The 57,139-nt window shown below is 69.2% G+C and carries 53 protein-coding genes and 1 riboswitch (1 of these 54 cut by a window edge); of the genes, 17 read left to right on the top strand and 36 right to left on the bottom strand.

Translation table 11 applies throughout. From position 1 onward, the window contains the following. Positions 1–320, bottom strand: partial view of a MarR family winged helix-turn-helix transcriptional regulator gene (locus Mth01_RS10775; protein ID WP_204015342.1) — the 5' portion only. Its footprint begins 124 nt before the window's first position; only the first 320 of its 444 coding nucleotides appear in the window; the start codon lies at positions 318–320; its stop codon lies off the left edge, out of view. A 161-nt stretch (positions 321–481) separates the two neighbouring features. Further along, a complete protein-coding gene (locus Mth01_RS10770; RefSeq protein WP_239089548.1) occupies positions 482–1,954 on the bottom strand; it encodes an NCS2 family permease in 1,473 nt (490 codons plus the stop codon). 133 nt (positions 1,955–2,087) lie between these two features. Between Mth01_RS10770 and Mth01_RS10765 the strand changes: the two genes are divergently transcribed. Beyond that, positions 2,088–2,315, top strand: a complete 228-nt coding sequence (locus Mth01_RS10765; RefSeq protein ID WP_239089547.1) for a DUF2530 domain-containing protein — start codon at positions 2,088–2,090, stop codon at positions 2,313–2,315. Here Mth01_RS10765 and Mth01_RS10760 read toward each other — a convergent pair. From Mth01_RS10760 to Mth01_RS10750, 3 genes are all read right to left on the bottom strand, one after another. Next, on the bottom strand, positions 2,307–5,279 hold the full coding sequence (locus Mth01_RS10760) for a sacsin N-terminal ATP-binding-like domain-containing protein (RefSeq protein WP_204015338.1): 2,973 nt from the start codon (positions 5,277–5,279) through the stop codon (positions 2,307–2,309). The two genes, Mth01_RS10765 and Mth01_RS10760, sit on opposite strands and share 9 nt — an antisense overlap. 2 nt (positions 5,280–5,281) lie before the next feature. Then, positions 5,282–6,040, bottom strand: coding sequence for a DUF3027 domain-containing protein (locus tag Mth01_RS10755; protein WP_204015336.1), 759 nt, complete (start codon positions 6,038–6,040; stop codon positions 5,282–5,284). A 72-nt stretch (positions 6,041–6,112) separates the two neighbouring features. Continuing rightward, a complete protein-coding gene (locus Mth01_RS10750; protein WP_204015334.1) occupies positions 6,113–6,511 on the bottom strand; it encodes a cold-shock protein in 399 nt (132 codons plus the stop codon). A 130-nt stretch (positions 6,512–6,641) separates the two neighbouring features. Here Mth01_RS10750 and Mth01_RS10745 point away from each other — a divergent pair, with 130 nt between their 5' ends. The 3 genes from Mth01_RS10745 to Mth01_RS10735 all read left to right on the top strand — a co-directional run bounded on the left by Mth01_RS10745 (position 6,642) and on the right by Mth01_RS10735 (position 13,239). Next, a complete protein-coding gene (locus Mth01_RS10745) occupies positions 6,642–9,224 on the top strand; it encodes a helicase-associated domain-containing protein (RefSeq protein WP_204015332.1) in 2,583 nt (860 codons plus the stop codon). Between the two features lie 59 nt (positions 9,225–9,283). Then, positions 9,284–10,945, top strand: a complete 1,662-nt coding sequence (locus Mth01_RS10740) for a DNA repair helicase XPB (RefSeq protein WP_204015329.1) — start codon at positions 9,284–9,286, stop codon at positions 10,943–10,945. Positions 10,946–11,217: 272 nt separating this feature from the next. Next, complete coding sequence (locus tag Mth01_RS10735; RefSeq protein ID WP_239089546.1) at positions 11,218–13,239, top strand: HelD family protein; 2,022 nt, start codon at positions 11,218–11,220, stop codon at positions 13,237–13,239. 8 nt (positions 13,240–13,247) lie between these two features. Here Mth01_RS10735 and Mth01_RS10730 read toward each other — a convergent pair whose 3' ends face one another. The 15 genes from Mth01_RS10730 to Mth01_RS10655 form a co-directional block, all read right to left on the bottom strand. Beyond that, the gene (locus tag Mth01_RS10730) at positions 13,248–13,700 is read right to left on the bottom strand and encodes a PIN domain-containing protein (RefSeq protein ID WP_275408918.1); all 453 of its coding nucleotides are present in this window, start codon (positions 13,698–13,700) and stop codon (positions 13,248–13,250) included. Then, positions 13,697–13,981, bottom strand: a complete 285-nt coding sequence (locus Mth01_RS10725) for an AbrB/MazE/SpoVT family DNA-binding domain-containing protein (protein ID WP_204015323.1) — start codon at positions 13,979–13,981, stop codon at positions 13,697–13,699. The genes Mth01_RS10730 and Mth01_RS10725 overlap by 4 nt, the downstream gene beginning before the upstream one ends. A gap of 102 nt (positions 13,982–14,083) precedes the next feature. Further along, positions 14,084–15,589, bottom strand: a complete 1,506-nt coding sequence (gene fxlM / locus Mth01_RS10720) for a methyltransferase, FxLD system (protein WP_204015320.1) — start codon at positions 15,587–15,589, stop codon at positions 14,084–14,086. Beyond that, complete coding sequence (locus tag Mth01_RS10715; protein WP_204015318.1) at positions 15,586–15,744, bottom strand: hypothetical protein; 159 nt, start codon at positions 15,742–15,744, stop codon at positions 15,586–15,588. Before Mth01_RS10715 ends, fxlM begins: the two co-directional genes overlap by 4 nt. A gap of 240 nt (positions 15,745–15,984) precedes the next feature. Continuing rightward, complete coding sequence (locus Mth01_RS10710; RefSeq protein ID WP_204015316.1) at positions 15,985–16,959, bottom strand: NAD-dependent epimerase/dehydratase family protein; 975 nt, start codon at positions 16,957–16,959, stop codon at positions 15,985–15,987. Beyond that, positions 16,956–18,914 carry a D-glycero-beta-D-manno-heptose 1-phosphate adenylyltransferase gene (gene rfaE2, locus Mth01_RS10705; protein WP_308440788.1) on the bottom strand — a complete coding sequence of 653 codons (1,959 nt, stop codon included), beginning with the start codon at positions 18,912–18,914 and terminating at the stop codon, positions 16,956–16,958. Before rfaE2 ends, Mth01_RS10710 begins: the two co-directional genes overlap by 4 nt. A gap of 84 nt (positions 18,915–18,998) precedes the next feature. Then, the gene (locus Mth01_RS10695; protein WP_204015314.1) at positions 18,999–20,390 is read right to left on the bottom strand and encodes a GDSL-type esterase/lipase family protein; all 1,392 of its coding nucleotides are present in this window, start codon (positions 20,388–20,390) and stop codon (positions 18,999–19,001) included. Positions 20,391–20,476: 86 nt separating this feature from the next. Beyond that, a complete protein-coding gene (locus Mth01_RS10690) occupies positions 20,477–22,198 on the bottom strand; it encodes a carbamoyltransferase family protein (RefSeq protein ID WP_239089562.1) in 1,722 nt (573 codons plus the stop codon). A gap of 69 nt (positions 22,199–22,267) precedes the next feature. After that, complete coding sequence (locus Mth01_RS10685; RefSeq protein ID WP_204015310.1) at positions 22,268–23,443, bottom strand: glycosyltransferase family 9 protein; 1,176 nt, start codon at positions 23,441–23,443, stop codon at positions 22,268–22,270. Next, positions 23,440–24,717: a PLP-dependent aminotransferase family protein gene (locus Mth01_RS10680; RefSeq protein ID WP_204015308.1), complete on the bottom strand. Its 1,278-nt coding sequence runs from the start codon at positions 24,715–24,717 to the stop codon at positions 23,440–23,442. Before Mth01_RS10680 ends, Mth01_RS10685 begins: the two co-directional genes overlap by 4 nt. After that, positions 24,714–26,024: a cytochrome P450 gene (locus Mth01_RS10675; protein WP_204015306.1), complete on the bottom strand. Its 1,311-nt coding sequence runs from the start codon at positions 26,022–26,024 to the stop codon at positions 24,714–24,716. The genes Mth01_RS10680 and Mth01_RS10675 overlap by 4 nt, the downstream gene beginning before the upstream one ends. After that, a complete protein-coding gene (locus Mth01_RS10670) occupies positions 26,017–27,132 on the bottom strand; it encodes a radical SAM protein (RefSeq protein ID WP_204015304.1) in 1,116 nt (371 codons plus the stop codon). Before Mth01_RS10670 ends, Mth01_RS10675 begins: the two co-directional genes overlap by 8 nt. A gap of 121 nt (positions 27,133–27,253) precedes the next feature. After that, positions 27,254–27,652 carry a hypothetical protein gene (locus tag Mth01_RS10665; RefSeq protein ID WP_204015301.1) on the bottom strand — a complete coding sequence of 133 codons (399 nt, stop codon included), beginning with the start codon at positions 27,650–27,652 and terminating at the stop codon, positions 27,254–27,256. A gap of 202 nt (positions 27,653–27,854) precedes the next feature. Further along, positions 27,855–28,121: a hypothetical protein gene (locus Mth01_RS10660; protein WP_204015299.1), complete on the bottom strand. Its 267-nt coding sequence runs from the start codon at positions 28,119–28,121 to the stop codon at positions 27,855–27,857. Positions 28,122–28,123: 2 nt separating this feature from the next. Continuing rightward, on the bottom strand, positions 28,124–28,636 hold the full coding sequence (locus tag Mth01_RS10655) for an ATP-binding protein (RefSeq protein ID WP_204015297.1): 513 nt from the start codon (positions 28,634–28,636) through the stop codon (positions 28,124–28,126). Between the two features lie 221 nt (positions 28,637–28,857). Here Mth01_RS10655 and Mth01_RS10650 point away from each other — a divergent pair, with 221 nt between their 5' ends. Further along, positions 28,858–29,685: a helix-turn-helix domain-containing protein gene (locus Mth01_RS10650; protein ID WP_204015295.1), complete on the top strand. Its 828-nt coding sequence runs from the start codon at positions 28,858–28,860 to the stop codon at positions 29,683–29,685. Then, the gene (locus Mth01_RS10645; RefSeq protein WP_204015293.1) at positions 29,676–29,876 is read left to right on the top strand and encodes a DUF397 domain-containing protein; all 201 of its coding nucleotides are present in this window, start codon (positions 29,676–29,678) and stop codon (positions 29,874–29,876) included. The genes Mth01_RS10650 and Mth01_RS10645 overlap by 10 nt, the downstream gene beginning before the upstream one ends. Before the next feature lie 165 nt (positions 29,877–30,041). On the opposite strand, the gene groL is transcribed toward Mth01_RS10645, so the two are convergent. From groL to Mth01_RS10620, 5 genes are all read right to left on the bottom strand, one after another. After that, positions 30,042–31,664, bottom strand: coding sequence for a chaperonin GroEL (gene groL / locus Mth01_RS10640; protein WP_204015291.1), 1,623 nt, complete (start codon positions 31,662–31,664; stop codon positions 30,042–30,044). 372 nt (positions 31,665–32,036) lie between these two features. Beyond that, positions 32,037–32,237, bottom strand: a complete 201-nt coding sequence (locus Mth01_RS10635; protein ID WP_055482725.1) for a cold-shock protein — start codon at positions 32,235–32,237, stop codon at positions 32,037–32,039. Positions 32,238–32,494: 257 nt separating this feature from the next. Further along, positions 32,495–32,770, bottom strand: a complete 276-nt coding sequence (locus Mth01_RS10630; RefSeq protein WP_204015289.1) for a MoaD/ThiS family protein — start codon at positions 32,768–32,770, stop codon at positions 32,495–32,497. 44 nt (positions 32,771–32,814) lie between these two features. Next, on the bottom strand, positions 32,815–34,089 hold the full coding sequence (gene thrC, locus Mth01_RS10625) for a threonine synthase (protein WP_204015286.1): 1,275 nt from the start codon (positions 34,087–34,089) through the stop codon (positions 32,815–32,817). Between the two features lie 14 nt (positions 34,090–34,103). After that, positions 34,104–34,245, bottom strand: a riboswitch (SAM riboswitch). A gap of 170 nt (positions 34,246–34,415) precedes the next feature. Beyond that, on the bottom strand, positions 34,416–34,961 hold the full coding sequence (locus tag Mth01_RS10620; RefSeq protein WP_239089544.1) for an RNA polymerase sigma factor: 546 nt from the start codon (positions 34,959–34,961) through the stop codon (positions 34,416–34,418). Between the two features lie 38 nt (positions 34,962–34,999). On the opposite strand from Mth01_RS10620, the gene Mth01_RS10615 reads away from it, so the two are divergent. Next, complete coding sequence (locus Mth01_RS10615) at positions 35,000–36,430, top strand: alpha,alpha-trehalose-phosphate synthase (UDP-forming) (RefSeq protein ID WP_204015282.1); 1,431 nt, start codon at positions 35,000–35,002, stop codon at positions 36,428–36,430. A 40-nt stretch (positions 36,431–36,470) separates the two neighbouring features. Then, complete coding sequence (locus Mth01_RS10610) at positions 36,471–37,721, top strand: MFS transporter (RefSeq protein WP_204015280.1); 1,251 nt, start codon at positions 36,471–36,473, stop codon at positions 37,719–37,721. On the opposite strand, the gene Mth01_RS10605 is transcribed toward Mth01_RS10610, so the two are convergent. Then, positions 37,699–37,902 carry a hypothetical protein gene (locus Mth01_RS10605; RefSeq protein WP_204015278.1) on the bottom strand — a complete coding sequence of 68 codons (204 nt, stop codon included), beginning with the start codon at positions 37,900–37,902 and terminating at the stop codon, positions 37,699–37,701. The genes Mth01_RS10610 and Mth01_RS10605 overlap by 23 nt on opposite strands. A gap of 115 nt (positions 37,903–38,017) precedes the next feature. Next, the gene (locus Mth01_RS10600; RefSeq protein ID WP_204015276.1) at positions 38,018–38,893 is read right to left on the bottom strand and encodes a helix-turn-helix transcriptional regulator; all 876 of its coding nucleotides are present in this window, start codon (positions 38,891–38,893) and stop codon (positions 38,018–38,020) included. Between the two features lie 131 nt (positions 38,894–39,024). Between Mth01_RS10600 and Mth01_RS10595 the strand changes: the two genes are divergently transcribed. Next, entirely contained in the window at positions 39,025–39,945 is a 921-nt protein-coding gene (locus tag Mth01_RS10595) for an oxidoreductase (protein ID WP_204015274.1), read from the top strand. A gap of 133 nt (positions 39,946–40,078) precedes the next feature. Here the strand turns inward: Mth01_RS10595 and otsB are convergent, their stop codons facing one another. The 7 genes from otsB to Mth01_RS10560 form a co-directional block, all read right to left on the bottom strand. Further along, positions 40,079–40,894: a trehalose-phosphatase gene (gene otsB / locus Mth01_RS10590; protein ID WP_204015272.1), complete on the bottom strand. Its 816-nt coding sequence runs from the start codon at positions 40,892–40,894 to the stop codon at positions 40,079–40,081. Continuing rightward, the gene (locus Mth01_RS10585; protein ID WP_204015260.1) at positions 40,875–41,189 is read right to left on the bottom strand and encodes a DUF3263 domain-containing protein; all 315 of its coding nucleotides are present in this window, start codon (positions 41,187–41,189) and stop codon (positions 40,875–40,877) included. Before Mth01_RS10585 ends, otsB begins: the two co-directional genes overlap by 20 nt. Positions 41,190–41,324: 135 nt before the next feature. Continuing rightward, positions 41,325–42,341 carry an ABC transporter ATP-binding protein gene (locus Mth01_RS10580; RefSeq protein WP_204015258.1) on the bottom strand — a complete coding sequence of 339 codons (1,017 nt, stop codon included), beginning with the start codon at positions 42,339–42,341 and terminating at the stop codon, positions 41,325–41,327. Next, the gene (locus Mth01_RS10575) at positions 42,325–43,365 is read right to left on the bottom strand and encodes an ABC transporter ATP-binding protein (RefSeq protein WP_204015256.1); all 1,041 of its coding nucleotides are present in this window, start codon (positions 43,363–43,365) and stop codon (positions 42,325–42,327) included. Before Mth01_RS10575 ends, Mth01_RS10580 begins: the two co-directional genes overlap by 17 nt. Positions 43,366–43,377: 12 nt before the next feature. Continuing rightward, positions 43,378–44,298, bottom strand: a complete 921-nt coding sequence (locus tag Mth01_RS10570) for an ABC transporter permease (RefSeq protein ID WP_204015253.1) — start codon at positions 44,296–44,298, stop codon at positions 43,378–43,380. Next, a complete protein-coding gene (locus Mth01_RS10565) occupies positions 44,291–45,232 on the bottom strand; it encodes an ABC transporter permease (protein ID WP_204015250.1) in 942 nt (313 codons plus the stop codon). The genes Mth01_RS10570 and Mth01_RS10565 overlap by 8 nt, the downstream gene beginning before the upstream one ends. Positions 45,233–45,345: 113 nt before the next feature. Then, complete coding sequence (locus Mth01_RS10560) at positions 45,346–47,007, bottom strand: peptide ABC transporter substrate-binding protein (RefSeq protein ID WP_204015248.1); 1,662 nt, start codon at positions 47,005–47,007, stop codon at positions 45,346–45,348. 388 nt (positions 47,008–47,395) lie between these two features. On the opposite strand from Mth01_RS10560, the gene Mth01_RS10555 reads away from it, so the two are divergent. The 4 genes from Mth01_RS10555 (at position 47,396) to Mth01_RS10540 (ending at position 49,877) form a co-directional block, all read left to right on the top strand. After that, a complete protein-coding gene (locus Mth01_RS10555) occupies positions 47,396–48,301 on the top strand; it encodes an ABC transporter permease (protein WP_204015245.1) in 906 nt (301 codons plus the stop codon). Continuing rightward, positions 48,294–49,073 carry an ABC transporter ATP-binding protein gene (locus tag Mth01_RS10550; protein WP_239089543.1) on the top strand — a complete coding sequence of 260 codons (780 nt, stop codon included), beginning with the start codon at positions 48,294–48,296 and terminating at the stop codon, positions 49,071–49,073. Before Mth01_RS10555 ends, Mth01_RS10550 begins: the two co-directional genes overlap by 8 nt. A gap of 19 nt (positions 49,074–49,092) precedes the next feature. Beyond that, a complete protein-coding gene (locus Mth01_RS10545; protein ID WP_204015241.1) occupies positions 49,093–49,629 on the top strand; it encodes a YbhB/YbcL family Raf kinase inhibitor-like protein in 537 nt (178 codons plus the stop codon). 62 nt (positions 49,630–49,691) lie between these two features. Continuing rightward, a complete protein-coding gene (locus Mth01_RS10540; protein WP_204015226.1) occupies positions 49,692–49,877 on the top strand; it encodes a hypothetical protein in 186 nt (61 codons plus the stop codon). Positions 49,878–50,047: 170 nt separating this feature from the next. On the opposite strand, the gene Mth01_RS10535 is transcribed toward Mth01_RS10540, so the two are convergent. Then, complete coding sequence (locus Mth01_RS10535) at positions 50,048–50,494, bottom strand: hypothetical protein (RefSeq protein WP_204015223.1); 447 nt, start codon at positions 50,492–50,494, stop codon at positions 50,048–50,050. Between the two features lie 452 nt (positions 50,495–50,946). On the opposite strand from Mth01_RS10535, the gene Mth01_RS10530 reads away from it, so the two are divergent. The 4 genes from Mth01_RS10530 to Mth01_RS10515 all read left to right on the top strand — a co-directional run bounded on the left by Mth01_RS10530 (position 50,947) and on the right by Mth01_RS10515 (position 56,110). After that, a complete protein-coding gene (locus Mth01_RS10530; protein ID WP_204015220.1) occupies positions 50,947–51,537 on the top strand; it encodes a DUF1707 SHOCT-like domain-containing protein in 591 nt (196 codons plus the stop codon). A 32-nt stretch (positions 51,538–51,569) separates the two neighbouring features. After that, the gene (plsX, locus tag Mth01_RS10525; protein WP_239089542.1) at positions 51,570–52,598 is read left to right on the top strand and encodes a phosphate acyltransferase PlsX; all 1,029 of its coding nucleotides are present in this window, start codon (positions 51,570–51,572) and stop codon (positions 52,596–52,598) included. Between the two features lie 90 nt (positions 52,599–52,688). Further along, a complete protein-coding gene (gene argS, locus Mth01_RS10520) occupies positions 52,689–54,413 on the top strand; it encodes an arginine--tRNA ligase (protein WP_204015217.1) in 1,725 nt (574 codons plus the stop codon). Positions 54,414–54,517: 104 nt separating this feature from the next. Beyond that, complete coding sequence (locus Mth01_RS10515) at positions 54,518–56,110, top strand: hypothetical protein (protein ID WP_239089561.1); 1,593 nt, start codon at positions 54,518–54,520, stop codon at positions 56,108–56,110. A gap of 230 nt (positions 56,111–56,340) precedes the next feature. Here Mth01_RS10515 and Mth01_RS10510 read toward each other — a convergent pair whose 3' ends face one another. Further along, the gene (locus Mth01_RS10510; protein WP_239089541.1) at positions 56,341–56,787 is read right to left on the bottom strand and encodes a cell division protein SepF; all 447 of its coding nucleotides are present in this window, start codon (positions 56,785–56,787) and stop codon (positions 56,341–56,343) included. Positions 56,788–57,139: the final 352 nt, after the last annotated feature.

Genomic DNA, 57,139 nt, shown 5'->3' with positions numbered 1-57,139 from the left:
AGCACCGCCCCCTGGTCCGTCAGGCTGACCGTCACCTGGCGCCGGTCGGTCGGATGCGGCCTGCGTTCCAGCACGCCCCGCTCCACCAGTTTGGCGATCACGCGGGTCATCGAAGGCGGCTGCACCTTCTCGTGCTCCGCCAACTCGCCGGGGGTGATGGCGCCGTGGCGCCCGACCGCGGACAGCGTCGCGAACTGGGTGGGCGTCAGCGAGTGGTGGGCGGCCTGCCTGCGCAGCCGCCGCGTCAGTCGCGCGAGTGACACGCGCAGCGCCGCGGCGAGCCCCGCATCGCTGCGCAGATTCTCTGGGTTCATTAGCATAACTCATTACCTTTGCTAACTATATAGCACGCACGGGCATTCCACGAATCGCGGGCACGTTCGTCGCCGCCGACGCTCTGCGACCCCGGAGTGCGCACGAAAACGGCCGCCATGGTGATCACCTCACCATGGCGGCCGAGCCGTACGCCCTCGGGCTCCCGTCAGCCGACGCCGAGCAGGCTCTTGATCGGCTCCAGCGTGAAGTAGACGACGAACAGCACGCCCACGATCCACATCAGCGGGTGGATCTCCCGGATCTTGCCACGGAATGCCTTGATCGCGATGAAGCTGACGAAGCCGGCGCCGATGCCCGCGGTGATCGAGTAGGTGAACGGCATCAGCACGATCGTGAGGAACGCCGGGATCGCGATCTCGAAGTCGCTGAAGTCGATCTCCTTGATCTGGGTCATCATGAGGAAGCCCACGATCACGAGCGCCGGGGTCGCCGCCTCGAACGGCACGATCTCGGTCAGCGGCGCGAAGAACATCGCCAGCAGGAACAACAGGCCGGTGACCACGCTGGCCAGCCCGGTCCTGGCGCCCTCGCCGACGCCGGCGGCCGACTCGACGTACGTGGTGTTCGACGACACACTCGCCGCACCGCCCGCCGCGGCGGCGAGCGAGTCCACCAGCAGGATCTCGCGGGTGCGCTCGACGGTGCCGTCCGGGCCGACCAGGCCGGCCTGGCGTCCGACGCCGACGATCGTGCCCATCGTGTCGAAGAAGTCGGCGAGCATGAGCGTGAAGACGAACATCACGGCGGCGAGTCCGCCGATCTGGGCGAAACCTCCGAGCAGGTCGAACCGCCCGAGCAGCGACAGGTCCGGCAACTCGAACACCTTCGACGGCCACGCCGGGACGATCAGCGACCACGCGTCGGGGTTCGCGGGCTTGCCCTCGGCGACCTGCGGACCCAGCTTGGCGATGGCCTCCACGACGATCGCGAGCACGGTCGTGCCGACGATGCCGAGCAGGATCGCGCCCTTGACCTTGCGGGCGACCAGGAACGCCATGATGAGCAGGCCGATCACGAAGACGAAGGTCGGCCACCCGGTCAGCGACCCGTTGCCGGCCACCCCCAGCTTGACCGGGACCGTGGTGTTGCTCGCATCCGGAATGCGCCGTACGAACCCGGCGTCGACGAACCCGATCAGCGCGATGAACAGGCCGATGCCGACGCTGATCGCGGTCTTGAGCTGGGCCGGGATCGCGTGGAAGACGGCCGTGCGGAAGCCCGTCACCACCAGGATCGCGATGACGATGCCCTCCAGCACGACCAGGCCCATCGCGCTTTCCCACGACATCTGGTTCGCGATGCCGAACGCCACGAACGCGTTCAGGCCGAGCCCGGCCGCCAGCGCGAACGGCACCCGGCCGAACACGCCCATCGCGATCGTCAGAATGCCCGCCACGAACGCCGTGGCGGCCGCCACCAGCGGCAGGTTGGGGGCTTCGCCGCCCCCGAGGAACTGGCCGGTCTTGTCCGCGGCCGTACCGATGATGATCGGGTTGAGCACGACGATGTAGGCCATCGTGAAGAACGTGGCGAATCCGCCGCGGACCTCCTGGCCGATGGTCGAGCCACGCGCCGATATGAAGAAGAAACGATCAAGGGGATTGAGGGGTTTGGTCACGGTCTCACTCACTAGCCGCAGCGGGTCAGGCGGATACCACCTGCGAAAAGGGGCAGGAAAGCAGCGTAGTGGCTTCGTGACCGATTTGTCGCAGCAGGGCATGACCTGTGAACCGCCGCGTAAACTGCTTCACGTGACCCAGCCACGTCCGCCTGACCCCCAGCCGCTGCAGACCCGCGACACCCCCACGATTCTCGTGGGCACGGGGCTGTGGGCCGTCGCCCTCGTGGTGGTCCTGCTGGTCGTCCGACCGGCGGACGGCCGCCCGATCTGGACCTGCGTCGTCGGCATCGGGCTGGGCGTGTTCGGCCTCCTCTACGTCCGCCGCCGCGACTCCCGCCGACGCGACGTCTCAGAGTGAAGTGACCGGATCGAGGTCGGCCTCGGCGAGCAGCAGCGGCACCCGGCCGGGATCACGCAGGAGCGCGGCCACGGCCAGTCGGTCGCCCCACTGTCCGGACGCCCACGCGAGCCCGCGGGCCAGGCCCTCGACCCCCGAAGCGTGGACCTTGCCCTCGAAGAACCGCCACGGCACCGGAACGCCGTCGACCAGCAGGTTCTCGTGATCGACGTAGGTCGGCGGGGCCGACGGAAGCAGCGAGCGCACCTCCTCCGGGACTGGACGCTCAACTCCGGATGAGGTGACGGAACCGGTGACGATCTCGCCGACCAGCGGCAGGTCGAGCACCTCGGACAGTGCCTCGGCCAGGTCGAACGGCGCGAGCACCAGCGGCCGGTCGGCTACCAGCGGCAGCAGGTCGGGGGCCTCCACGACGACCGGGCCCGGCCCTTCCGCGACCTCCGCCACGACGATCGAACCCTTCTGTACGGCTCGGACCGCCTCCGGCGGGCCGACCCTGGCCGGGTCGACGGCGGCGAGTGCGATCCACAGGGCGCGCACCTGCGCCCGGTCGACCTCGACGGCCGGATCGGCCAGCAGGTCGAGCAGCTCGTCCGGCCCACCGTGCGACGACAGCAACGCGTCGAGCGTCGACCTGACGCCGATCAACTCCAGCGCGGTCTCGTCGATCCCCGCGGGGGCGTCGCCGTACAGGCCGAACAGCAGCGGGTCGCCCGAGGGCAGCCGCAGCGAGGTGGGACGCCGGCCGTCGAGCACGGGGTGGCGTGACAGCCACCACGCCGTGTACGACGGGACCTCGACGGTCTGCCCTGCGGCGACCACCCGCAGCGGGCGCAGGGCGGCACGCAGCGGCGGCCTCGACAGCAGCGCCAGCGCGGCCGGCCAGTCCGCGACGTATTCCAGGTCGCGCACGGCGGTGAACTCCGGCGCGACCGGCGGCACGTCGAGATCGGGAAGCTGGTCGTGCACGAGATCGAGGACCGCCTCCAGCCACTCGTCCTCGAGATCGAGATCGTGGTCGCAGTCGGCCGGGTCGAGCAGCACGTCGGCGTCGTTGACGACGGCGAACCCGTCGAGCACGCCCGCGGCCGCCAGCACGTTCGGCCCGAACCTCGTCACCAGTTCCGGCGCGGCCACGCCGAACGGCACGTCGGGGTCGATCAGGCCCGCCAGCGACCCCTCGGCCAGCAGCAGGTCGCCCGCCGCGTAGAGTTCGCCGTCCGCGCCGCGCAGCGCGAGGTCGGCCAGCCAAGGCGCCTCCCCCGCGGTCAGCCCTGCGGCCTCGACCAGGGCCAGCACGGCCTGCGCCACCGGCTCGGGATCGGCACTGTGCAGCGACTCGGCCACCGCGGCGTGGGTGAGCGGGTCGTCGAGCACGGTCCTCGGCGTCGCCTCGGCCGCGCCCAGGCGCAGCAGCAGCGGATGAGCGGCGTCGGGGTGCACGATCCGCAGCCCGAGCGGCGCGAGCGCGGCAGAGTCGACAGCGCCCGACAGTATGAGCGTGCCGCGCGGGCCCCGCACCAGGCGGCCGTCGGCGAGCGGCACCGCGACCGCGGCGATCGCCTCCAGGTCGTCGGCCGGCAGCGTCTCGTACAGCGACCGCCACCACGCCGGATCCCGATCCTCAACGGCATCGCCGGTCAGCATGTCCACCACGTCGGCGAGCTCCACCCGCCGGACGCCGAGCGTGGTCAGCGCCGGATGGCGGGACGCCCACCCGGCGGGCAGCAGCCCGGGGACGACACCGCTGATCTTCTCCAGGAACTCGCCCGAGCCGAGGACCGCACGCGCCTGGTTTCCCGGCACGGGATCGGCCGCACCGATGGCGGGCAGCAGCGGCGTGTCCGGCAGCAACCGGATGATCTCGCGGCGGATCGCCGCGTCGAGCGCCCCCTTGCCCATCATTCCGGGCACGAGGTCGAGCAGCTCAGGTGTCCTCGGCAGCTCGCCCAGCAGCCGGATGTACGCCTCGGCCGCCCGCCGGACCAGGAAGTCCGTGAGCGGTCCCGGGGCGACGTGCCGCCGGTCGGTCGTCATCGGGAACGTGGCGATGAGCAGCGCGGGCAGGTCGAGCGGCTCGTCGCTCGGCGTCGGCGCGTGCACGACGCGCGGGACGTCACCGCCGCGCGCCTCGCCGGGCTGCTGCCGTACGGCCCAGCGGACCTCCCAGTACGGCCGGGCCCGCTCCTCGGTGGGACGGTCGGCGAACAGCTCGGCCACCTGCTCGGGCAGGAAGACGCCGGACTCGGCGACCACGTGCCGGCCTTCGGCCGAGATCGTACGGCTCCGGCCCCCGACCTCGATCTCGATGACCTTCAGCGCCGGCATCGCCAGCGGCAGCGCCGGGCCGGCCTCCTCCAGCATCTGCCGTACGGCCTGCTCGGCCGCCTCGTCGCGCAGCGGGAGCCGTACGACCGTGTCGAAGCCGTCGGGGACTCCGTCGGCCAGACCCCCGAGCGATTCGTCGGAGAACGGCAGGCGCAGCAGCGGCACGTGCCCCCCGCGGCCGGCCAGCTCCGCGGCCAGCTCGGGGCGGGCGGTGACGAGCGCGGCCGTCTCGTCCCGGGACCAGCGCACGCCGCCCGTCTCGCGGGAGGCGATGGCGGGGGCGTCGGTGACCGACACCACCGCGGCGAAACCGACGCCGAACCGGCCGGCGGCCCCGGCCTCGTCCCGCTTCCCGGAGACCCGCAGCGTGCTCAGGCCCTCGATGCCCACCGCGTCGAGCGGCGCGCCGACGTTGGCGGCCAGCAGCACGCCGTCGCGCAACTCCAGCCGCAGGCGGCCGGGCACACCGGCACGCAACGCGGCGTCGGCGGCGTTCTGGGCCAGCTCCACGACCAGCCGGTCGCGGTAACCGCCCAGCGCGAAGTCCTCCTCGGCGTTGGCGTCCTCACGGAACCGGGCCGGGGAGGCCGTCCATGCCGCGAGGACCGTCTCACGCAGGCGCGCGCAATCGAACATGATCAGGATTGGTCCATCAGGTCGTAGCCCATGTCGTCCAGGATCGGGGGCGCGGGTTCCGCGACCATCGAGGGGACCGTGGTCGCCTCGGAGTGGGCGCCGCAGCCGTGGTCGACGGCGACGACCCGGCCGTCGTCCGGGGCGTACTCGTTGGTGCACACGCCGAAGGCGTGGCCGAGGGCGCCGGCGAGCGGCCAGTAGAACCCGCAGGTGGAGCACTGCGCGGGCGCGGCGTGCGCGATCGGCGCGTCCGGGCCAGGCTCCCCCGCGCGCCAGCGGTGTGCGGCGAGGTCGCGGCCGACGGGCGACAGCACGCGGGCCCGGCCGAGACCGGGCTCGAAGACCGCCTGGCGGTCGGTGTCGTCGTCGGTCGCCGTGTATCCCGGGACCAGCCGATCGTCGTCCGCCTCGACGGGCAGCAGATCGCCCACGCCGAGGTCACCCGGGCGCAGCCGTTCGTTCCACGGCACCCAGCGCGGGGCCAGCAGCGCGCCGGCCCCGGGCAGCAGCACGGTCTCACTCACGGTCACGTTGCGGGCACGCGAGGCACGGGCCACGGTGATCGCCCAGCGCCACCCCTGGTAGGCCCGGTCCAGGCATTCGAAGTAATGGGTCACGACCCGGTCGCCCTCGTTGTCGAAGCCCAGGTGCTCCCCCACCTCGCCGGGGCGCGCGATCACCTCGGCGGCCTCACGGGCGAGATCTACCGCCGCCGCACAGGCCGCATCGACTGGAGTGCTACGGATTCGGGTTCGACTCACACTCCATTTTCACCCACGCCCAGACCAAACTTCCCCTCGACTCCGAGAGAGGCCGGAGGCTCGGGCGCGGGCTCAGGCGTCCAGGTCGTCGGCGACGGCCCGCAGCACGGTGGCGACCTTCTTGGCATGGACCGCGTCCGGATGCTTACCCCGCTGATAGGAGTTGGAGATGTCGTCGAGCAACTTGATCAGATCCTCGACGATGACGACCAACTCGTCCGGCTTCTTCCGCTTGGCCTTGCTTCTCGGGGGCCTGGCCAAGGTAGGCGGCTGTTCGACCAGCCTGACCGAAAGCGCCTGCTGACCTCGGCGGCTCTCGGCCACACCGAACTCGACCTTCTGCCCGGGCTTCAACACGTCCACGCCCTTGGGCAGCGCGGAGGAATGCACGAAGACCTCGCCGCCGTCATCGCGCGTGAGAAAACCGAAACCCTTGTCGGCGTCGTACCACTTGACCTTGCCACTCGGCACAGAGCTGACCTCGTTCAGACTGTCGTGAAGGTGATGGATGTAGGTTATGCCCACAAGGGGCCCTCGTGGACCCATCTACCGGGCGGGAATCAGAAGCCTCGCCCAGAAGACCGGTCATACGATTAAAAGGATGAAGGGCAAGGAGTTCACCGAGTGGCTGCGCGGCCGCTCCGACGAGCAGCTCAGGGCGCTCGTGACGGCACGGCCGGAACTCGTCACGCCCGTTCCCGCCAACATCGAGAGCCTCGCCGCCCGCGCGAGCAGCCCCTCCGCCCTCAGCCGGGCGCTCGACCGGCTCGACCGGTTCGCACTGTCCGTGCTCGAGACCCTCGTGGTCGCGCGGCCGTACCCCGCCGACCACGACTCCCTGCGCGCACTGCTGGCCCGGGCCTCGTACGGCACAGCCGGCGAGGGCGGGGATGGTGGGGATCCCGCGCTCAACGGAACGAAGCTGGAAGCCGCACTCGAAGCGGCACTCGAACGGCTTCGGGAAAGCGCTCTGATCTACGACGCCCCGATTCGCAACGCCGAACTCCGAGACAACGCCGAGCCCCGAGACGCCGACGCGGACTCGGTCGTTCCACTGCCGGCGCCGGGAGTTCCGGAGGCTCTCGACCCTCCGGCCGGGCTCGGGCCACCTGCCGCGGAGGTCTTCCGCCATCACCCGCCCGAGCAGATCGAGGCCATGCTCGCCGGAATGTCCCCCGGAATACCACCCGAAACACCATCCGAAACACCACCGGGAATGCCACCCGGAACACGCGCCGGAACGGGCATCGGCGACAGCACGCAGCGGAACGGCGGCACTTCGCTGGAGCGGCTGACCGCCCGGCTGTCCGATCCCGCGACGGTCGCCCACCTCATCGAGGAGGTGCCGCCCCAGGCCCGCGCCGCGCTCAAGGATCTCACCTGGGGTCCGGCGAGTGGGCGGCTGCCCAACGCCCGGCGCGAGGTGACCGTCGCCACCGCCCGGTCGCCGATCGATCAGCTCCTCGCCCGGGGCCTGCTCGGCGCGACCGGGGAGGAGACCGTAACACTTCCGCGCGAGGTCGCCCTGGTCCTGCGGGGCGGCCGGATCCACCACGACCTGTCCCCCTTCCCGCCAGAACCGGCCGGCGTCGTACGCGACCGGGGCCGCGCCGACCGTACGGCCGCCGGGCAGGCGTTCACGTTCACCCGCACCGTCGAGGAGCTGTGCGAGTGGTGGAGCACCGACCCGCCCGGGGTGCTGCGGGCCGGCGGCCTGGCCGTACGGGATCTGAAGCGCGTCACACAGGTCCTCGACGTGCCCGAGTGGGTCGCCGGCCTGGTGGTGGAGGTCGCGCACGCGGCGGGGCTGGTCGCGGCCGGAGACGGGGAGTGGCTGCCGACCGACGTCTACGACTCGTGGCGGGTCAGGGTCACCGAGAACCGGTGGGTCGAGCTGGCGGCCGCCTGGGCGGGCATGGACCGCGTGCCCGGCCTGATCGGCGAGCGCGACGAGCGCGACCGGCCGCTGAACGCCCTGCATTCGGACCTGCGCCGGGCGGGCGCCGCGCGGGTGCGTGCGCAGGTGCTCGGCGTGCTCGCGTCGGCGGCCGGCATCGCGCCGACCGTCGAGTCCGTGCTGGCCGGGCTGGCGTGGGAACGGCCGCGCCAGCGGGTGGCCGACCTCGACCGGGTCGTCGAGTTCACGCTGCGCGAGGCCGAGCAACTCGGGATGACCGGGCTCGGCGCGCTGTCAGCGCACGGTGCGGCTCTGGAAGCCGCGCCGGGGGCCGGGCTGGGTGCCGACCGTCGTCGTGCGGCGGCCGAATCGCTCGCGCCGCTGCTGCCTCAGCCGGTGGACCACGTGCTGCTGCAGGCCGATCTCACGGCCGTGGCGCCGGGACCGCTCACCACCGACCTCCAGCGCAGGCTCGCGCTCATGGCCGACGTGGAGTCGAAGGGAGGCGCGACCGTCTACCGGTTTCGCGAGACGTCGATCAGGCGGGCACTCGACGCCGGGCAGTCGGCGGACGAACTGATCGCCATGCTCGAACGGCACTCGGCCACGCCGGTCCCCCAGCCGCTGCGCTACCTGGTGACCGACGTGGCTCGGCGGCACGGACGCATCCGGGTCGGCACCGCCTCCGCCTACGTCCGCTGTGATGATCCGGCGATCCTCGACGAGGTGCTCGCCGACCGGCGGGCCGCACTGCTGCGGCTGCGGCGGCTCGCACCGACCGTGCTGGCGTCCAGGACGTCGCGGGCCGCGCTGGTCGACTCGCTGCGCGCGATGGGCTACGCGCCGATGGCCGAGTCGAGCGACGGCGACGTCCTGGTGACGAGGGCCGATGCCAGGCGGACCGAGGGCCCGCCGATCACCCGGGCCCCGGCCCCGGTACGGCCGGAGGCCGACGTGGTGGCCGCCGCCGTCCGGGCCGTACGGGCCGGTGATGAGGCGCACCTTGCGCGTCGGCACCCCGAGCGGGCCCCCGAGGGCGAGGTGCCGCGGTCTCCGTCGAGCGCCACGATCGAGGCGCTCCGGGAGGCGATCAGGCAGGGTTCGCGGGTCTGGATCGGTTATCTCGACTCACAGGGGCACGCCACCAGCCGCATCCTCGAACCGGCCAGGGTGGAGGGCGGCTACCTCACCGCCTATGACGAGACTCGGGCCACCATCCACCGCTTCGCCCTCCACCGGATCACCGGCATCTCCGACCCCGGCCGAGATTCCCCGAGCCGGGACTGATTCGGCCCGGCCTCGTGTTGGATAGGCGTTAGCCGTACGAGGGGGGAGTGGGCATCGACATGACCGGGATGAACGGGCCGCTGATCGTCCAGTCGGACAAGACGCTGCTGCTCGAAGTCGATCACGAGCTGGCCGACGCGTGCCGCAAGGCGATCGCGCCCTTCGCCGAGCTGGAGCGGGCCCCCGAGCATGTCCACACCTACCGGGTGACCCCGCTGGCGCTGTGGAACGCCAGGGCCGCGGGGCACGACGCCGAGCAGGTCGTCGACGCGCTGATCACCTACAGCCGCTATCCGGTGCCGCACGCGATGCTGGTCGACGTCGCCGAGACGATGGCCAGGTACGGCCGGCTGCGGTTGGAGAAGCACCCGACCCAGGGGTTGGCCCTCACCACCACCGACCGCGCCGTCCTGGAGGAGGTGCTGCGCTCCAAGAAGGTGCAACCGCTGCTGGGTGAGCGGTTCAGCCCCGACGCGGTCGCCGTGCATCCCTCCGAGCGCGGCAACATCAAGCAGTTGCTGCTCAAGCTCGGCTGGCCGGCCGAGGACCTCGCCGGGTACGTGGACGGCGAGCATCATCCGATCGCGCTGCACGAGGAGGGCTGGACGCTGCGGCCGTACCAGAAGGAGGCCGCGGACGCGTTCTGGAACGGCGGATCGGGCGTGGTCGTGCTGCCCTGCGGCGCGGGCAAGACGATCGTCGGGGCCGCGGCGATGGCGCACGCGCAGGCCACCACGCTCATCCTGGTCACCAACACGGTCTCGGCCCACCAGTGGAAGCAGGAGCTGATCAAGCGCACCTCGCTGACCGAGGACGAGATCGGCGAGTACACCGGCACGAAGAAGGAGATCCGTCCGGTCACCATCGCCACCTATCAGGTGATGACGACGAGACGGCAGGGTACGTACCGGCACCTGGAGCTGTTCGACGCCCGCGACTGGGGGCTGATCGTCTACGACGAGGTGCACCTGCTGCCCGCGCCGATCTTCCGGATGACGGCCGATCTCCAGGCGCGTCGCCGGGTCGGCCTGACCGCCACCCTGGTACGCGAGGACGGCCGCGAGGGCGACGTCTTCTCGCTCATCGGCCCGAAACGGTACGACGCGCCGTGGAAGGAGATGGAGAACCAGGGCTGGATCGCGCCGGCCGAGTGCGTCGAGGTGCGGGTGACGCTCAGCGACGAGGAACGGCTGGCCTACGCCATGACCGAGGCCGACGAGCGCTACCGCTTCTGCGCGACCACCCCGTCGAAGAACCGGGTGGCCGAGGCGCTGGTACGGCGGCACGCGGGCGAACAGGTCCTGGTCATCGGGCAGTACATCGACCAACTCGACGAGTTGGGCGAGCACCTCGACGCGCCCGTGATCAAGGGAGAGACCCGGGTCCGGGAACGGGAGCGCCTGTTCCAGGCGTTCCGCGACAAGGAGATCCAGGTCCTCGTGGTGTCGAAGGTGGCCAACTTCTCCATCGACCTGCCGGAGGCGGCCGTGGCCATCCAGGTCTCCGGCACCTTCGGCTCACGTCAGGAGGAGGCGCAGCGGCTCGGCCGCGTGCTGCGGCCGAAGGCCGACGGCGGCGGCGCGCGCTTCTACTCGATCGTCAGCCGTGACACCGTCGACCAGGACTTCGCCGCCCACCGGCAGCGCTTCCTCGCCGAGCAGGGCTACGCGTACCACATCATCGACGCCGACGACGTCGGTGAGGAGAACCCGGCGAAATGACCCCCGAAACAACACCTGGATCTAGGCCCTAGGTCCAGGAGATCCCAGCGGTCCGAGCCACGCTCCTCACCTCCTCGCGCGGATACCCCATCTCACGATAAATCGCCACATTTCACCCGCCGCAGCACATAACGCGCCGGATCGGGCCGAGGCATCAGCGCGTCTGATACCCGCGCCGGGGAGCGGCGACACGCACGAAAAAAGTATTTCGGTTCGCGGGGCCGCAGCCGCTAGGCTCGTAGCTTTCCCTGCCTTCCGGAGGAGCTTTTCGCGTGCCCGCAAACCTGCCGACGGACGTGCTCGAGTCCGAGCGCGCCCATCTCGCGGCCGCCCGCGCCGCGCTCCGAACGATGCGGGAGCACGCTCTGTCCCTGTCCGCCGACGCGGCAGGCGACTGGGTGTCCCGGGAGATCCTCCAGGGTCTGCTCGACCAGCGCGTCGCAGCCCTGGCCGATCACCCGGACGCCCCGCTCTTCTTCGGCCGCCTCGACCGCTCGGCCGACGACGACCTACCGGGCACGATCTACGTCGGGCGGCGGCACGTCCACGACGACCGCAGCCGCCCCCTTGTGATCGACTGGCGGGCGCCGATCTCCCGTGCGTTCTATCAGGCCGGCCCCGCCGACCCCATGGGCGTCGCGCTGCGCCGCCGGTTCGGTTACCAGGGCGGCGACCTCACAGCGTACGAGGACGAGCGACTCGGCGACGGCGGGTTTCCATCGCGGCAGCCGGAACAGAGCACCCTGCTGCTGCGGGAGATCGAGCGGCCGCGCAGCGGGCCGATGCGCGACATCGTGGCGACCATCCAGCCGGACCAGGACGAGATCGTCCGCGCCGACCTCGGCGTCACCGTCTGCGTCCAGGGTGCGCCCGGCACCGGGAAAACCGCCGTAGGCCTGCACCGGGCCGCCTATCTGCTGTTCACCCACCGGGAGCGGCTCACCCGGTCCGGCGTGATGATCGTCGGCCCGAACCGGGCGTTCCTCTCCTACATCTCCTCGGTGCTCCCCGCGCTGGGCGAGGTCCGGGTCGACCAGACGACCGTGAGCGGCATCCTCGGCGACCACGCCCACCCGGAGGAACCGGCCACGGCCGCGATCAAGGGCGACGGACGGATGGCCGCCGTCCTGGAGCGGGCGCTGTGGCTCCACATCAGCAAGCCCGACGAGGGGCTGCTGATCACCAAGGGCGTCAACCGCTACCGGGTGGCCGAGCACGAGGTCCGTGAGATGGTCGCCGCGCTGCGCGGCACCACCAGGTACGGCCCCGGCCGTACGATCCTCGCCCAGCGGCTCGCGCACGCCGTGCTCGTGCAGATGGAGCGGCGCGGCGAGTCACCGGACGACCGGGTGCAGGACTCGGTCGCGCGGTCGAAGCCGGTGAAGGCCCTCCTCGACCAGGTGTGGCCGAAGCTCACCGCCGAGCAGGTGCTCTTCCGGCTGCTGTCGGACGGCGAGTTCCTGAGCAGGGCCGCCAGAACCGACCTGTCGGCGGAGGAGCGGGAGCTGGTCCTGTGGCGTAAGCCGTACAAATCGCACCGTTCGGCCAGGTGGTCGGCAGCCGACGCCGCGCTGCTGGATGAGCTGAACGACCTGATCGAGCGGACGCCTTCGCACGGTCACCTGGTCATCGACGAGGCCCAGGACCTGTCCGCCATGCAGCTGCGTGCGCTCGGGCGGCGGTGCCGTACGGGCTCGGCGACGATCCTGGGCGACCTCGCGCAGGGCACCACGCCCTGGTCGGCGACGTCGTGGAAGACCGTGCTCGACCATCTCGGCCAGCCGGACGGGGAGGTCACCGAGCTCACGGTCGGCTTCCGCGTGCCGCGGGAGGTCCTCGACTTCGCCGCCAGGCTGCTCCCCTCGGTCGCGCCGGACCTGGCCGCCCCGCGGTCGCTGCGCCCCGGCGCCGGCTCCCTGGCCGTACGGCAGGTGCCCGACGCCGTCGCCGCCGTGCCCGAGGCCGTACGGGAAGCCCTCGGCCGGGAGGGCTCCATCGGCGTCATCGCCCCCGACGCCGCCGTCCCCGCCCTCGCGGCGGCCCTCGACGGCACCGCCGAGGTCCTCGGCGCCGAGGTCCCGGGGGAAGCCTCGGCCGATCAGCGGGTGCTCGTCGTCCCCGCCACGCTCGCCAAGGGCCTGGAGTACGACCACGTCATCCTGGTGGAGCCCGCCGACACCGTGGCCGCCGAAGACCGCGGCCTGGCCCGCCTCTACGTGGTCCTCACCCGAGCCGTCACATCCCTGACAGTCCTCCACACCCAGCCCCTGCCCCCCGAGCTGGCGTGGCACTAGGTCGTGTTTCAGCGGATGCAGACGACCTTGACGCGGAAGCCGCCCGTCAGGCGCTCGACAACCAGCCACGCGCGGTCGGTGGTCATGACAGGCAGGCCATGGCGTTCCGCAACAGCGATCACCTGGGCGTCTGCGGTGGACAGCGTACTCATGCCGCCCGCGTCGTTACGGTCCTGATCCGTCCACTGCGAGCGCAGCCGATAGGAGGACTGCCGCAGAGCGGCAGCTCGCTGGGCGTCCGTTGATGTCAGAGTCTCGTCGATGACCACGCCGAGGGCCGCCAGATCGGCGGTGAGCTGGGCGGTGGTGCGGCGGTAACCGATCTGTTCGGTGCGGCGGCACACCTCGGTCAAGGCGACTGTCGGCAGTACGGAACCGTCCAGCTCTGCCATGACCTGATCGGCTCCGCTCTCGCCGAGGACGAATGCGAGGACCACGCCGGCGTCGAGTACATGGCTCATGCCGCGCCGTCTCGCGCGTCGTCCTGTTCGTCATCGGCCGCGTCCTCACGGTCCCACTCGGCCAGCGGCCAGCCGTCGGCTGGAGCGGGGGGCACCGCATCACGGATGCGTCGGATCACCGCATCCCTGGTGGTCAGCGTCACCTCTCCGTCTCCACTCGCGGTGACGACCAGCTCCGCCCCGTCGGGGATTCCAGCGGCCTGCCGGACGTCGGCGGGCACGGTCAGGCGCCCTTTGTCGCTTATGCGCACACAGTACGTGCGTCGCGGCCTGGTGTCCATGTCAGAAATTCTAGCCACCAAATCTGGCGAGCGTCACTAACTACACAACGAGGCACACATTCAGGATGAGCGTCTCCATGGGGTAGGAATGGCTCACAGGTGTTACCACGTGACCGTGACCGCCGTGTGTGGCCGGACGATGCGTGTCTCGGCGGTGTTGGCACCGGGATTGGTGTCCGTCCGGCATGCGGTGATGACAGGCCGGCTCGGGCGTTCCCGGTCCCATCGATGCAGTAGATCGGTGGTGTGGCCGGCCAGCTTCACGCTGTCAGGGCCGTGCGCGACGATCCCGAGTTCGAGGGTGTCATCGTCGATGTCGCAGGTGACGATGTAGGTGAGGGTCCCGCCATCGTAGAGGGCCGCGCCGCCCCAGCGCATTGCCGGGTTGGCCAGGCCCGTCGTGCGAGCCTGTTGCCCGACGGAGAGGCGCCCGAACCGGTGGGCGGCGGTGGTGACGAGCCACAGGTCAAGGTGCTCGGCGGGCTCGTCGTGCCGGACGTGGATACCGGGCCAGTGTTCCTGACCGGGATGGGTGAGGGTCCGGGCGAGTGCGGTGTCGTCGGGCAGGTCGTCGACATCGACTTTGAGAACGACATCGTCGGCCAGGCGGACGTGTTGTTCGGCATGTTCGGCAAGGCCGCGCATCGGGACGAAGCCGCAGACGACGGCCGAGGTGCTGATCATGTGGTCGGGTTGGTGGAGGTCGAAGGCGATGGCACGGGTCAGTCCGCTGCCGTGCAGGCGTAGCGGTACGACGAGTCGGCCGCCGACGGTTAGCTGGTCCCACCAAGCTGGGACGAGGTCCCACGCTTCAGCGGTGACGATGATCCGGTCGTAGGGGGCGCGGTTGGGGACGCCGAGTGCGCCGTCGCCACAGACGACCTCGACCTGAGGATAGCCGGCCGCTTCGAGGCTTTCGGCGGCACCCGCGGCGAGGTCGTCGTCGAGTTCGATGGTGACGACACCCCCGGTGGGGCCGACGAGTTCGGCGAGGAGGGCGGCGTTGATGCCGGTGGCCGCGCCGATCTCCAGGACCCGCTGGCCGGGCTCGACGGCGAGCTGTTCGAGCATGGCGGCGACCAGCTTGGGGCTGGAGGCCGAGGAAACAGAGGTGCCGTCGGCGGCGCGCCGGGTCACGACCGGTTTACGTCCGTAGGCGACGTCGAGAGCCACCCCCGGCAGGAACAGGTGCCGAGGGACGGTACGGAACGCGGCTTCGACCTGCGGCGTGCGGAACATGCCCCAGCTCTTGATGTAGTCGGCCAGGTCGTCGCGGAGCCGGTCGGCGTTACCAGTGATTGCGCCGGCGCCTTCGGCTTTGATCATCATGCTGGGTGATGCCCATCGTTCAGCGGACCGCCAGTCGTCGCAGGCGACGTTGACTTGACGCCATCCGGCAGTGGTGTTCTGGTCGGTCATGTCGAATCCCATCAGTCCACAGCCAGGAACAGCAGTGTGCCAGGGCCGCGTGACGCGGGAATCCCGATCTGCTGATCGATCGATCACCTCGTCGATCCGGACGCGTGTCTGTTCGGCCTCGCAGGTCAGGGCGGCCTCGCGTGCGTCGATCTTGTCCAGCAGCGGTCTGCTCGCATCGTGGCCGATCATGCGCTGCGCCAGGATGGGCTGGAGGCACCTGTCAGCCGGCGGGCCATCACGTCGCTCATCGCCCAGTACACCCGCGATTCGGAGCTGGCAGGTCGGTGCTCGTAGTCGCGGACCAAGCGGCGGTGCAGGGCGAGGATGTCGTAGGTCTGTTCCACCACCCACCGCTTGGGCTGGGCGACAAACCCGTTGTCCGCGTCACGTTCGACGATCTCCCGTCACGGTGGGTCCCAATCAGAGGAGCAAGTGGGGCCACTGCGGGTTGACACAGCCACCGAGGTAGTTCGGACACAGGCCAGTATGCGGCCAGGAGACCGCAGGCCCCACCCCCGGTCCAGGCCGGGATTCAATCCAGTTCCGCGGGCCGGTTTCGACGACCAATGCGGCTGCCGCCCGGGTCATACGGTTACGCGGCTATGGAAGATCTTGAACAGTTCTGCGGCGCGGGTTTCGACGGATAAGGGTGGGACGGTCGGCCGGTCGGGCAGGGTCTTGTCGAGTGCGGTCATGTCCGCGCAGGTGAAGTATTGGTAGGCGGCTGCAAGCGGGTTGGGCACGAGCTCAACGAGTAGGGGCCGGCCGCTCGTCTCGCGGTGCAGGCGGGCGCACCACTGTGTCAGGGTTGCGAAGGACACGGCGAAGCCGGCACCAAGGTTATAGACCGCGGCAGGTACGACCTGCTCGGCGAGTTGGACGATCGTGGCCGTGACGATCTCGACCGGGATGTAGTCGCGGGCGGCGGCCAGAGAATCATCGAAGACGCGGATGTGGCCCGTGTGGGCAGCTTGGCGCAGCAACTGGGACAGGATCGAGGCCATCGGGCCCTTGTCGGCCTCGTCGGGGCCGAAGACGTTGGTGTAGCGCAGCCCCACCCAGTGCAGGCCGGTGCCGTGGCGGGCGCGCATCTGACAGTCGAGGGCGAGCTTGGATGCCGCGTACGGATTGAGTGGGCCAGAGCAGCGGGTGTGGTTGGTGTCGGCGTCCTCGGCGATCGGCGTGCGCTGGTGGAGGGTGCCGTAGACGGAGTGCGAGGAGGCGTAGATAAGGCGAGCGCCGCCCGTGTGGCAGGCGTCGGCCAGTCGGAGTGGGCCGAGGGTGTTGGTTTCCGTCAGTTCGGACCCGGCGGGGACGCGGGTGTCGCTGATGCCGGCTTGGTGGACGACGGTCTCGTAGCGGCCAGCGGCGATGTCGGCGAGGAGGGCCGGGGCGGTGAAGTCACCGCGCTGCCAGCGGCCCATATGGGCGAGGTGTTCGGGAGCCGGGCGCAGGTCGACGGCGGTGACCCGGTATCCGGCGCGGTGGAAGGCCAGGGTCGTGTGCCGGCCGATGAAGCCTGCCCCGCCGGTCACCAGCACGTCGCCGCCCGGGCTCATCGTGCACCTGCCTGCTGGGTGAGCCGGTTGATGCGAGAGGTGGTGGAGTGACCGTTCACGTACGGCACGACGACGACCTCGCCGCCCCAGCTCTCCACCAGGTCGGCCTCTGGGATCCGCTGGCCTGCGTAGTCGCCGCCCTTGACCCAGACATCCGGCCGGAGTTCGGATAGCACCTGCTCGGGGGTGTCCTCACCGAAGACGAGCACGCCGTCCACGCAGTCCAGTGCTTCCAGCAGTGCGGCGCGTTCGCGTTCGCTGACGACTGGCCGGTCGTCTCCCTTGAGCCGGCGGACGGAGTCGTCGCTGTTGATGCACACCACCAGGACATCCCCGAGGCGGCGGGCCGCGGCCAGGAGGGAGAGGTGCCCGGCGTGCAGCAGGTCGAAGCAGCCGCCCGCGCCTACGACTTTCCCGCCGCGCGCCCGTACCCGCGCTGCCATCTGTAGCGGGCTGGGGCTGCCCGCGGGAAGCCGCCGGGTGAAAAGACCGGCGGGCCCACCGGCGTGGACGTAGGCGGTCGCGGCCTCGACGGCGGCGGCCACGGCGTGGGACGGCAGCCGTCCGGCGCCGAGCATCACCGCCGCGGTGACCGCCAGCTGGTCACCGGCCCCGCAGGTGTCCCCGGCGGTTGGCCGGGCGGGGACGACCAGCGGGTGGCCGTCAGTGTCGGCGACCAGGACCGCGCCATCGGGGCCGCGGGTGACGGCGACCTGCTTGACCGGCCACGCGGTCAGCAGCCGTGCCGCGCGTGCGGCGTCACCGCCGAGGTCCCGTGGCCCGGCGGTGCCGGCCAGGGCCAGGGCTTCGTCGGTGTTCGGTACGGCTAGGGCCGTGCCGGGTACCGGCACGGCCCCGCTCGGATGCGGATCCCACACCAGCGGGCGGCGGCGGGCCGTATCCGTCAACGCCTGCCGCAGCGTGTCGTGGGTGGTGATTCCGCGCCCGTAGTCGCACACCACCACGGCTGCGGCCTCCTCCAGCCGGGCGTGGACCTTGTCGGGGAGCGGGCCGAGGCGCAGCGGGGCATGCGGGGTGTCGAAGCGGAGCAGCGTGCGGTCGATGGTGCGGACGCGGGTCTTGACCGGGGTGGTGCCGCTGGCAGCGATGTCGATGACCTCGACGCCGGCTCGGTGAAGCAGTTCGCGCACGCGGGCGCCGGGGGCGTCTTGGCCGATGCCGCACACGAGAGAGATGAGCCAGTTCGGCTCCCGCGCGGCCATTATGGCGGCCAGGCCGGCTCCGCCCGGCCGGTCGAGGGTCTGTGCGTCGCTGACAATCGGCACCGGGGCCTCCGGCGAGAGCCGGTCGGCGGTGCCGGTGATGTCGCGGTCGAGCACCACGTCCCCGACCACCACCAGCCGCCGGGCGCCGTGCGGCCCCTCCTCGGCGCCGGCGTGCGGGGTGGTGAGGTGGGCGTCGACGGCCGCGCACAGCACGTGCACTGCGACCAGGTGGCATTCCTGGACGGTGGCGACCTGCTCGGCGTCTACACACACCGCCTGGCCGCAGGCCTTGGCGAGCGGGTTCGGGGCCGGGCCGGTCAGCGCCCAGACCTCCAGGTTGAGTTCCCGGCCGGTGCGAGCGGCGGTGAGCATGTTGGGGCTACGGCCGGAGGCCGAGAGCAGCAGCAGGACGTCGCCGGGCCGGCTATGGGCGCGGACCTGCCGGGCGAAGACCTCCGTGGCTCCGTAGTCGTTGGCGATGGCGGTTACCGAGGAGGAGTCCGCGTGCAGCGCGATGGCTGACAGCGGTGCCCGCTCGGCGTGGAAGCGGCCCACGAGCTCGGAGGTCAGGTGCTGGGCCTCGGCCGCTGAGCCGCCGTTGCCCGCGACCAGCAACCGTCCGCCCGCCCGTAGACGGTCGGCGAGGGTCTGGCCCCATGCCTGCAGACGGCTGATGTCGAGGCGGGGTAGCGCAGCGGCAAGCGCGTGTATGTGTTCACGGCCCGGCATGGTCACGATAACTCCCTGGGGGGTGGGGTCGGCGGGGTGGTGGCTGGGGTGCCGGTGGCCGGCCACCGCCGGCACCCCGGGCGCTCAGGCGTTTGCGGGTCGGAACCGGGCGAACAGCGGGCCGTACGCCCGCAGGGCGAGATCGCGCTCTAGGAGCGGGTAGTCCAGGAGCTTGTCGACGATCCGGTGCTCGGCCAGGAGCCGTTCGACCTGCTGGAGCAGCACGGTGTCGCCGAGTTCTGTGAGGTGGACGCCGTCGCTCCACACCCCGCCCGCCTCATCGCCGTCCTTCTCGTCGTCGGCGGGCAGGTGCCGGGCGGCGGCGGTGAACGGGGTCCACACGTCCAGGAACAGCGTGCCGTGTGTGGCGGCAGCCTGGCGGGCGGCCTCGTTGTAGCGGGCGAGTTCGGCGTTCATCTCCGCGACGGTCTCGGGTGCCTCGATGGGGCCGAACGGGGTCTCGCTGATGACGACGACCTGGCGGGAGCAGCCGGTCAGCTGCTCCAGCATCGTGTTCAGGTGCCGGGTGTACTCGCCGATGTCGACCGCCTCGGACAGACGGCCCTGGAACCGTCGCCAGACGTCATTGATGCCGCAGCCGAGGAATACCAGGTCGTAGTCCACGCCGTCGGTCGCCCGGTCGGCTTCGACGAGGGTGGCGACGTCCCGGCTTGTGGCGCCGCCTTCGCCGTGGTTGCGGACGTCGAAGGTCACGTACGGGCGGGCGGCGCGCAGCGACAGCGCGAGCCGGTGCACCCAGCCGCGCTGGTGCCAGCCTTCGACGGTGACCTTGGAGCCGACCTCGGGCAGGTTCGCCTGGGTGGTCATCTGCGTGTTGAACGCTTCGAGGTGTTCCATGATGCTCGTGCCGAAGAAGCCCACGGTCAGGGTGCGCCGGTCCTCGCGCGCGGGCACGGGAGCGCCGGCGAAATGACGGCGTGCGGTGGCGGGGACGCCTGCGGCGACGGTGTCGGGGGCGATGCTGCGGGAGACGACCGCGTTCGCCCCAACGAGAGAGTTGGCTCCGATCCGTACCCCACCGGTGACGGTGACCTTGTTCGACAGGACCGCGCCGGGCTCGATGATGATCGGGGCGGCCTCAAACCCGGACGCCCACGGCACGAGCTGCCCGGTCGGCACGTTCACCGCGGAGCGCTCGCGGTGGTTGTGGTCGTGCAAGTCGACCATGTTCGACAGTGCCGCGCCGTCGCCGAGGCGGATGCCGGCCATGGCGGAGATGAAGGTGTGCTCTCCGATGGCGACGTCGTGGCCGATGGCGACGGTGGCGCCGCGGTGGACCTGGATGGTGGACCCACGGCGGATGGAGACCCGGTCACCGATCGTCAGGTGGGCGCCTGGGTCGATCTCGACCACGAGGTCGTCGGGCAGGTCGCAGTCCTCGCCCAGGGTGAGCGCCGCGCCATGCTGGGCGCGCAGCCGGTCGGCGACAGGCAGGTCGGGAGCAGTAGCGGTCATCGCGAATCGGTCCTGTTCGCTGGATGCGGATAAGTGGCTAATGGCCGGGCTCAACCTACCGGCCGTGAGCGGAAGGGTCCGGACAGTCAGATCGGGCGGCCCTTGTGGAGGAGGAACGGCCCGATGGCGAGCATGTCCAGGGGGCTCGCGGCGAAGGTGGCGACCGCGTCACGCGGCGTGCACACGATCGGCTCGGCCTCGTGGTTGAAGCTGGTGTTCAGCAGTGCGGGCGGACGGCCGGTCTGCTCGGCGAACGAGGCGAGCAGCCGCGCGTGCGGGTCGGCGTCGTCGCGGGCGACGGTCTGCGGGCGCAGCGTGCCGTCGGCATGCACGACGGCCGGGATCAGCTTCCGCGCGGCCTGCGTGGCCTGACGGGCGACGATCATGAATGGGTGTGGGGTGCTGGTGCCGAGAAGCTCGGGTGCGGCCTCCTCCAGCAGGACGGGGGCCAGCGGCCGCCATGGCTCCCGGTGTTTGACATTGTTGTTGATGTGGTCGCGGACGCGTGTGTGGTGGGCGTCGGCGAGGATGCTGCGTCCCCCGAGCGCGCGGGGGCCTGCTTCCATACGGCCCTGGAACCAGCCGACGGTGCGGCCGGACGCCAGGTGTCCGGCGATGACGGCGGGCAGGTCATCGCCGTGATCGCGGAAGGCCAGGCCGTAGTCGGTCAGGACCTGGCGGATGGCGGTGGCGTCGAAGGAAGGGCCGAGGGCGGCGGTGGTCATCGCGGGGCCGGGTAGTGTCAGATCGCCGCGGCGCAGGGCGACTTCGAGCGCCGCGCCGATGGCGCACCCGGCGTCCCCGGCGGCCGGCTGGACGAACATGTCCTCGACACCGCGCAGGGCGGCGAGGCGGCCGTTGGCGGAGCAGTTCAGTCCGACGCCGCCGACTACGCACAGCCGTGTGGCGCCGGTGGCGGTGAGGGCTTCGCGGGCCAGTTCGATCAGGCACTGCTCCAGCAGGTGCTGCGCGGCCGCGGCGAGGTCGGCATGCTCGGGCCGGAAGCCCGGTTCGGGCAGGGACCGGCCGGTGACAGGGGCGTAGGTGCGGACGCGGCGGTGGGGCGGGATGCCGAGGTCGGTGTAGGCGGCGGCGTAGGCGCGCTTGAGGCGCTGGTAGTAGCGCAGGTCCGTGTACTGGTCGTCGTCCTGCTCGTCGGGGCGGATGCCCCAGCGCGACAGGTCCAGGTGGTAGCCGCCGGGCTGGGGAGTGAGGAAGTCCAGCTCATAGCGGTTGGGGTTGCCGTAGCCGGCCAGCCCCATGAGTTTGCCGGAGCTGGTCCAGTCTCCGAGCCCGAGGTGTTCGGCGACGGTCTCGTAGAACCACCCCAAGCTCTGGGAGAACGGCCACTGCCGCAGGACCTTCAGGCCGCTGGCGGTGCCGTGGGCGAGGGTGGCGGAGACGCCGTCGCCGGAGCCGTCGACCACCAGCACGGCCGCCTGGTCGAATCCGGAGGGGTGGAACGCGGACGCGGCGTGCGCGAGGTGGTGCTCGATCACAGTGACCTGCCTGGGCCGGTGGTGGCCGAACTGGGCGGAGTCGAGAAGTTCGGCGATCAATTCGGCGTCCGTGCACGTCTGGCTCGGCTCGGGCCAGGCAGGGTTGAACGCGATGGCGATCTCATCCACCTCGGCCAGGGTGATGCCGGCCTCCGCCAGGCAGTACGCCGCGGCCATCGCGCAGGAACGGGAGTCCTTGTGGTGCTTTCGGCGGGAGAACCGCTCCTCCTCGGCGAAGGCAATGATGCGGCCGTCGATGACCAGGCAGGCGGAGGCGTCGTGGTAGTACGGGCCGCCCAGCCCCAGCACGATTCCCAACGTGATGCTCCTTTTCGCCGTGGCCCACCGCCCCGGGGCGGTGGCGGGGTCAGTCGGTGGTCAGGTGGAGGCCAGGTGGTCGAGGGTCGCTTTGAGGACGGCGGCGGGGTCGATGATGTCCATGCAGCCGCCGGTTCCGCCGCAGGCGACCTGGTGGGCGCACGGCGCGCACGGCAGCGTCGAACGCAGCGCGGTCACGTGGGTGGCATGCTTGGGGATGACCTCGGCGCCGTTGCTCGGCCCGAGCAGTACCACAGTCGGCTTGGCGTGGGCGAGCGCGAGGTGGAAGCCGAAGGAGTCGCCGGTCACCACCGCATCGCACAGCGCCGGCAGCGCGGAGGCCTCCTCCAGGTTGAGCGGGGCGTACGCCACCCGCGTCTCGTCGGCGCCCCGCATGCGCAGGTGCCGTACGAGGGCCTCGCACACCTCCTGGTCGGTGGGGCCGCCGAGGACGGCCAGTTGCGCGCCGTGGCCGAGCAGGGCGTCGGCGAGCTCGGCCCAATGCCGCTTCGGCCACAGCTTTGTCGGCAGCGACCCGCCCAGGTTCAAGCACACCCGGGGTCTGGTCCGCTCTCCGAGCAGCCCGGCCGTGCGCCGCCAGGCGGACTCGGGCACCTTCAGCACATACGGCTCGCCCGCATACTCATATCCGGCGACGGCGAAGTACAGCTCGGTCCACGTCTGGGTATTGCCGATCGTGCGGTAGTCGTTCCAGGTGTTCTGCCGGAAGAACTGCTGCGCGGCCTCTCCCAGCGGATACAGGCTGTGGTGGGGGCCGCCGAATGCGAGCCCGGCTTTGTGGCCGGCCGGAATGCGGTCGACCAGTGCGGCGGCCGATGGTGTCCGCTCGAAGGAGTAGACGGCATCGAAGCGGCGGGAGGGCAGTTGGGCCGCGGCCTCCCAGTCGTGGACGAGGACCTCATCGACGTAGGGGTTCATCCGCAGGATCGGCGCGCACGCCTCGTCCACCAGCCAGGTGATGTGCGCACCTGGCCTGTCGGCCCGTATTCGCGCGGGCAGCGCAGAAGCGATGAGCACGTCCCCCAGCAGGCCGAGCATCACGATCAGCACCCGGTGGTCCACCGGGTCGTGATGCGGACACCCGTGGCACGGTCGCCAGTGCTTACATGGCATGCCACCGACGAAGTGCCTGCAGTCGGGGCGGATCTCGAACGTCTCCGTCGTGTGCATTGGCCCGAGGAAGGCGCCCTTGGCCGGGATCTGCTCCGGGATCACGCCCCACCTCCGATGGCCGCCAGGGCCGCGCGCAGGACCTGCTCGCCGGCCTCGCCGGGCCGGTATGCCTCCACCAGTGCCCGGGTCCGCGCGCCGACGGAGGCCGGGTCATGGCCATCGCGTAGCACGGCGGTGGCGATCTCGGCCACCTCCTCCATCTCCGCCTCGCCCATCCCGGCCCAGGACACCTCCTGCACGCCCAGGCGCAGCCCTACGGGAGCGGTGATGTGCGGCAGGGGGATCGCGTTGACGACGATGCCCGCCTCGAACAGCCGCCGGGCGGCTTCCTCGGCGTCCATCAGCGGTGCGATGTCGATCCATAGCTGATGGCAGTCGGTGAACCCGCGCTTGTCGCCGCAAATCCTGAACCCGCGCTCGGCCAAAGCCGTGCCCAGGCAGCGTGCGTTGGCGATGGTGGCCTGCGCGTACACGGCCCCACGCGCGTCCATCTCGACGGCGGCCACCGCCAGGGCGACGACGTCGGCCGGATGGTGGTGGGAGACCAGGTGCGAGGCGTGCTCGTCCAGCCGGGCAGCCAGACCGGCGTCGTTGGTGGCCAAAACCCCCTTGTGCGGGCCCGGGTATGTCTTGTGGGTCGATCCGCCGAGGCTGTCGGCGCCCTCGGCGAGGGGGTTTTGCCACGCGCCGCCGGCGATCAGGCCCAGGGTGTGGGAGGCGTCGTAGTGGATCACCGCGTGGGGGCCGACAACCTCCCGTAGCCCGGCCAGGTCCACGGGGAACAGGCACATGAACGCGTCCAGGTACACCAGCTCCGGCCGGGGCCCGCCAGCGAGCTGATCTGCGAGGGCCTCCAGGTCGAGCGTGCAGGTGGCTGGGTCGACCGGCAGGTCCTTCATCCGCAGGCCCAGGCGGGCGCCGATGAAGCGGGTCGAGCCGTGCCCGCCATCCCGCTCCGCCAGGTTGAACGCAGTCTCTCCCGGGCGGGCCAGCGCCGAGAGCGCCACCGTCAGCGCAGACACCCCGGACACCGCCTTGAGGTTGACATGCCGCGCGCCCAGCTGCGCGCCGAGTCGCACGGCTGCGGCCCGCTCGACGGCGACCAGGTCCTGCCGACCGGGCCACGCCCAGTTCTCGCTCCCAACGTCGGGGCCGGGGAAGGCGTAGCGGATGGCGGCCTCCATCAGGTGCGGCACGCGGGCGGCCAGCGACAACCCGTTCTCGCTCGGCACCAGGTACAGCCGCTGTCGTCCGGCCTCATGGTGGGCGGCCGCCTGCTGCAGGGCGGCGAGCGCGTCGGGCGGGGTGCGGGTCATGAGGCAGACTCCTGACGGTCCAGGGCGAACGGCACCGGGGCGGCGGGGGCTTTCGCGGGCCGGTAGCGGATGTGGTCCGGCGGGCCGCTGGGAAGCCGCGGCAGGCCCTGGTGCAGGGCGCAGGACAGCGCGGTGAGGGTCATGAGTTCGGCGAGCGGCCGGCCCAGGCAGGCGTGCGCGCCGCCGCCGAACGCCCGCAGCCGGGCCCCAGGAGACTGCCTGACGAGGAACCGGCCCGGCCGGAACGCATGCGGCTGGGGGAAGACTCGCGGGTCGAGGTGCCCGGCCGATGGGGAGTACGCCACCCGCATCCCGGCCGGGACGCGGTAGCCGCCCAGACTGACCGGGCAGACGGTCTCCCGTACGGACAGCAGGTTCGGCGAGTGCAGACGCTGGGTCTCGGCGAGCACCGCCCGCAGGATCGGCAGCGCATCCCGCCGCACCAGCAGCCTGGGGTCCGCGAGCGCGCCGTGGGCCTCCGCCGCGGCGAGGCCGGCGTACTCACGGTGGCGGGCAAGCTCGATCAGGCACCAGGTGATCAGGCTCGCGGTTGTCTCCCGTGCCGCGATCAGCAGGGCGAGCAGATGATCGGCCAAGGGACCCACCCCCTTGGGCGCGTCCTCGAAGGCGGCCACCAAGCCGGGCAGCGCCGAGCCTGGATCCGTGCCCAGCCTTGCGGCGACCGCCCGGCGGGTGAACAGGGTGTGCAGCCGCCGCCGCGCACCGCGTCCGGCCCAGTACCGGGCGTCCGAGAACCGGCGCTCTCCCGGCGGCGCGCCAGTGGCCGTGATGAACCGCCCGAAGTCGGCGGCGAACGGACCCGTGTCCGTATCCGCGGGGTGGATACCCAGCAGGACCCGGGCGCTCATCGCGTGGGTGACCTCCCGCGCCGCCAGGTACAGATCCGCGACGCCCTGCCTGGCCCAACCGGCCGCCACCGGGCCGGTGACAACGAGTAGGGCCGGAACGTATCTGGGAAGCGCCCTGGCAGACAGCGCGGGACGCAGCCGGCGCCGGGCCTCGGCGTGGCCGTCACCGGTGAGGTTGAACAGGGCCCGGCCGAACAGGTCGTGGACGAGCGCGGTGTTGAGCACCTCCAGGCGGCCGCGCTCGGCGACGAACAGCTCGCCCAGCCCCGCCCAGGTGCCTACCAGCACCGTGTCGGCCTCGTCGACCATCATCCGGAACACCGGCCCGTACTGGCGGTGTCCCTCGGCCATGACGCCCAGCGGATCCTGATCGAATCCCCGCGACGGGTACAGCGGGGGCAGCTCCCCGGGGGCGGGCAGCAGCGTCCGCTCAGACACGCCGCTGCTCCAGCATGTTCAGCTGCTGCGCCGCGCGGGCGGTGATGACCGCGTGATCCAGCTCCACCACCTCAAGCGGCGGTCGGCAGGAGCAGCCCTCGGGCAGGTCATCGGCGTCGCCGGTCTCCCCGAACCGCATCAGCGAGTCCACAACCCGGTCCGCGCACGCCTCGCAGGCGTCGGGGAACACCGACTCGAAGTCCGTCCCCCGCAGGTTCACGCACGCCACCCGCACCGCGAGCCGCTCATGCACTCGGCGGATCGCCTCGACCACCGTCCACAGGTTCGGCGGCGTGTACTGCCCGGCCTGCCACAGTTCCCACGCCACTGTGTTCCGCGACACCCGCGTCGGGCACAGCGTCATCCCCCGCACGCCGAGCTTGGTCAAGTAGTCGACCGACTGCACGACATCAGTCACCGCCTCACCGTCGGTCAGAAACGGTGGCTTGACCATCAGGTAGATCTTCGGGTCCGCTCCCAGGGTTGCCATCACCTTCAGCGCACGCTCGAAGGAGATCTGGGAGATTCGTGTGTTCACCAGCATTTCGCGCACCAACTCGTCCGCGGACTGCAGCCCGATCCCGATCTCCAGACGCACCCCGCCCAGCGCCTCAACGAACGGCCGCAGCACCGACTCGGTGACGAACTGCGGCAGCGACTCCACCACCAGGTGTCGCACTCCGGCCGCCGCCACCAGCCGGGCGATCTCCACCTGGACGTCCCGGGGAATCTCTCGGGGTGCGAAGAAGCTGCCGTCGTTATAGAGGGAGAGCACGTCGTACGACGGCTCGCCCTCGATCCGTGCGAGCGTACGCCGTACCTGATCCAGCAGGCTCTCGCGTGAGGTGCCGCCGTCGATTCCGTAGTTGTTCTCGTTGGTGAAGGGGCACATCGTGCACGTCGGCACCGAGCAGCCGCCGGACATGATGATTACCTTCTTGCGGTCGACGACCTCCCCGTTCGGCAGCCGGATCGTGTCGAAGTCGACGAACCGCGGCTCGGCCGGCTTCACCCGCGTCCCCGACGTCCGCAGGCGCAGGGACAGCTCACCGATCCGTTGCCGGAGATTCTTCGCAGGCACAGGCGAGTCGAGTGCGTGCTCATGCATGAAAGCCCCCTTAGGGCGGCGCGGCTGCGGATGGGGATCTGAGGATCGGCGAGAGAAACGATCAAGGGTGGACTCTCCCCCGGGTGGGTCTCCCTGGATGGAGCATCGAGGCGCTGGCCGTTCATGTGTCGTGTCGCCGCTGGTCGAGCAGCCGCGCAAGCGCGGGAGCGGACGGTGCGGTCAATAGCCGATTGCTGTCGGGGCGGCAGGGAAGCGCCCACCATTGCAGGGTCGAGAAGCCGAACCAGGCGCAGCCCGCGACCGTGCTCTGCCATCGGATCTTCCACCAGATGCGGCTCCATGTCGGATCCGGCATCGTTGGCCCCCCGAGTTCCACCGCGACCAGGATCACATCGTCACGGGCGGGGCGGCCGGGCAGAAGGGGTTCCAGCCAGCGGCGCAGGCGGCGCAACTGGTCTTCATGATTGGAAAACGCATGCCGCCGTCGGGCGGGGGCCAGCCATGCCGAGATGCCGGGTGGGAACTTCGCCTGAACCGCTGTGCCGCTCGCGAGGGACATGTCTCGTCATCCTTGAGGCGTATGTCAGCACGGAGCAACCCTTCGACCCGCTCAATGCTCTGTACCGTTCTCAGGCTGCCGCCATGTGCGGCAGAACCAAAGCAATTTCCAAGCCCAAATGATGCCAAATAATGACGGTTTCTGGTTTTGAGCTGGTGCGATCTTGTCATAAGCACCAAGGGTAACTCCTCAGGACCGGGTCTTAGGAGCGCATTGACGGAATGCGGGCGTCCGCCTTGATCGAGTGCAAGCACCATCCGGCAGCATGCAACTCGGCGTGCCGACCGGCCAACCGCATCGCCTCAGCACGGCCGGCAAGGTTGATCGTGGTATCCATAATTATCTCCTCGCCGGCCGTCCACTTCTCTCGGACCTGCACTCCGGCGCGGGTATAGCTCCAGATGGAGGTGCCGTCGCTGGCGTGAATGAAAGACCAGAGGCCGCGTGCCCAGAGCACGAGTGCGATCACGATCAGTCTTTCCCGGCTCGGATTTGGTGGTAGCGACCAGCGACTGGGCCAGCCGCCCGGGCGGATTGGCACGAGCGGGAATGGTCAGGAACGGCTGCGCCGTCTGGCCCGTTCACCTCGAACCACACGACGCGGCCTGTCGCGCGGTCCCGCCAGCCCCAGGCCGACGACAGTTCGCGTACCAGCCACAGCCCACGACCGCTCTCGCTGAGTTCGTCGATCTGTAGGGGGATCTCCGGAATCGCGTCCGTGGACCCTTCGTCGATCACGTCGACATGGATCACGCCGGCTGCGACGACTACAGCCACCGTCAGCCGTCCGCCATCCCGTCGCCCCGAACGCGAGTGTCTTATCGCGTTCGAGACCAGTTCCGAACCGAGCAGCATCGCGATTTCGACGGCGGGGTGATTCTCTCCCAGAGCTTCCCTGATGAATGCGCGCGCCGCCGTCACCGATTCCGGTATACCACCGAGAATGACCGAATTCAGGAGATAATAGCTTGTCGCCAACGCCATGCTGCCATCGTCTCGTTTCTGGTATGGACAGTGCTTCACGCTCGCGATCAACAGCCACCCGACAGGGCAGCATGTGCTTAGACTGCCTCCATGCGGAGCAGAACCGAAGCGGTTTCCAAGCCCAGAGCACGCCAAGTGATGACGGATGCGGGTTTTTTCCTGGAGTGAGTTTGGCATAGGTGCTACGTTGATGGCCTGCAACGGTGACAGTTGGAGGAAACATGAGCGCTGAATCCCCCAGTGATGGCGCCTCACCCCAGGCGCGTTTCGGCGCGGAGATGCGCCGCCTACGTGAGGCCGCCCGACTGTCTCAATCGGCCCTGGCCTCTCGGCTGGGTTGTACGCAGACGCAGGTCAGTCGCATCGAACAAGCTCTACGGACGCCGCAACCAGAGCAGGCCGAGATACTCGACCGACTTTTCGGCTTATCAGACAAAGAATATTTTGTCGGACTATATAAGCGAATAACGTCTAATCCGGGCGGACCGAGATGGTTCATGGGCTGGCTTGACGAGATCGAGCCACGCGCGACTGTCCTTCGAAGCTGGGATCCCTTGTTGGTACCCGGCCTGTTGCAGACCGAGGCATACGCCCGCTATCTGCTCGCAAGAGAGCCCCGCGTCACACCGCAGGTGGTGGACGAGCGATTGCAGGCCCGCTTGCAACGCCGTTCCATCCTGGACAGGAGCGATCCCCCGCTGCTCCTCGTTCTCATCGACGAAGGTGTGTTACGGCGTCTCATCGGAGGCCCCGATGTGATGCACGAACAGCTCGGGTACCTCTTGGAGGTCGCCGAACGCTCCAACGTGACCGTTCAGATAGTCGATCCCGGATGCGTCACGGGACTGATCGGTGCGTTTATGATCGCCGAGCTGTCCGGCGGTGAACCCTCCGCCATCCACGCGGATTCGGCCGCCGAGGGGCTTGTCTCCGCTACCCCTGAGCTGGTGTCCTCTATCTGGAACAGGTACGAATCCATCCGCTCGTGGGCCTATCCTGAACACGTATCGCTCAATATGATCAAGGAAGTGATGGCGCAATGGATCTGACCGGCGCACAGTGGCGGAAGTCCTCGCGCTCCGGCTCGAACGGCGGTCAGTGTGTCGAGGTGGCCGCGAACCTGCCGGGGGTGGTCGCGGTCCGCGACAGCAAGAACCCTGACGGCCCCAAACTCCTCTTCACGCCCGGAGAGTGGCGAGCCTTCATCAACGGCATCAAAGACGGACAGTTCGACCAGTAACGCCTGCCACCAAGCGAGTAACAGCGCCCGATCTCCTCATCGATCGGGCGCTGACTTTTAGGGGCAAGCCGCCCGGCGAACCCGGCGGTGGAGAACGGGAGAAGGGGTGGATCCCGGAAGACCGGGAGCCACCCCTTCTCGCAGCTCTTCAGGAGAGAGCAGGACTTAGAAGTCCATCTCGCCGCCGCCGGGCATGGCGGGGGCCTTCTCCTTCTCGGGCTTCTCGGCGATGACGGCCTCGGTGGTGAGGAACAGCGCCGCGATGGAGGCGGCGTTCTGCAGCGCGGAGCGCGTCACCTTGGCCGGGTCGAGGATGCCCGACTCGAACATGTTCACGTACTCGCCGCTGGCCGCGTTGAGGCCCTCGCCGGCGGGAAGGTTGCGGACCTTCTCCACCACGACGCCGCCCTCGAGGCCGGCGTTGACGGCGATCTGCTTCAGCGGCTCCTCGAGCGCCTTGCGGACGATCGCAGCACCGGTCGCCTCGTCGCCGCCGAGCTCCAGCTTGTCGAAGGCCTTGGCGCCCGCCTGCAGCAGGGCCACGCCACCACCGGGGACGATGCCCTCCTCAACGGCGGCCTTCGCGTTGCGGACGGCGTCCTCGATGCGGTGCTTGCGCTCCTTCAGCTCGACCTCGGTGGCCGCGCCGGCCTTGATGACGGCGACGCCGCCGGCCAGCTTGGCGAGACGCTCCTGGAGCTTCTCGCGGTCGTAGTCGGAGTCGGTCCGCTCGATCTCGGCACGGATCTCGTTCACCCGGCCGGAGATCTGCTCGGGGTCGCCGGCGCCGTCGACGATGGTGGTCTCGTCCTTGGTGATGACGACCTTGCGGGCCCGGCCGAGCAGGTCGAGGGTCGCGTTCTCGAGCTTGAGACCGACCTCCTCGGAGATGACCTGGCCACCGGCGAGGATGGCGATGTCGCCCAGCATGGCCTTGCGGCGGTCGCCGAAGCCCGGAGCCTTGACCGCGACGGACTTGAACAGGCCGCGGATCTTGTTGACGACCAGGGTCGCCAGGGCCTCACCCTCGACGTCCTCGGCGATGATGACCAGCGGCTTGCCCGACTGGACGACCTTGTCGAGCAGCGGGAGCAGGTCCTTGTTCGCAGAGATCTTGGAGTTGACGATGAGGATGTAGGGGTCCTCGAAGACCGCCTCCATGCGCTCAGGGTCCGTGACGAAGTAGCCGGAGACGTAGCCCTTGTCGAAGCGCATGCCCTCGGTGAGCTCCAGCTCCAGGCCGAAGGTGTTGCTCTCCTCGACGGTGATGACGCCTTCCTTGCCGACCTTGTCCATCGCCTCGGCGATGAGCGAGCCGATCTCGGGGTCGGCGGCGGAGATGGAGGCGGTGGAGGCGATCTGCTCCTTGGTCTCCACGTCCTTGGCGAGCTTGGAGAGCTCCTCGCTGACGCGCTCGACGGCGGCCTCGATGCCCTTCTTCAGGGCCATCGGGTTGGCGCCCGCGGCCACGTTGCGCAGACCCTCACGTACCAGCGCCTGGGCGAGCACGGTGGCGGTGGTCGTGCCGTCACCGGCGACGTCGTCGGTCTTCTTGGCGACTTCCTTGACCAGCTCGGCGCCGATCTTCTCCCACGGGTCCTCGAGCTCGATCTCCTTGGCGATCGAGACACCATCGTTGGTGATCGTGGGGGCGCCCCACTTCTTCTCCAGCACGACGTTGCGGCCCTTGGGGCCGAGGGTCACCTTCACGGCGTCGGCGAGCTGGTTCATACCGCGCTCGAGACCGCGCCGGGCGTCCTCGTCAAACGCGATCATCTTGGCTGCCATCAGGCTAGACCTCCCAGTAGCAGGGTGGCTTCCACTGGACCGAGCCGACGCCCGCGACGGCATGGGCCCGCTCTCCCTTCGGGGACCCCATCGTCTCGATCCTGTTGTTGTCACTCTCGACCTCAGAGTGCCAACCATGTATTTAGCACTCTACCCCTGCGAGTGCAAGCGCAGGCCATCCCGACTCAGGGCGTTTCCAACGCGCTGACCAGCGAAGACTCCACTGACACGCCCCTGACACAGCATTGTGGAACGACGAAGGCCCGGCTTCGCCAGGAGCGAACCGGGCCTCGCGATGGTCGAGCGACAAGGGCGTGTTCGGCAACGCCGTCCCACGCGGGGCAGGACATGACGTGCCGAACACGCCCAAGATCAGACGGCCCGGACGGCCTCCGCCTGCGGACCCTTCTGTCCCTGCGTGATGTCGAACTCCACCCGCTGTCCCTGCTCAAGCGACTTGTAGCCGTCCATCAGGATCGCCGAGTAATGAACGAACACGTCCTTGCCACCGTCTACCGCGATGAAGCCGTAGCCCTTGTCCGCGTTAAACCATTTGACGGTGCCCTGCGCCACTTTCCGACTCCTCTTGCTGGGCGGGGGACCACACCCAAGAAGCCCCCGGTTTTCGTCGATCGTCCTCGACGATACCCGTGTCAAGGCATCGGACAACAGAGTAAATCCGCAAACTACTACGAGGTGTTCGCTCAACGCAGGATCAGGGAATATTCACTTTAGTGGGCGATAGTTGATAATTGCACCATTTGACGGGCAGCGCCCGACTTGGGCAATGACAAATGCCCAGGTCAGGCGCTCTGTAGGTGCGGAGAGGCTCAGCCGCCCGCGACGGCCGGGATCACCGAGATCTGCGCGCCGTCCGGCGTGGAGGTGTCCAACCCCTCGGCAAATCGGACATCCTCTTCTCCGACATAGACGTTGACAAAACGCCGTATTTTGCCCGTTTCGTCCAGAATTCGGCCTCCGATGCCCGGATAGTCCGCATCCAGCTTCTGCAGGACCTCGCGAAGCGTCGCGCCTTCTCCGGACACCTCCGCGACCCCATTCGTGTATGTGCGCAGAATCGTCGGAATCCGTACAGAAACGCTCATTTTCACTCGCTTTCGTGGTTCGAAGTGGGCTCAGGGAAACGCGGTCAGTTGGCGAAAGCCGTACGGAACGCGTCGAGAGACGGCCGGATGACGGCCGCCGGGCGGGCCTGCTCGGCGATCGCGTCGAGCGTCTTCAACCCGTCACCCGTGTTGAGTACGACGGTCTCGGCGTCCGGGTCGAGCCGGCCTTCGCGCGCCAGCTTGCGCAGCACGCCGACCGTCACGCCGCCGGCGGTCTCGGCGAAGACTCCCTCGGTCCGCGCCAGCAGACGGATGGCCTCGACCACCTCGTGGTCGTCGACGTCCTCCACCGCACCGCCCGTGCGCCGCGCGATGTCCAGCACGTACGGCCCGTCCGCCGGGTTGCCGATCGCCAGCGACTTGGCGATCGTGTCCGGCCTGACCGGCTGCACCACGTCGTGCCCCGCCTTGTACGCCCTTGAGACCGGTGAGCAACCCTCCGCCTGGGCGCCGAAGATCCGGTACGGACGGTCCTCCACCAGGCCGAGCCTGATCAGCTCACGGAAGCCCTTGTCCACCTTGGTGAGCTGCGAACCGGAGGCCACCGGGATGACGATCTGGTCGGGCAACCGCCAGCCGAGCTGCTCCGCGATCTCGTACGCGAGCGTCTTGGACCCCTCCGCGTAGTAAGGCCGGAGGTTGACGTTGACGAAGCCCCACTTCTCGCCGAGCTCGTCGCCGATCAGTTCCGAGCAGAAGCGGTTGACCTCGTCATAGGTGCCCTGGATGCCGACGAGGCGGCCGCCGTACGCCGAGGCCATCGTGACCTTGGCCGCCTCGAGGTCTGCGGGGATGAACACGCAGGAGTCGAGGCCGGCACGGGCGGCGGCGGCGCCGACGGCGCCGGCCAGGTTGCCGGTGGAGGAGCAGGAGAGCGTGTGGAAACCGAAGGTCCTGGCCGCCTCGAGGGCGATCGCCACGACCCGGTCCTTGAAAGAGTGGGTGGGGTTGCCCGAGTCATCCTTGATGTGCAGCGAGCGTAGCCCCAGCTCGGCCGCGAGCCTGTCCGCCTTGACCAGCTTGGTCCACCCGGGTTGGAGATTGGGCTTGGCCGCCACGTCCGGGGGAACCGGCAGAAGCGACCGGTAGCGCCAGATGTTCGTCGGTCCCGACTCGATGTCCTCGCGGCGGACATCGCCGAAGTCGTACGTCACCTCGAGCGGCCCGAAACACTCGGCACAGGCGAAGATCGGCCCCAAATCGTAGACGGTGCCGCACTCGCGACAGGACAGACCCGTGGCGGGGCCGAACTCAGAACTGGTCGTGGTGCTGGAACCGGGGGCATTGGTGTGCGCCATGAAGCGAGGCCCTTCCCTCATCTTCGCTCGCGACCACCTTGACCGCGAGCCCGGAATTGGCACCCTGTCCCGGCCGGGCCTCGTGGTCACGAGTTCGGTCACGGGAGGGTTGCCGGGGCTTCGCAGGGCCGGTCCCTCCACCCCTCTGGATGAGCATGTTCAGTTGTGTGGACGTTCAGTTGTCCCAGGTCGTGTCCCGAGTCGTCGAATGGCATAGGAGAACGTCCGTAAGCACTGTACCCCGGCGTTCCCGGGATCCGATCCCGCTTCTCAATATGCGAGACAGATCGTCCCACTCTCCGTACGCGAGCCCGGCATCGGGCAGGTCACCCGTAGGCGTCGCCGAGTGCCGACTGCACGTACTTGCGGGCCTGGTGGATCCGCGATTTGGCGGTGCCGAGCGGGATGCCGAGCTGCTCGGCGATCTCCATGTAATCGAGTTGGCAGATGTCGCGCAGCACCAGCGCCTGAGCGAGATCGGGCTTGTCCGCCTCCAGCGACTCCATGGCGTCCAGCAGATCGAGCCGCGATCCGGCGATGACGCTGACCCGCCGAGGATCGGGACGCTGCTCGGGCAGTTCCTCCGCCTGCTCGGCCGCGCGCCGCTTCAACGAGCGGTAGGTGGTCCGCGTGCAGTTGACGGTCACGATGTGCAGCCAGGTGCTGAACTTGGCCCGGCCCTCGAACCTGCCGATGTTGCGCGCCACGGCGAGCAGCGTGTCCTGGCACGCCTCCTCGGCGTCCTGGCGATAGGGTAGAAGTCGCTCGCAGTGCCGCAGCACGTCGGGCTCGATCCGGCGGAGCAGTTCGCCGAGTGATCGATGATCGCCCCCGGCGGCCGCCCTGGCCAGATCCTCAGTTGTCTCGTCCATTGCCGTTTCCGCCCCTCCTTTTGACATCCTATTGATTCATGAGCAGCCAGGTTATGATCGCTTCCAACCGGGGGCCGGTGTCGTTCTCCATGTCGGACGACGGCACGCTCACCATGCGCCGGGGCGGTGGCGGCCTGGTCTCCGGGCTGTCGGAGGTGGCCAGGGACGGTGACCTGCTGTGGGTCTGCGCCGCGCTGTCCGATGGCGACCGCGGCGCCGTACGGCTCGCGCCCGGCGGGCGGCTCGACCGCGCGTTCGACGCCGGGCCGGTCCGGATGCTCGACATCTCGCCGGCGGTCTTCCACCGGGCCTACAACGCCGTGGCCAACTCGACCCTCTGGTTCGTCAACCACCTGCTCTACAACACACCGTTCACGCCGCAGTTCGGCATGCGCTTCCGCCGCGAGTGGGAGTCCTACCGGGAGTACAACGGCGCCTTCGCGCTCGCGCTCGCCGAGGAGGCCGGGCCCGGATCCCGCGTGATGGTGCAGGACTACCACCTGACCCTGGCCCCGGCGATGCTCCGCGTCGAGCGGCCCGACCTGCGGATCGCCCACTTCTCCCACACGCCGTGGGCGCCGCCGGAGTACTTCTCGCTGTTGCCCGACGACGTCGCCGTCGAGGTGCTGTCGGGGATCCTCGGATCCGACCACGCCGGCTTCCTCACCACCCGCTGGGCCGAGGCGTTCATGGACTGCTGCGCCGTCTTCCTCGGCGCCAGGGTCGATCGCGAGAGCCGTACGGTCAGCTTCGGCGGCCGGACCGTCCGCATCGGCGTGCACCCGCTCGGCGTGAACGGCGAGGCGCTGCGGGCACGTGCCGCCGAGCCCGACGTCGAGTCGCACATCGCCGCGATCAAGGACATGGTCGGCGACCGCAAGCTGATCGTCCGCATCGACCGGACAGAGCTGTCCAAGAACATCGTGCGCGGCCTCACCGCCTACCGGGAGTTCCTGGCCGGGCATCCGGAGTGGCACGGCAAGGTGGTGCATCTGGCCTTCGCCTACCCGTCCCGGCATGACCTGCCTGAATACCGCGAGTACACGGCGGCCGTGCAGCGGTGCGCCAAGGAGATCGACGACGAGTTCGCCACCGAGGACTGGGATCCACTGATCCTCAACGTCCACGACGACTATCCGCGATCATTGGCCGCCTATCGGCTGGCCGACGTCCTGCTGGTCAACCCCATCAGGGACGGCATGAACCTGGTCGCCAAGGAGGGACCGATCCTGTCCAGGCGGTGCGCGCTCGTGCTCTCCCGCGAGGCGGGCGCCGCGGCGGAGCTCGGCGCCGACGCGCTGCTGGTCAACCCCTACGACGTCTCCGGTACGGCGGCCGCACTACACGAGGCGCTGCTGCTGCCTGAGGAGGATCGGGCCGGGCGCTGCGCCCGGCTACGGGAGGCGGCGACCGCGTTCCCCCCGAGGCGCTGGTTCGACGATCAGCTCGCCGCCCTGGATCGTTGCTGAAGATTCGCGGATTACGGATTTGCGCTAGCCTTGCCTGGCTTTGGACCGTAACAAGACTCTCAGTCGCGATCTCCCCACCTGGCTGGTCTATCTCCAGCTCGCCACGTTCGCGACCTATTTGTACGGAATGTCGGCCGCGCTGCCCACGCTCCGCGACGAACTCGGCGTCTCGCAGGCGGTCGCCGGGCTGCACGGCACCGGCATGGCGGTCGGCGGCATCGTCGGCGGCCTGTTCCTGCCGGCGCTGGTCGCCCGCTTCGGGCGGCGAGCCATCACCTGGGCGGGCCTGACCGGGATGAACGCCGGCGTCCTGATCGTCATGTTCGGCCACGCACTGCCGTACACGCTGCTCGGCTACACAGTGGCGGGCGGATGCGGCTCGATGGCGCTCTACGCGGTCATGGCGGTGTTGAGCGACCACCACGGCGCGGCCGGACCGGCGGCGATCAGTGAGGCCAACGCTTTCGGCGTCATCGCGGGGATCGCCGTCACCTACGTCTTCAGCCTCATGGCCGGATCGACGACCGGTTGGCGGCCCGCGCTCGGCATCCCCGTCGCCGCCACCGTGCTGCTGGCGCTGATCATGGGCCGGGTCTGGGTGCCGACTCCGGCGTCCACGCCGGTCCCGATCTCTCAACCAAGCGTCTCTCCGACATCAAGCCTCTCCCCGGCGCCTCCGGCACCAGCCACCTCCCCGGCGCCGTCGGCCGCCGCCGCGCCGAGGGTTCCGTACGGCTGGCGCTTCCACCTGGCCGGGGCCGTACTGCTGTGCTGCGTGGCCCTGGAGTTCTCGTTCAACCTGTGGGCGGTCGAACTGTTCGCGCAGCGGACCGGCCTACCCGTGGGAGACGCCGCGAAGGGACTCACCGCCATGCTCGCCGGGATGGCCGTCGGCCGCTTCGGCGGCGCGCGGCTGACCCTGCGGATGCGGCCCTCATCGGTGCTGCTCGGCGCGCTCGTGGTGGCGCTGGCCGGCTGGGCGCTGTTCTGGACCGGCACCTCCGAGGCGGCCGGTTACGCCGGACTCGCGCTGAGCGGGATGGGCATCTCCGTCCATTTCCCGCTGGCGCTCACCCTGATCATCGACACCTCGGCAGGTCGGCCCGACCGGGCCACCGGCACCGCCTCGATCTGGGCGGGGGTGGGCGCGGGCGGCGGGCCGTTCGTGCTCGGCGCTCTCGGCGACGGATTCGGCACACACACGGCATTCCTCCTCGCACCGGTCCTGATCGCGCTGGCGCTGACCGGACTGGCCGCGGGGGGCGGGCTCAGCGCCAGGCGGCGCTCTTGAGGATGCCGCTCAGGCCCGGCGTGTTCCACTGGTCGACCACGAGGATCTTCGAGGTGGGCAGGAACCACTCGCGCTGGTAGAAGCGCGTCTTCACCTTGTTCGGCGGCTTCATTCCGACGCACTGCCCCCGCCACTCGCGGTAGTAGGCCTTGTGCCCCGGCCCGTGCCGAGGGTGGGGCACGGCCCAGTGATCACCCGCAACGCCAGTACGGCCCGGCCGGCTGCCGGGCGCTCTCCCTCATCGGCTCCACGTCAGTGAAGAGGGACCAACATGGCCGCCCCTCGGACTCAATCGTCTAGCAGGAGTTCCCACCGGCGAGCGCCGAGCGGGTCGCGTGCAATGAGGCCAGAAGCTGCAGCCGGTCGGCGTCGGCGCTGCCCGGCTCGGCGGTGTAGACCAGCATGACCGGGCCGGGGCTGCCGGGCAGCGGATAGGTGTCCCAGTCCAGCACGATGTCGCCGACCTCGGGGACTCGGAAGGTCTTGGTGCCACTGACCGACTCGCGTACGTCGTGCCGGGCCCACAGCCGTCGGAACTCGGCGCTGCGGATGCTCAGCTCACCGACGATCGCGGTGGCGCGCGGATGGGTGGGGTCGGTGGCGACGGCGGCGCGCATCATGCCGATGTAGTCCAGGGCCTGCCGCTCCCAGTCCGGGCAGCTCCGCTCGCCGGTCAGCGCGTCGTCGAACATCAGCAGGAGCATGTTGAGCCGGTGGGGCGGGTAGGCGTCCGGGTCGCCGAGCAGCGCCTGCGCCATCGGGTTCCAGGCGAGCAGGTCGAGGTGCCGACCGAGCACGACCGCCGGGGTGTCCATCACCCGCAGCAGCCGCCGTGTGCTGTCCGGCACCCTTTCCGGACCACGGTCCACCCGGGCAGCCGCTGGCCGGCGGGCGGCGCGGGCCAGGGTGAAAAGGTGCCGGCGCTCCTCGTCGTCGAGGCCGAGCGCCCCGGCCAGCGCATCCAGGACATCGTCGGACGGGCGCACCTCCCGGCCCTGCTCCATCCGCTGGTAGTAGTCGGCGCTCAGCCCCGCCAGCAGGGCCAGCTCCTCGCGCCGCAACCCGGTGACCTTGCGGCGGCCGCCCGGCTCCAGGCCCACGTCGTGCGGACGCAGCCGGTCGCGACGGGCTCGCAGGAAATCCCCGAGCTCACGGGCGTACAGATTGGTCATGCCGCAAGTGTGCCGCCTGGCCGGACCTCCAGGGTAGGTCTCGCAGACCTAGGCAACCGGGAACGATCGAGCCGGCCCGCGCTGCCCCTAACGTCGTCGATCAACCGCACCGACACCTTCAGGAGCAGCAGATGACCGGATGGACCGCCGATCGCATCCCCGACCAGCGCGGCCGAATCGCCGTCGTGACCGGTGCCAACTCGGGCCTCGGCCTGGTCACCGCCACTGAGCTGGCCCGCCACGGCGCCCATGTCGTGCTCGCCGTCCGCAACACCGCCGCCGGTCAGGAGGCTGCGCGCCGAGTCGGCGGCGACGTCGAGGTACGCGAGCTGGACCTGGCCCGCCTCGACTCGGTACGCGCATTCGCCGCGAAGCTGGCCGCCGACCATCCGGCGATCGACCTGCTGGTCAACAACGCCGGCGTGGTGCTGCTCGGCCCACGCCGTACCACCGCCGACGGCTTCGAACTGCACCTCGGCACCAACATGCTGGGCCACTTCGCACTGACCGGCCTGCTGCTCGGCAATCTGGCCGCGGCCGCTCAACCACGGGTGGTCAGTCTCAGCTCGATCACCCACAAGAATGCCCACCTCGACTTCGACGACCTGATGTTCGAACATGGCTATCGAGCCGCTCCCGCCTACGGCCGGTCCAAGCTCGCCACCACGATCTTCGCCGTCGAGCTGGACCGCCGCCTGCGCGCCGCCGGATCTCCGATCATCAGCACGCTGGCCCACCCCGGCCTCACCCGCACCAACCTCACTCCGCGCGCCTGGGAGCACCGCGGCCGGTTCGGGCAGGTGATCGCGCGGCTCGGCCTGCTGGTCACCCAGCCGGTGGAACGCGGCGCGCTGCCGCAGTTGCGCGCCGCGACCGACCCAGGGGTGCGGGGCGGCCAGTTCTTCGGGCCATCCGGGCGCTGGGAGATGCGGGGCCCGGTCGCCGAGGCCCGGCTCAGCCGCGAGGCGGCCGATCCGGCCGTCGGCAGGCGGCTCTGGGCGGCGGCCGGGGAACTGACCGGCGTCAGCTATCTGTCAGCTTCTCGGCCGTAAACGACCGAGTTTGCGGCTCCTCCCCGTCGACGACTTCCACGGTTCAGACCGCGTACGGCAGCGTGACTCACTGCCCAGCGTGGCGAACCACGCCGCATGCGGTACCGATAGCAGCTGAAGGGCCGCTGCGTGTTCAACCGGCGAAGTCTCCGCGGTGGAGGGCGTCGACGACGGCGCGTAGGAAGGTCACGACACCGGCGGGGCCGTCCACCACGATGTCGGTGTGCGCCGCGAGCTCGGCGACCTCGGCCGACCCGCTGCACACCCGTACGCCCGGGACGGCCGCCTGCTCGACGGCCTTGAATGCCGCGAGATCGCCGAGGTCGTCACCGGCGAACATGACCGACCTGGCCGCGCGCTCGGCGAGGAACGCCGACAATGCACGGCCCTTGTCCATGCCCGCCGACCGCAGCTCCAGCACGAAACGCCCCGGCTCGACCACCAGGCCGGCCTGCTCGGCCAGCCGCTCGATCGGACGGCTCAGCACGGCCAGGGCCGCCGCGGGATCGGGGCATCCGCGGGTGTGCACCGCCACCGCCCGGTCCTTGTCCTCGATCAGAACGCCGTCCATGCCGGCGATGACGGTGGGCAGCACGGCCCGCACCAGGTCCAGCCCCGGCGGCGGAGGCGGCGCGGTGATCTGGCCCGCCTCCCACCGCTCCATGCCGTAGTGGCCGAGGATGACGAGTCCGGGCACGTCGGCGAGGGACGGCCCGGCAGGGGTGGCGCCGAGCGCGAGAGCCGTACCCGGCGGACGACCCGTGACGATCACGATGGCGTTGACCAGGGCGGCCAGGTCGGCGAGCACGGCAGGGGCGTCGGGGTGCACGACGGCCGCCGCCGGGTCGGCCACGATCGGGGAGAGGGTGCCGTCGAAGTCGAGCCCGATCACGGCTCCGGCGGGATCGCAGAGGATGGCGGACAGACCGTCATGAGTGGGGAGCTTCATGGCCCCATCCTGATTCTCGCCCCGTCCCGAAGCGGCGGGTGGCTCGGTCACGCCGGCGACCGGCCCGCATCCGGCGCAGGCGCTTCACCAGCATGGGGTCGTGCTCCAACGCCTGCGGCCGGTCGATGAGCTCACTGAGTAACTGGTAGTAGCGGGTGGCGGAGACGCCGAACGTCTCCCGGATCGCCTGCTCCTTCGCACCGGCGTAACGCCACCACTGCCGCTCGAAGGCGAGGATCTGGCGGTCCCGGTCGGATAAGGCGAAATCGTCGTCATCGATCGGTTCGATGTCCATCCGCTCCTCCTCCGCCGGGCGCCGACCCTCCTCATGTTAAAGGCTGTCTCTGACACCGCCGGTCGGCGAAATGCCCCGGGAGGATCGGGCGAATCCTCCCGGGGCACCGGCATCCCGTACGGCACGGCCGTACGGCTAGTGACTGCCGACCACGTCGTGGACCTCCGCGAAGTGGCAGGCGCTCGGGTGCGAGCTGCCGGGCCGGGCCTCCAGCGCGGGCTCCTGCTCGGCGCAGATCTCCTGCGCCTTCCAGCAGCGGGTGCGGAACCGGCAGCCGGACGGCGGGTTGGCCGGGGACGGCGGGTCGCCCTGCAGGATGATCCGCTGTCGGTGCTCGCGCCCCTCCGGGTCGGGCACGGGCACCGCCGACAGCAGCGCCTGCGTGTAGGGATGGGTCGGGCTGTCGTAGATCTCGGCGTCGCGGCCGATCTCGACGATCTTGCCCAGATACATCACCGCGACCCGGTCGGAGATGTGACGCACCACCGACAGGTCGTGTGCGATGAAGATGTAGGCCAGGTTGAACTCGTTCTGCAGCCGCTCGAGCAGGTTCATGACCTGGGCCTGGATCGACACGTCGAGCGCGGAGACCGGCTCGTCGCAGATGATGATGTCAGGCTGGAGGGCCAGCCCGCGGGCGATGCCGATGCGCTGACGCTGACCGCCGGAGAACTGATGCGGATAGCGGTTGATGTGGTCGGGGTTGAGACCCACCACCTCGAGCAGTTCCTGCACCCGCTTGCGACGCCCGCCCCGCGGGACGACATCCGAATGGATCTCGAACGGCTCCCCCACGATGTCGCCGACCGTCATGCGCGGGTTCAGCGACGTGTAGGGGTCCTGCATCACCATCTGGACGTTGCGTCGCATGCGCTTGAGCTCCGCGCCCCTCGCCCGGCCGATGTCCCTGCCGTCGATCCGCACCGAACCGGCGGTCGGCCGCTCAAGCGCCATCAGCAGCTTGGCCAGGGTGGACTTGCCGCAGCCCGACTCGCCCACGACGCCCAGGGTCTCGCCCCGGTGCAGGTCGAAGGAGACGCCGTCCACGGCTTTGATCGCACCGATCTGACGCTTGAACACGATGCCGTGGGTCAGCGGGAAGTGCTTGACCAGGTCGCGGACTTCCAGGATGGGCTCAGCTGTGGCCGCCATCGAGGACCTCCCTCCAGTAGTGGCAGGCGCTGCCCCGGCCGCTGCCGACCGGGTGCAGCGGAGGCACGTCGGTCTCACAGTTGGCACGCCGGTACGGACAACGGGGGTGGAACGCGCATCCTGTCGGCATTTCGAGCAGGTTCGGCGGCATTCCCTTGATGGCGTAGAGCTCCTGCCCCTTGAGGTCCACCCTCGGAATCGACTCCAGCAGGCCCTTCGAGTAGGGGTGCGCCGGGCTCCGGTACAGGTCGTGTACGGGAGCCTCCTCGACGATGCGTCCGCCGTACATGACCGCGATCTTGTCGGCGACGTCCGCGACCACGCCGAGGTCATGCGTGATCAGGATGAGACCCATGTCGCTGTCGCGCTGGATCTCCGCGAGGAGCCCCATGATCTGGGCCTGCACGGTCACGTCGAGCGCCGTCGTGGGCTCGTCTGCGATCAGGATCTCGGGATCCAGCGCGATCGCCATCGCGATCATGATGCGCTGCCGCATGCCGCCGGAGAACTGGTGCGGGAAGTCGTCCAGGCGGTCCCGGGCGGCCGGGATCCGGACCCGGTCCATGAGCTCGACGGCCTTCTTCCTGGCGTCCCGCTTGGACATGCCGCGGTGGACCCGGAACATCTCGCCGATCTGCCAGCCCACGCTGAAGACCGGGTTGAGCGCGGACAGCGCGTCCTGGAAGATCATCGAGACGCGCCGGCCGCGGATCTGGCTGCGCGCGTCGTCCGGCATCTTCAGCAGGTCGGTGCCGCGGAACCGGACCTGTCCCCTGGGAATGCGTGCCGGCGGCATGTCGAGGATGCCCATGATGGCCTGGGCCGTGACCGACTTCCCGGATCCGGACTCGCCGAGCACGGCGAGGGTCTCGCCCGCGTTGACCGAGTAGGAGACGCCGTTGACGGCGCGGACGGTCCCCTGCCTGGTCTGGAACTCGACATACAGATCGTCCACGACGAGCAGCGGCTCGTCGTCCGCCCACTGCGCCGGGAGCGTGTGCGTGTCGACGGTTGAGTTCTTCACTTACCGCCCCCCTTATCGAAGCTTCGGGTCGAGCGCGTCACGCACCGCGTCGCCCAGCATGACGAACGCGAGCACGGTGATGCTGAGGAAAACCGCCGGGAAGATCAGCGGTTCCGGCGCCTCCAGGAACCGGTTGCGGGCGTCGCCGATCATCAGGCCCCAGGAGATCTCCGGCGGCTGGACGCCCACGCCGAGGAAGGACAGCCCCGCCTCGGCCGCGATGAACACCCCCAGGTTGAGGGTGGCCGTCACGATCACGGGCGTGATCGCGTTGGGCAGGATGTGCCGGATCATGATCCGCCCTGGTCCGGCGCCCAGCGCCCGGGCCGCCGTCACATAGTCCTGGCTCTTCGCGGAGATGACCGAGGCCCGCATGATGCGCAGGATCATCGGCCACGCGAGGATCGCGAGCGCCATGACCACGAACCACGCCCCGGCCTTGTCTCGGCCGATCATCGCGAGGATCAGCAGGGCGCCGAGAATCACGGGAATGGCGAAGAACATCTCGGCCAGCCGCGACAGCACGACGTCCGTCCATCGGCCGTAGAACCCGGCCAGCAGGCCGAGACCTCCGCCGATGACGGCGGTGATCACCCCGGTCGCGATGCCCACGATGATGGACACCCGGGCGCCGTAGATCACCCGGGAGTAGGTGTCGCAGCCGAGGTTGTCGGTCCCGAACCAGTGTTCGGAGGTGATGCCCTTACGAGCCTGCGCGAGATCACACGTCGCGGCCTTGGTCGCGTCGATCGGAGAGAACAGCGACGGGAAGGCCGCCATCAGGATCAGGATCAACACGAGCGCGGAGCCGATCAGGAAGATCTTGTTCCGTCGCAGGTCGTACCATGCGTCGGACCACAGGCTCGCGGGCTTCTTGGCCTTCACCCGCTTGGCGTGCTTGGCCGGTTCTTGGGTGACAGTCGCGTTAGTCATAGCGGATCCTGGGGTCGAGGACGGCGTACAGCAGGTCGACGATCAGGTTGGCCACGATGTAGACCAGCACCAGCACGGTGACGATGCCGACGACGACGGCGTTCTCTCGTAGATAGACGGACTGGAAGAGCTGCTGACCGACGCCCGGCAGGTTGAAGATGGTCTCGGTGATCACCGCGCCGCCCATCAGGTTGCCGAGGTCGGCGCCGAGATAGGTGATCACCGGGATCAGCGAGTTGCGCAGCACATGCCTGCCGAGCACACGCCGTCTGGGCATGCCCTTCGCGACCGCGGTACGGACGTAGTCGGCCCGGAGCGTCTCCATCAGGCTGGTCCGCGTCAACCTGGCGAGATAGGCGACGGACAGACCGGCCAGCACCAGACCGGGCACCAGGTAGCTGCGCCAGCCGTCCTGGATGCCGGCCACGGGGAAGAAGTCGATGCCCGTGTTCAGCTTGAGCTTCACGCCCAGCACGAGCTGGAGGATGAAGCCGCTCACGAGTGTGGGGACCGACACGAGGAGCAGGGTGAAGGCGAGGATCGCCTGGTCCTGCCACCTGCCGCGACGCAGCGCCGCGTACAGGCCCAGGAGGACTCCGAGGATCGCCTCGAAGACGAGGGCCGTTATCGCCAGATTGAAGGTCACCTGGATCTTGTGCTGGAAGAACGAGGCCACGGGAACCCCGCGGAAGGTCGTCCCCAGATCACCGGTGACGACACCGCTGATGTAATACCAGTATTGAACGAGCAGGGGGTCATTCAGGTGGAACGTCTCTCGCATGCGCGCCACGAGCAGCGGGTCGAGGAGCCGGTCCCCGCCCAACGCAGCGATGGGATCACCCGGCAGGGCGTAGACCGTGGCGAAGATGAGAAACGTGGTGCCTAGCAGTACAGGGATCGCCTGTAGCAGGCGCCTGATCACGTAGCGACCCATTAGGTCTCCCGGTCATGACAAAGGGCAGCCCGATTCAAACACACTGAGCTGCCCTTGAGGATGGTACGGCCACCTCGGGCAGATCAAGCACTGCCCGAGGTGGATTCACGAGGTCAGGCCCTTTCCACGTTGAACAGGTCGATGTGCTCGAACGGGTCGATCTTGATGTTCTTCACGTGCGTCGAGTACGCCCCGTTGGTCGTGTAGAAGTAGATCGGCACGTATGCGAGGTCCCTGAGGGCGATGTCGTCGGCCTGCTGGTAGTACTTCAGACCCTCATCAAAGGTAGCGGCAGAGTCACCCTTCTTGAGCAGCTCGTCGAACTCCTTGTTGGAGTACTTGACGTAGTTGGAGCTACCGCCGGTCGCGAAGATCGGACGCAGGTAGTTCTCGGGCGACGGATAGTCCATGATCCACGCCATGCGGAAGCCGCCGGGGACCTTGCCCTTCTCCAGGTCGTTGAGGATGTCCGCGAACTTCTCGTACGGCTTGGCCTGGACCTCGACCTGCAGGTTGGTCCTGAGGTTGTTGGCCAGCGCCTCGATCCACTCCTTGTGGCCGCCGTCGGCGTTGTAGTTCAGGTTGATCGTCTTGACGTCCTTGCCGCCGTTGGCGTCCCACAGCTCCTTGGCCTTGGCCGGGTCGTAGGTGCAGGCCTCGCCGCAGGCGCCCTTGCGGTAACCGGCGACGACCGGGCTGATCTGGTCGTCGGCCGGCACGCGCGTGCCGGAGAACACGGTCTCGGTGATCGTCTTGCGGTCGATCGACATCGAGATGGCCTTGCGCAGCTCGGGGTTCTTCGAGTACGAGGCGCCGGTCTTGACGTTGAACCCGATCCAGCCGACGCCGGAGGACGGCTGCTCGATGTAACGGTCGCCGAACTCGGCCTTGGCGCCGCCGATCGCCTCGGCGGGCAGCTGGTCCATGATGTCGAGGTTGCCGGCCCGCAGGTCGTTGTACGCGGTGTTCAGGTCCGTGTAGATCTTGAACTGGACCGCGTCGACCTTGGCCTGGCCCTCCTTGAAGCTGTCGTTGCGGGCGAGGTCGATCGTCTGGTCGGTTCCGCGCTTGTACGGCTTCGACATCTTGAAGGGGCCGTTGCCGATGGGGTTGGCGCCGTAGTCGGCCGTCAGCTTGCCGTCGGCGCCGAACGCGGCCTTGGGCAGCGGGTAGAACGCGACGTAGCCCAGCATCGTCGGGAAGCCCGAGAAGGGGTGGGTGAGCTCGACGGTGAAGGTCTTGTCGTCGACCACGTTGAGGCCGGACAGCGTCTTCGCGGAGGGCTCGGGGGCCTCCTTCGGACCCTCCTCACCGTCCGGGTCCGCCGGGTTCATCTCGTCGTAACCCTTGACGACCGAGTAGAAGTAGTTGTTCTGCTGCAGGTTCGGGCCGTAGGCGGTGAAGTTCCAGGCGTCGACGAAGTTCTGCGCGGTGACGGGGGTTCCGTCGTGCCAGGTGTAGCCGTCCTTGATCTTGATGGTCCAGTTGACCTGGTCGGTCGACTCGATGGACTCGGCGATCCGGTTGACCGGCTTCTTGTTGTCGTCGTAGCTCATGAGGCCGATGAACAGGGCGCTCACGACCTCCGAACCACTGGTCTCCGCGGTGTTGCCCGGGATCAGGTCGTTCTGCGGCTCCGCGATCTGCACGCGAACCGGCTGTGCCCCCGCCGAACCGGACTCCTTGGAGTCGCCGCCACCGCCGCCACAGGCGGCGACCGCGAGTGCGAGCAGCGCAGTTCCCGCGGCAAGCTTTACGCCCCTAGTCACGCGCATATGGATCTTGGTCCTCCCTCTAAGATGGGCGTCCTCACTGGTAAAGCCCGGTGTTCCAGGCACGTCGCACCAGCCGGCGCCCCTGCCAGTCGTCCGGAGCATCCCTTATCAGACACACCATAGGAGTCTCTGACTCATTGCAGTTCGGTCACACGTGTGTCAGTCGGGCGTCACACACATTTCAACGAGCTGACCCCAAATGCCCAGCATCGTCGTAAAGCCCCCAGTAAGGTACATATATCACCCACCAGCCCGTACATGGTCCATGAGATGCCGAACCCGCCGTGCCGTTGCTCCCATATAACGATGTCCTGGGCTACCTTTGACCAAGCCGCGGTCCTGCCCGTCGCGGCCACCTCACCGACCACCATCCAATAGAGTCCATGCCATGAGCCAGCCGGAATCCGCCCTCGCGGACGCCCAGGCGGGCGGCCGAGCCCCGGAGTCGCTGGCCGCGCTCGCCGAGCGTTACGGACTGCGACGGGCGATCGCACGCCCCAGCATGCCCGCCTACCTGCGCCAACTGTGGGACCGGCGGCACTTCATCCTGACGTATGCCACGTCGAGAAGCGTCTCGAAATATTCGGAGTCGGCGCTCGGCCAGCTCTGGCAGGTCCTCACCCCGCTGCTGAACGCCGCCGTCTACTTCCTGATGTTCGGCATCATCCTCGGGCAGAGCAAGAACATCGAACACTACCCCGCGTTCCTCATCACCGGGGTCATGGTCTTCACGTTCACCCAGCGCACGGTGACCGGCGGCGCCAAGTCCATCTCCTCGAACCTGTCGCTCATCCGGGCACTCCACTTTCCCCGGGCCGCGCTCCCGCTGGCGTACACGATCCAGGAGTTGCAGCAGCTCGCCTGGTCGATGGGCGTGCTCATCCTGTTCGTGCTCGCCACCGTCCAGAAGATCACGTGGCTGTGGCTGCTGATCCCGGTCCCGCTGCTCATGCAACTGGTCTTCAACATCGGCATGAGCCTGTTCATGGCCCGCATCGGCGCGTTCGTCCGCGACATGAACCAGTTGCTGCCGTTCATCCTGCGTGCCTGGCTCTACGCCTCCGGCGTCTTCTACAGCATCACCGAGCGGACCGCGGACCAACCGGAGATCCTCCGCTGGGTGCTGGAGTTCAACCCCGCGGCCGCGTACATCGAGTTCATGCGCGACCTGCTCATCTACGAGAGGTTCCCGGAACGCTGGGCATGGGTCACCTGCCTGTTCTGGGCGGTGTTCGCGCTGGTCGGCGGCTTCTGGTACTTCTGGCGCTCCGAGGAGAGGTACGGCCGTGGCTGAGGTGACCGAGGGCGGGCCGACCGGGGGCGGGACTCCGACGGTCATCGTGGACGACCTCCACATCGTCTACAAGGTGTACGGCGCGGGCGGCGACGCCGAGAAGGGGAACGCGGCGAACGCGCTCATGCGCGTCCTGCGCCGCCAGGGGCGGCCACAGATGAAGGAGGTCCACGCCGTCAAGGGTGTGACCTTCGTCGCGCATCACGGCGACGCGATCGGCATCATCGGACGCAACGGCTCGGGTAAGTCGACACTGCTGCGGGCGATCGCGGGGCTTCTCCCGCCGCACAAGGGCGCCGTCTACACCAACGGACAGCCGTCCCTGCTGGGCGTCAACGCCGCGCTCATGAAGGAGCTCACCGGCGAGCGGAACATCGTGCTCGGCTGCTACGCCATGGGCATGACCCCCACCGAGGTGCGCGAGAAGTACGACGAGATCGTGGACTTCTCCGGCATCGGGGAGTTCGTCCAGTTCCCCATGTCGACCTACTCCTCCGGAATGGGCGCCCGGCTGCGCTTCGCCATCTCATCGGCCAAGACGCACGACGTGCTGCTCATCGACGAGGCCCTCGCGACCGGAGACCGCGAGTTCAAGCGCAGGAGCCAGCAGCGCATCAAGCAGATGCGCGAGGCCGCCGGGACGGTCTTCCTGGTGGCGCACAATCTTGACGTGATCGAGGAGACCTGCAACCGGGTGATCTGGCTCCACAAGGGGAAGATCAGGATGCAGGGCGATCCGCAGGAGGTTCTGGACGCCTACAACAAGGCCTGATCCACAGAGAGGGTGCACCGTGCCGACGCCGCCACCGATTCCCTACGAACACCTCCCCGAGGTGGCCGAACTGACCGTGGAGAGCGACGACGTCCGCGACGGCGAACGCCTCAGCGAGAACCACGTCTTCAACGACTGGGGCATGTCCGGACAGAACATCTCCCCGCACCTTCGCTGGTCAGGCGCCCCGGAGGGCACCCGAAGCTACGCGGTGACCTGCTTCGACCCGGACGCGCCGACGGGGAGCGGATTCTGGCACTGGGTCCTGTTCGACATCCCGGCCGAGGTGACCGAACTGCCCGCCGGCGCAGGCAGCGCCCCGGACTTCGAGGGCCTGCCCCAGGGCGCTGTGCACGCCCGCAACGACTACGGCCTGAAGTCGTACGGCGGAGCCGCCCCGCCCCCCGGACACCCGCATCGCTATCTGTTCGCCGTGCACGCCCTCAGCGTGGAGAAGCTGGGTGTGGGCGACGACGCCTCGTCGGCCGTCGTCGGGTTCAACCTCACGGCGGGCACCCTCGCCCGCGGATACATCGCGCCGGTGTACGCGACTTGATACCGCCGAACCCCTCGTTCGACTATCATTCGAACGGAGATTCGATGTAGGGGAGGGGTGGGATGAGCGAGCTGGCGACGGCGATCGACAACCTGGCCGCCGAAGATCCCGCGGAGCTTCCGCTGGGGACTCTCACCGAGCAGCTCATCGAGCTGCACTGGCAGATGGCCCGGCTGCAGGCCCAGATCGCCCGACGCACCCACGTACGAGGCCCGGCCGCCTGCCGCCTCCCCGAGCGGGCCAACTGATTCAGAGCACCGCACCCGACCGTTACTCGGCGGTCATCCGCATCGCGGTCATCACAGGAAAAGAACCGGCCGGCATCCGGTGGATGCCGGCCGGTGTTCGTGCCGGGTCTAGAGTCCGATGTTCACAGCGGCGCCGGCTGCCGCCGCATCGGTCGCTCGATCGACGCGGATCAGTTGCCGTCGCGGCAGGGGTCGTCGTGGCAGGGGCGGCAGCCGTCGTGGCAGCCGTCGTGGCAAGGCCGCCCGTCGTCGCCGCACTTGACTATGACCACGGTCGTGGTGGGCTTCCTGCCCCAGTCGCCCCGGTGGGCCCAGCCGGGCCTGGCGCTATCGAGCTTCCCAGCCCGGTAGGTGTCGACGTCGTTGCAGGCGAATGCCTGCGTGTTCGTACGCTGGTTGCCGGCGTCGGCAGCGACCCCAAGGATGGGGAGGGCGATTCCGCCGATCGAGATCGGCACCTGCAGCGGGGTGCAGTTGAGGTTCAGCAGCCCAGCCTGGTTGACATTCGGGTTGTCACCTCCCCAGCCGGTGACGGCGGCCTGGGCCGGCGCGGCGAGCGCGCCCCCGATGCCGACGGCAAGTGCGACTGCGGCGGCCGCCTTAGCGATTCGCTTCATTGTTTCCCCCGGTTCTTGTTCTTTTCACGAGAGCGGGAATGACGAACCCAAGAACCCCCGTGCGTCGGCACCCGCCGACTGAGACGACGAATTTCTATCAGCTCTCCGGCCTCGAGGGGTGACGGTCTCCGCCGGCCCTCCCGGCAGGTACGGGCAGCCGTGCGCCGGTAAAGTCCGGATATGAGAGGACCATCGGCCACCGCATGGTCAGGCATCATCCCTCTCGAGAAAAAGGCACAGTAAACGCGTCTACGAAACCGGGAAACCATTCTTTCCGGTGGCTTTTGACGTTGCGCCTCAGACTGCCGCGCCGACCGGCGGGCGTCCTGCGGGATTCGCCTCCGAGAGGCCCCTGCGGGAGGCCCCTGCGGGACCGTGTGGATGCGCGTGGTTCGGCGGCCAGGTGTCGCCGCACCAACGCGACATATCGCGTTTGGCGATAGGCTGGTCGCGTGACTTCCCTCACCCCATTCGCGGGAGATGACCCCGCTCAGCGCGCCTCCGACGCGGACCGCGACCGGATCGCGGCCGTCCTCGGTGAGGCGCTCGCCACCGGTCGCCTGACCAGCGCCGAGCACGCGGACAGGCTCGACGCCGCCTACTCGGCCGTGACACTCGGTGACCTCGTGCCTCTGATAAAGGACCTTCCCGAGGTGTCACACTCGCCGTCCTCCCCCATCACGAGCTTCATCACGGGCGCGGAGAGCCACCTGGTCTCCGCTGTCTTCAGCAAGGTGATCCGGCGTGGCCGCTGGGTGGCCGGCCGCCACACCGAGCTGCGCTCCGTCTTCGGCGCGCTGATCGTGAACCTCAGCGACGCCGTCCTGCCGGGCCGCGAGGTCACGCTGGAGCTCAACTCGTTCTGCGGAAAGATCATCGTGGCGGTTCCGCCCGGTGCCCGCGTCGTCGACGAAGGCAGCGCGCTGTTCTCCAAGCGCTCGGTGACCGGAGGAGAGCCGGGAGACGGTCCGCTCATCCGAATCACCGGCCAGGCGCGCTTCGGCAAGATCGTCGTCTATCGCGGGCAGCGCCCGACCTCGTGATTAGGATGCGGCCATCTGATTAGGATGCGGCCATGCAGGCTGGAGGGCGAGGACCGCTCATCGCCCTCGACGCGATGGGTGGCGACCACGCGCCCGGCGAGATCGTGGCGGGAGCCGTACAGGCCGTCCGGGAACGCGGCGTCCGGGTCGTCCTCGTGGGCCGGCCGTACGAGCTTCACCGGGCACTGGCCGAACACGACGCGGTCGCCGAGGTCCCCATCGTCCGGGCGGATGAGGCGCTCACGATGGACGAGGGCGCCCTCGCCACCTTGCGCCGGCCCCGCTCCAGCATCGCCGTCGCCTGCCATCTCGTGCGGCGCGGCGACGCCGCGGCCATCGTCTCCGCCGGGTCGACCGCCGGCGTGGTCGCCACCGGCCGGCTGCGCCTGCGCGGCCAACCCGGCATCGTACGGCCCGCGATCGCGGTGGTCCTGCCGACCAGGCCCAAGCCGACCGTGCTGCTGGACGCGGGTGCCACCGCGGACGCCAAACCGGAGATGCTGGTGCAGTTCGCCCATCTCGGCGTGGCGTACGGCGAAGCCGGGCTGGGCATGCGAGATCCCCGGGTCGGGCTGCTCACCATCGGCGCCGAGGCGGAGAAGGGCAACAAGCTCGCCAAACGCGCCCACGAACTGCTCTCCAACGCGGCCGGTCTCGACTTCGCCGGCAACGTCGAGGGGCACGACCTGCTCACCGGGAAGGTCGACGTCGTCGTCACCGACGGTTTCACCGGCAACGTCGCACTGAAGACCATCGAAGGCAGCGTTCGCTACGCCTTCGGCCAGCTCAGGGAGGCCATCGAGGAGAGCCGCCTGGCCCGCCTCGGCGGGATGCTGCAACGGTCGCGGCTCCGTGAGCTGAGCGGCAGGCTCGACCCCGAATCGCAGGGCGGCGCCGTACTGCTGGGCCTGAACGGAACCGTGGTGATCGCGCATGGCTCGTCACGGGCCAGAGGCATCGCGGGGGCCTGCGAGCTCGCCGCCAGGCTGGCCTCCCAGGGCATCGTGTCCCGGATCGGCGAACGTACCGCGTCCACCCCGAAACCACATCGCCTCTGGTAGGCGCCCTCCACAGCCGCCTCGGATGGTCGGCGCTGGTAGGTGGGCTGATAAGCGGTAGGGGGCGTCGACGCGCGCCGATAAGCTTTGTGCATGACCGACCCGCAGCTCGTGCTCGCCGAGCGGGTCCAGCAGGCGCTGGGCACCGCCTTCGGGCCGGAGTACGCCACCGAAGATCCGCTGATCAGGCCTTCCCAGTTCGCCGACTACCAGGCGAACGTAGCGCTCAGCCTGGCCAAGCGGCTCCGACGTGCCCCGCGGGAGGTCGCCCAGGCCCTGCTCGAGGCCCTCGACACGACCGACATCACCGCCGAGATCAGCGGACCCGGCTTCCTCAACCTCACCCTCGGCGACGACTGGATCGCCGGGCAGGCCGTACGGCGACTGCGGGATGAGCGGCTGGGCGTGCCGCGGCCCGCGGAGCCCAGGACGGTCGTGATCGACTATTCGGCGCCGAACGCCGCGAAGGAGATGCACGTCGGGCATCTGCGCACGACAATCGTCGGCGACACGCTCGCCCGCACACACGAACACGTCGGCAACCGGGTGATCCGGCAGAACCACCTCGGCGACTGGGGCACGCCGTTCGGCATGCTCATCGAGCACCTGCTCGACATCGGTGAAGAGGAGGCACTGCGGCGGCTGGCCGCCGGCGACGGCAACGCCTACTACCAGGAGGCGCGGCTGAAGTTCGACACCGATCCCGCGTTCGAGGAACGTTCCCGGCGCCGGGTGCCCCTGCTTCAGGGCGGCGATCCGGAGACCCTGCGGCTGTGGCACGAGTTCATCGAGTACACCAAGCGCTACTTCAACCACGTGTACACGTTGCTCGGCGTCACGCTCACCGACGACGACATCGCCGGCGAGAGCATGTACAACCCGATGCTCGCCGACGTCTGCGAGGAGCTCACCCATGCGGGCGTGGCCGAGGTCAGCGAGGGCGCGCTGTGCGTGTTCCCGCCCGGCTTCACCGGCCGTGACGACATGCCGCTGCCGCTCATCATCCGCAAGAGCGACGGCGGGTACGGCTACGCGACCACCGACCTCGCCGCGATCCGCTACCGGATCCGGGACCTCAAGGCCGACCGCATCCTCTATGTGGTCGGCGCCACCCAGTCGCTGCATTTCCAGATGGTCTTCGAGTCCGCCCGGGTGGCCGGCTGGCTGCACGACGACGTCCACGCCGAACACGTCCAGATCGGCAGCGTGCTCGGCAGCGACGGCAAGATGTTCAAGACCCGCAGCGGGAAGTCGATCAAACTGACCGAGCTGCTGGAGGAGGGCGTCGTCCGGGCCGAGGCCGTCATCGCCGACCGGGGCTACGACCCCGCGGTACGACGGCAGATCGCCCGCCAGGTCGGCATGGGCGCGGTGAAGTACGCCGACCTGTCCGTCAGCCACGACAGCGAGTACGTCTTCGACTTCGACCGGATGCTCGCGCTGACCGGCAACACCGGGCCGTACCTGCAGTACGCCACCGCCCGGATCCGGTCCATCTTCCGGACCGGATCGTACGACCCGGCCGACGCGACCGGACCGATCAGGCTGGGCCACCCGGCCGAACGGGCGCTCGCCCTGCAACTCCTCAGATTCGGGTCCGTGGTGGAGGCGGTGGCTGAGCTGTCCGAGCCGCACCGCCTGTGCAACTACCTGTTCGATCTCGCTCAGGCGTTCACCTCGTTCTACGAGGGATGCCCGGTGCTCAAGGCCGAGGACGAGGACGTACGGCAATCGCGGCTGGCGCTGTCCGCGCTGACCCTCCGCGTCCTGCTTCAGGGGCTCCATCTGCTCGGCATCGAGGTTCCCGAGCGCATGTGAAGCGCCGATCGGCGCGTCCTGTCCACCCTTACCGCGTCAGAGGTTTACTCTGGCGCGGTCAAGGGAGTGCCTGCCAATCCCTCGGGGAGCGTTTTCGCGTGAGCATGGACCTGACCATAAGCCCGGACCCCGGGAACGTCGAGACCGGGAGCGTCGAGACCGGGAGCGTCGAGACCGGGAGCGTCGAGACCGGGAGCGTCGAGACCGGGAGCGTCCCGACCGGGAACACCGAGAACTTCGGGGACGACCAGATCGGTGCAGGCGGGGAGGACCCGGCGAGCCCGGGGAACGCGGGCAGCAGCGGAAACCCGGCAGGCACGGCCGAACTGCACCACTACGCCCAAGCGCTCCTCGTCCATCTGGCGGCCGACGGCAGCGCCCCCGCCCTCCCGCCCGGCGTCACCGACGTCCCCGGCTACTGGCTGGCGCCCGCCATCGAGGCCCTCGTGCTCATCATGTCCGGACAGGACGCCCTGGAACCCCTGGCTCACGCCACCCACCTCGACGATCGGCGCACCACGCTCTTCCTGTGCCTGGCGCTGGCGGTGTGCGGCCAGGGCGACCGGATCCACGCGTCGTGGCTCGGCACCGCCTTCGGCGAACTGTCCGCCGACCATCCGGTGACCCACGGTCAGCGAGCCCTGTGGCTCGCCGCCGCACGCGGCGCCTACGGTCCGGTGGGCAAAATCTTCGTGCTACGCAAACTGGACGCGGTGGCCGTACCGACCGAGGACGAGCGGTGGCTGGCGGCCCTCGGCGCGCCGGAGGCCCTGGGAGGTACGGCGCCCGCCGCGGATTCGGGTGCCGCGGAGGCGGAGGTGCCGGTGCCGCAGTCGCTCCAGGACTTCCCCGAACTGGCGAACATCTCGGAGATCACGAAGGCGATCGAGGCGGCGGCCCTGCTGCGACGGCTACGGGAACGATGCGCCGAGATCACGTCCGCGCCGCAGCGGAGCGAAGGCGGAGTCGAGGTCACCAAGGTGGTCAGCGGCATGATCTGGGCCGAAGACGAACCCCTGGCCGTGCTCCGATCGCTGATCGGACAGGGCGAGCCCCAAGGGCCGCTGAGTTCACTCACCGGCCATCTGCTACATGACGTGCAGCCAGACGGTGACCCGCATCTGGCGGCGCTCGCGATCTATTTGGCCGCACCCGCGGTGAAAGCGGCGGCCGAAACCCTCGCCAAGGTGGTACGTGAGCCTCCGCCGGACACCGTGACCTTGTCAATCCTCGGATACCCGGTGAAACTCCGCCCGGAAGGGCCCGACCAGGAAACCCTGTCCGCCGCCGAACATCGGATCGTGACCGAATGCGTTCCCCGCCGGTCCCACCCCGGGCCCGCTTACCTTCTGGTGAGCGTCGCGGTTGTGGCGACCGTGGCCGGACTCGCTGTGGCGCTGTCCAGCGCTCTCGAGGTCTGGTCTCTCGGCGGCTGGACCTCCTTGGGCTGGGTCGTCGCGGGAGCGGGACTCGGACTCGGTGCGTGGGGCGGTCGTCTGCTCTGGGGGCGCAGGGCGCGAGAACAGGCCGAAATCGAGAAGGTCCAGAAGCGGGCACGGGAACTGTCCGATCTCGCCGACAAGGCCGTGTGGGTCCTACACGAGTACGCCAGAGAAGCGGAGGAACGGGCCGACGCCGCCGACCAGGACCTGGTCGAACTGACTCGGCTGCTCCGTCGCGGCCCCCGCGCCGCATAACCGATCGTTCGGTGTAGACGCCTGGAAACGGGAAAGACCGGCAGAAGCCCGAAAGCAGAGCGGCGGAAGCCCGGACGACGCGACGGGGCAAAGATTGGCGGCGGCGGCACCAGATTCGGGTACGGCACCCCCGACTTCAGCCGAAGCCGGGGCGCGCATCCGCCATTCCAGATCAGCGGCCGGTGAAACGGTTACCGGTCGATCGCGTAACCATCCACGTAATCAACTGATCAAGCAGTGGAAACCTCTACGCTGGCCGGCGTGATCAGAAATACCTTGTCGGCGATCCGCTCGATGCGACCCTCGCAGCCATAAGCAAGCCCGGCCGCGAAGTCCACCATCCGCGTAGCCTCGGTCGTGGACATGCCTGCCACGTCCATCACGACGGCATGCCCCTCCCGAAAATGCCGCCCCAGCGTCAGCGCGTCGTCATACTTCTGCGGACGAACCATCACGATCTTTGCCGCCTCCGCGGCAGGCTGCCACCGCTTGGCGGCACGTTCCGCGGCCGGCATCCAGTCGTCCGCGTAGTCTTCGTCGCCGTAAGCCTCGTCGTACTGGTCCACTCCACCCAGGCCAAGGTAGCTCGCCACCTTGCGCACTGCCCCCATCGGCTCGTCCTTTTCCGACTTGTCCTTTTCCGGGCTCGTCCCGATACAAGGGACCGTAATCGACACCTCAGCGGCGCCCCACCGACACGCCCGAGCATTTAATTGTTTTTGGTTCGCTAATGTGGAGGGCCAGTAACTTCATCTTCCCGTTGATCGATCCTCATGCCGTTCCACTCTAACTCCATGCTCGCTGCCCTGTGCGACTCCTCGCAAACGGATAACACCGGCCAGGGGTTAACCCAGTCGGCGGGCAGCCCAATCGGTAGGCGGTCCTGGCGCTTGCCCCCACCGCCGCCCCCACCGCCGCCGCCGCCACGGACTCCGGGCTGCTGGTTCTGGTGATCGGTGGGGCCTGGCGGACACGGGAACGGGCGGGAACGAGCGAGCGCCCCGGCCGACCGTGATAGCCGCGGTCGGG

The organism is Sphaerimonospora thailandensis (assembly GCF_016863115.1).
Classification (GTDB): Bacteria; Actinomycetota; Actinomycetes; order Streptosporangiales; family Streptosporangiaceae; genus Sphaerimonospora; species Sphaerimonospora cavernae.
The sequence above is the reverse complement of the archived record's forward strand: the minus strand, read 5'-3'. Positions and strand labels throughout refer to the sequence as shown.

Excerpts from the sequence above, each read along its gene's own strand:
- Mth01_RS10760 (WP_204015338.1), bottom strand. The coding sequence starts at position 5,279 with ATGTTCGATTGCGCGCGCCTGCGTGAGACGGTCCTCGCGGCATGGACG.
- Mth01_RS10745 (WP_204015332.1), top strand. The coding sequence starts at position 6,642 with ATGAAGGGCAAGGAGTTCACCGAGTGGCTGCGCGGCCGCTCCGACGAG.
- Mth01_RS10740 (WP_204015329.1), top strand. The coding sequence starts at position 9,284 with ATGACCGGGATGAACGGGCCGCTGATCGTCCAGTCGGACAAGACGCTG.
- Mth01_RS10730 (WP_275408918.1), bottom strand. The coding sequence starts at position 13,700 with ATGAGCCATGTACTCGACGCCGGCGTGGTCCTCGCATTCGTCCTCGGC.
- Mth01_RS10725 (WP_204015323.1), bottom strand. The coding sequence starts at position 13,981 with ATGGACACCAGGCCGCGACGCACGTACTGTGTGCGCATAAGCGACAAA.
- fxlM (WP_204015320.1), bottom strand. The coding sequence starts at position 15,589 with ATGATCGGCCACGATGCGAGCAGACCGCTGCTGGACAAGATCGACGCA.
- Mth01_RS10710 (WP_204015316.1), bottom strand. The coding sequence starts at position 16,959 with ATGAGCCCGGGCGGCGACGTGCTGGTGACCGGCGGGGCAGGCTTCATC.
- rfaE2 (WP_308440788.1), bottom strand. The coding sequence starts at position 18,914 with ATGCCGGGCCGTGAACACATACACGCGCTTGCCGCTGCGCTACCCCGC.
- Mth01_RS10695 (WP_204015314.1), bottom strand. The coding sequence starts at position 20,390 with ATGACCGCTACTGCTCCCGACCTGCCTGTCGCCGACCGGCTGCGCGCC.
- Mth01_RS10680 (WP_204015308.1), bottom strand. The coding sequence starts at position 24,717 with ATGACCCGCACCCCGCCCGACGCGCTCGCCGCCCTGCAGCAGGCGGCC.
- Mth01_RS10670 (WP_204015304.1), bottom strand. The coding sequence starts at position 27,132 with ATGCATGAGCACGCACTCGACTCGCCTGTGCCTGCGAAGAATCTCCGG.
- Mth01_RS10665 (WP_204015301.1), bottom strand. The coding sequence starts at position 27,652 with ATGTCCCTCGCGAGCGGCACAGCGGTTCAGGCGAAGTTCCCACCCGGC.
- Mth01_RS10655 (WP_204015297.1), bottom strand. The coding sequence starts at position 28,636 with ATGGCGTTGGCGACAAGCTATTATCTCCTGAATTCGGTCATTCTCGGT.
- Mth01_RS10650 (WP_204015295.1), top strand. The coding sequence starts at position 28,858 with ATGAGCGCTGAATCCCCCAGTGATGGCGCCTCACCCCAGGCGCGTTTC.
- Mth01_RS10645 (WP_204015293.1), top strand. The coding sequence starts at position 29,676 with ATGGATCTGACCGGCGCACAGTGGCGGAAGTCCTCGCGCTCCGGCTCG.
- groL (WP_204015291.1), bottom strand. The coding sequence starts at position 31,664 with ATGGCAGCCAAGATGATCGCGTTTGACGAGGACGCCCGGCGCGGTCTC.
- Mth01_RS10630 (WP_204015289.1), bottom strand. The coding sequence starts at position 32,770 with ATGAGCGTTTCTGTACGGATTCCGACGATTCTGCGCACATACACGAAT.
- thrC (WP_204015286.1), bottom strand. The coding sequence starts at position 34,089 with ATGGCGCACACCAATGCCCCCGGTTCCAGCACCACGACCAGTTCTGAG.
- Mth01_RS10620 (WP_239089544.1), bottom strand. The coding sequence starts at position 34,961 with ATGGACGAGACAACTGAGGATCTGGCCAGGGCGGCCGCCGGGGGCGAT.
- Mth01_RS10615 (WP_204015282.1), top strand. The coding sequence starts at position 35,000 with ATGAGCAGCCAGGTTATGATCGCTTCCAACCGGGGGCCGGTGTCGTTC.
- Mth01_RS10600 (WP_204015276.1), bottom strand. The coding sequence starts at position 38,893 with ATGACCAATCTGTACGCCCGTGAGCTCGGGGATTTCCTGCGAGCCCGT.
- Mth01_RS10595 (WP_204015274.1), top strand. The coding sequence starts at position 39,025 with ATGACCGGATGGACCGCCGATCGCATCCCCGACCAGCGCGGCCGAATC.
- otsB (WP_204015272.1), bottom strand. The coding sequence starts at position 40,894 with ATGAAGCTCCCCACTCATGACGGTCTGTCCGCCATCCTCTGCGATCCC.
- Mth01_RS10585 (WP_204015260.1), bottom strand. The coding sequence starts at position 41,189 with ATGGACATCGAACCGATCGATGACGACGATTTCGCCTTATCCGACCGG.
- Mth01_RS10580 (WP_204015258.1), bottom strand. The coding sequence starts at position 42,341 with ATGGCGGCCACAGCTGAGCCCATCCTGGAAGTCCGCGACCTGGTCAAG.
- Mth01_RS10570 (WP_204015253.1), bottom strand. The coding sequence starts at position 44,298 with ATGACTAACGCGACTGTCACCCAAGAACCGGCCAAGCACGCCAAGCGG.
- Mth01_RS10565 (WP_204015250.1), bottom strand. The coding sequence starts at position 45,232 with ATGGGTCGCTACGTGATCAGGCGCCTGCTACAGGCGATCCCTGTACTG.
- Mth01_RS10560 (WP_204015248.1), bottom strand. The coding sequence starts at position 47,007 with ATGCGCGTGACTAGGGGCGTAAAGCTTGCCGCGGGAACTGCGCTGCTC.
- Mth01_RS10555 (WP_204015245.1), top strand. The coding sequence starts at position 47,396 with ATGAGCCAGCCGGAATCCGCCCTCGCGGACGCCCAGGCGGGCGGCCGA.
- Mth01_RS10540 (WP_204015226.1), top strand. The coding sequence starts at position 49,692 with ATGAGCGAGCTGGCGACGGCGATCGACAACCTGGCCGCCGAAGATCCC.
- Mth01_RS10535 (WP_204015223.1), bottom strand. The coding sequence starts at position 50,494 with ATGAAGCGAATCGCTAAGGCGGCCGCCGCAGTCGCACTTGCCGTCGGC.
- plsX (WP_239089542.1), top strand. The coding sequence starts at position 51,570 with ATGCAGGCTGGAGGGCGAGGACCGCTCATCGCCCTCGACGCGATGGGT.
- argS (WP_204015217.1), top strand. The coding sequence starts at position 52,689 with ATGACCGACCCGCAGCTCGTGCTCGCCGAGCGGGTCCAGCAGGCGCTG.
- Mth01_RS10515 (WP_239089561.1), top strand. The coding sequence starts at position 54,518 with ATGGACCTGACCATAAGCCCGGACCCCGGGAACGTCGAGACCGGGAGC.